The organism is Pseudomonas sp. NPDC089392, from assembly GCF_044749595.1.
Classification (GTDB): Bacteria; Pseudomonadota; Gammaproteobacteria; order Pseudomonadales; family Pseudomonadaceae; genus Aquipseudomonas.
The window spans coordinates 57,672-115,342 of sequence record NZ_JBIVIF010000014.1 but is presented as its reverse complement, the minus strand read 5'-3'; the positions used below and the strand labels follow the sequence as shown (position 1 = coordinate 115,342).

The following is a 57,671-nucleotide window of genomic DNA, read 5'->3' as shown; positions in this document are numbered from 1 at the left end:
TCGAGGTGGCCGAGGTCCTAGAGCTGTTCAGCAAAGAAATTGCACCCCTTTACTACAACAGGGCGATTGCCGATGTTCAGCTGCACCTCAAGGAGCGGTTCGAGAGCATCGAAAGTGATCTGTGGGCGCTCGAAAAGCCCTGAAACCCCAAGAACAGACAGGTTCCCAAGATGCTGATTATCCCCGCTATCGATCTGAAGGACGGTGCCTGCGTGCGCCTGCGCCAGGGCCGTATGGAAGACTCCACGGTATTTTCCGACGACCCGGTGAGCATGGCCGCCAAGTGGGTCGAGGGTGGCTGCCGCCGCCTGCACCTGGTTGACCTCAACGGCGCCTTCGAAGGCCAGCCGGTCAACGGTGAGGTGGTTACCGCCATCGCCAAGCGCTACCCGAACCTGCCGATCCAGATCGGCGGTGGCATTCGTTCGCTGGAAACCATCGAACACTACGTCAAGGCCGGCGTCAGCTACGTGATCATCGGCACCAAGGCGGTCAAGCAGCCAGAGTTCGTTGCCGAAGCGTGCAAGGCCTTCCCGGGCAAGGTCATCGTTGGCCTGGACGCCAAGGACGGCTTTGTCGCTACCGACGGCTGGGCTGAAGTGAGCTCGGTGCAGGTCATCGACCTGGCCAAACGTTTCGAGGCCGATGGTGTCTCGGCGATCGTCTACACCGACATCGCCAAGGACGGCATGATGCAGGGCTGCAACGTGCCGTTCACCAAGGCCTTGGCCGAAGCCACACGCATCCCGGTAATCGCCTCGGGCGGCATCCACAACCTGGGTGACATCAAGGCCCTGCTGGACGCCAAGGCCCCGGGCATCATCGGCGCCATCACCGGCCGTGCCATCTACGAAGGCACCCTCGACGTCGCCGAGGCCCAGGCCTTCTGCGACAACTACCAAGGCTGAGGACTGAACCATGGCACTGGCCAAGCGCATCATCCCTTGCCTGGACGTGGACAACGGCCGGGTGGTCAAGGGCGTCAAGTTCGAGAACATCCGTGATGCCGGCGACCCGGTGGAAATCGCCCGTCGCTACGACGAGCAAGGTGCCGACGAAATCACCTTCCTCGACATCACCGCCAGCGTCGATGGCCGCGATACCACCCTGCACACTGTCGAGCGCATGGCCAGCCAGGTGTTCATCCCGCTGACCGTGGGCGGTGGCGTGCGTACCGTGCAGGACATTCGCAACCTGCTCAATGCCGGTGCCGACAAGGTTTCGATCAACACGGCTGCGGTGTTCAACCCGGAGTTCGTGGGTGAGGCGGCGGACCGTTTCGGTTCGCAGTGCATCGTTGTCGCCATCGACGCCAAGAAGGTGTCCGGGCCGGGTGAAGAACCGCGCTGGGAAATCTTCACCCACGGCGGGCGCAAGCCGACAGGGTTGGATGCCGTGGAGTGGGCGAAGAAGATGGAAGGCCTGGGCGCTGGCGAGATCCTGCTGACCAGCATGGACCAGGACGGCATGAAGAACGGCTTCGACCTGGGCGTTACCCGCGCCATCAGCGATGCGCTGGGTATTCCGGTGATTGCCTCGGGTGGTGTGGGGAACCTGCAGCACCTGGCTGACGGCATTCTGGAAGGGCATGCCAGCGCGGTGTTGGCGGCCAGCATCTTCCACTTTGGCGAGTACACGGTGCCGGAGGCCAAGGCTTACATGGCTTCGCGCGGGATTGTTGTTCGCTGAGATATTGATTGGGGCTGCTTTGCAGCCCTTCGCGGGTAAACCCGCTCCTACAAAGGAACACATCTCCCTGTGTAGGAGCGGGTTTACCCGCGAATGGGCCGCAACGCGGCCCCAATTGCATCACCCGTGGTTCTTGCCGAGCAGCGCGTGATACAGCTCGGTATCCCCCAGAATCCCGACCATTTTGTCGTTCTCCTGCAGCACCAGCTTGTTGCCGGTCTGGTAACGAATCTGCAGCGCCTCACGCATGCCGATATCCGCATTCACCAAGGTCGGCTTGCGGCCTAGCCCTTCCACCGACTGCCCCGGCGCCCAGTTCTGCATCTCCAGCCCGTTCTGCCCCTGGCGCGCGCGCTTGATCGAGTTGCCTTCGCCCAAATCCAGCCACGAATCGCCACCCGGGTCCAGGCACACCGAGCCATTGACCCGCTTGCAGTTGTCCAGGCTGCGCATCAGGCTGCGGCCGCACAGCACGTTCAGCGGGTTGGTATGGGCAACGAAGGTACGTACGTATTCGTCGGCCGGGTTCAGTACGATCTCTTCCGGCTTGCTGTACTGGATGATCCGCCCGTCCTTCATGATCGCAATGCGGCTACCCAGCTTCAGCGCCTCGTCCAGGTCGTGGCTGACGAACACGATGGTTTTGCTCAGCTTGGCCTGCAGGCCAAGCAACTCGTCTTGCAGGCCCTGGCGGATCAGTGGGTCCAGGGCCGAGAACGGTTCGTCCATCAGCAGGATGTCGGCATCCATCGCCAGCGCCCGGGCCAGGCCCACGCGCTGCTGCATGCCGCCAGACAGTTCGTCCGGCTTCTTGTTGCGCCACTGGGTCAGGCCTACCAGCTCAAGCTTCTCGTCAACCAGCTTGCGCCGTTCCTTTTCCGGGCGGCCCTGCATTTCCAGGCCAAAGCTGATGTTCTCGCGCACCGTCAGCCAAGGCATCAGGGCGAACTTCTGGAACACCATGGCAATGCGCTTGGTGCGCATCATCTTCAGTTCGGCCGGGGTGCAGTGGGCAATGTCGATGTTTCTGCCTTCGTGCTCGACGAACAGCTTGCCGCGGCTGACGGTGTTGAGGCCGTTGATGCAGCGCAGCAGGCTCGACTTGCCCGAACCGGACAGGCCCATCAGCACGCAAATCTCGCCCTTCTGGATGTCCAGGTTGGCCTTCTCGACGCCCACCACCAGGCCGGTCTGCTTGAGAATCTGCTCGCGGGTCTTGCCCTGGTCGAGCAGGGCCAGCGCTTCGCGCGGCTTGTTGGAGAAGATGACGTCGACGTCTTCGAAACGAATGATGCTCATGCTTCACCCCTTACCGGCAGTTCCGGTTGCTTGCAGATACGGTCGAGCATGATCGCCAGCAGCACGATCGCCAGGCCCGCTTCGAAGCCCAGGGAAATATCGGCGGTGTTCAGTGCGTTGACCACAGGTTTGCCCAGGCCATCAGCACCGACCAGGGCGGCGATCACCACCATCGACAGCGACAGCATGATGCACTGGGTAACGCCGGCGGCGATGCTCGGCATCGCGTGTGGCAGTTCGATACGGGTCAGCAGCTGGCGCCGCGAGCAGCCAAATGCCTTGCCGGCGTCCATCAGCTCTTGCGGCACGTCGCAGATGCCCAGGTAGGTAAGGCGGATCGGCGCGGCGATGGCGAACACCACGGTCGAGATCAGCCCCGGTACCACGCCCAGGCCGAACAGGGTCAGGGTAGGGATCAGGTAAACGAAGGTGGGTACCGTCTGCATCAGGTCGAGTACCGGGCGCATGGCGGTGTAGAACATTGGTTTGTGCGCGGCGACGATGCCCAGCGGCACGCCGATGGCCACGCACACCACCGTGGCGAAGGTGACTTGCGCCAGGGTTTCCATGGTTTCCTGCCAGTACCCCAGGTTGAGGATCAGCAAGAACGACAGGGCGACGAATGCAGTCAGCGCCCACTTGCGCTGGATGAAATGCGCCAGGGCGGCGAACAGGGCGATGAGTACGAATGGGTTGAAGAAAGTCAGGGCGCTGGTAACGCCATGGATCATGAACTCCAGGCCTTGCGCGATGGCGTCGAAGTATTCAGCGCCGTTCTGGGTCAGCCATTCGACGAACGACGCGATGTACTGGCCCAAGGGTATTTTCTGATCGATAAGCATGATAGCGAGCTTCCACCTGCGTAGATTGAAATCAACCCGGGGCAGGCACGGTCCTGCCCCGAGGTAGCGCTATTGCATAGTTCGTTATTGCGCGAGCTTGGCCTTGGCCGCCTCAAGGCCGGGTTTGCCATCCACGGTGGTAACGCCGGCCAGCCAGGTGTCCAGCTTGCCAGGGTTATCTTTGAGCCACTTCTTGGCGGCCGCCTCGGGCTTCATCTTGTCGTCCAGGACATAGCCCATCATGGTGCTTTCATCCTTGAGCTCGAACGACAGGTTCTTCAACAGCTGGCCAACGTTGCTGCACTCCTGCGCATAGCCCTTGCGGGTGTTGGTCAATACCGTCGCCTTGCCGAAGTCGGGGCCGAAGAAGTCGTCCCCGCCGGTGAGGTACTGCATCTTGAAGCGGGTGTTCATCGGGTGCGGTTCCCAACCCAGGAATACCAGCGCCTCGCCACGTTTTTGCGCGCGGTCGACCTGCGACAGCATGCCGGCCTCGCTGGACTGGACGATCTTGAAACCGGCGTCCTTCAAGCCGAAGGCGTTCTTGTCGATCATCGCCTGGATGGTGCGGTTGCCGTCGTTGCCTGGCTCGATGCCGTAGATCTTGCTGTCGAGTTCTTTCTTGAACTTGGGAATGTCGCTGAAATCCTTCAGACCCTTGTCATACAGCGCCTGGGGCACGGCCAGGGTGTACTTGGCGTTCTCCAGGTTGGCGCGCACGGTCTCGACAGTGCCGGCGTCGCGGTACTGCTTGATGTCGTTCTCCATGGTCGGCATCCAGTTGCCGAGAAACACATCCAGGTCCTTGCCGGTGGCCAGCGACTTGTAGGTCACCGGTACCGAGATCATGGTGGTGTGGGTTTTGTAACCCAGGGCTTCGAGCACAACGCTGGTGGTCGCGGTGGTGACCGTGATGTCGGTCCAGCCGACATCCGAGAACCGTACCGTCTGGCATTGCTCGGGTTCGGCAGCCTGGGCCAGCAAGGGTGCAGACAACAACGCAACCAGCAACAGCGAGGGTGAACCTTTCATGGATGGACTCCTGTGATTTTGTCTTCGGGTTCGCGTGGGTCGCCGGGCTTTCTGAGGGTCCGGTCGACCAGGCCTGCAGAGGGCAGGTTGCGTGGCCGTGCTTTACGAGTCGCTTTCGATAATCCTCCAGCGCCGGGCAATCGCCTACTGGTGGGGTCGTAACCAGTACGGAACGGGTCGTATCCAGTACGGGCAATGTCGCTTATGGATTTTTCCACCCCCTCAGCCGCATTTTTGCGTCACCAGGCCGCTGGAAAGCGGCGTGGCGGGCCCACTCCCTGGGTAGCGCGCTAGGCAAAACAGCGCGGCGCTGCTGGACAAAATTGCGTCGGTTGCAGACGGCGAGGGGGCCGGTAAAAGCCCGATGATGCAGGCAATTCAAGGCGGCCCTGCTTGAGCCTAGCAGCTACCCCGCCGTGCGCATGACGCGTACAGACAAGCCCAGCAAGAGGTGATTCGACGATGGCCATCAGCGTGTTCGACCTGTTCAAGATCGGTGTCGGGCCTTCCAGCTCCCACACCGTCGGCCCCATGCGTGCTGGCGCCCTGTTCGTCCAGGGCCTGCGCGAGCGCGGCGAGCTGGAACGTGTGAAGCGGATCGAAGTGCGCCTGTATGGCTCGCTGTCGGCCACCGGTGTCGGCCACGGCACCGACAACGCCACCATCATGGGCCTGATGGGCGAATGGCCGGACGCCATCGACCCGACCCAGATCGTGCCGCGTATCGCTGACTTGCGCGAAACCAACACCCTGCAGCTGGACAGCCGCCTGCCCATCGAATTCGTCTGGGCCCGCGACATGCTGCTGCTGGACGAGAACCTGCCGTACCACCCCAACGCCATGACCCTGATTGCCGAGGGCGAGCAGGGCGAGCTGCACCGCGACACCTACTACTCGGTGGGTGGCGGCTTTGTGGTCGATGCCGCCCAGGCCGCCAGCGGTGTGCTGGACGCCGACCAGGCGGTGCTGCCGTACGACTTCAACAGCGCGGCCGAACTGCTGCGCCTGTGCAAGCAAAACGACCTCAGCGTGTCGCAATTGATGATGGCCAACGAGCAGGTGTGGCGCAGCGAGGAAGAGATCCGCGCTGGCCTGCACAAGCTCTGGGAAGCCATGCAGGAGTGCGTCAACAACGGCCTCAAGTATGAAGGCACGCTGCCCGGCGGGCTGAACGTGCGCCGCCGTGCAGCCAAGCTGCACCGCAGCCTGCAGGAAATCGGCAAGCCCAACGTGATCGGCTCGACCATGAGTGCCATGGAGTGGGTCAACCTGTTTGCCTTGGCGGTCAACGAAGAAAACGCCGCCGGCGGGCGCATGGTCACCGCGCCCACCAATGGCGCGGCCGGCATCATCCCGGCGGTGCTGCACTACTACATGCGTTTCAGCGATGCGGTGAACGACTCGAATGTGGTCGACTACTTCCTCGCCGCCGCTGCGGTAGGCATCCTGTGCAAGAAGAACGCGTCGATTTCCGGTGCCGAAGTGGGTTGCCAGGGTGAGGTTGGCTCGGCCTGCGCCATGGCCGCAGCGGGCCTGGCCGAAGTGCTGGGTGCCACGCCGCCACAGGTGGAGAACGCTGCTGAAATTGCCTTGGAGCACAACCTTGGCCTGACCTGCGACCCGGTCGGCGGGTTGGTGCAGGTGCCGTGCATCGAGCGCAACGCGATTGCCGCGGTAAAGGCCATCAACGCGGTGCAGATGGCACTGCGTGGGGATGGCGAGCACTTCATTTCCCTCGACCAGGTGATCCGCACCATGCGCGATACCGGGGCCGACATGCACGACAAGTACAAAGAGACCTCGCGCGGTGGCCTGGCGGTCAGCGCTATCGAGTGCTGATTTCTAGCTGATCTCAAGGGCCTCTTCGCGGGTAAACCCGCTCCTACAAGGATGATGCAATCCCTGTAGGAGCGGGTTTACCCGCGAAAAGGCCCTTGAGTTTGACACCGGTGCAACACCACTCCAAATGCTCCCTTATGGTGCAAGCGACGCATACCGATCGTCGGGTGTCGTTATCAGTGCAGGCATTGTCGGTGACACTCAAGAGTGTCGTTTCTGGGCAACTTACACTGCGCGTGTCACCAAATTGCTCAGCCGTTACACGCACGGCGCCTAGCACGCCCGTTTGCGAACACCCGGCCAACTCGATCGAAGCACCTGATTTGCCGAACAAAGGCGTCGTTTTCAGGTTTTTTTGGATAGCCGTTCAATTTCAGGCACGGCGTTTGCGTTGAGATTGGCCACCAAGCCCCTGCACACGAGATGGGGGCAATAACAAGAAATCAGTGCCCGCCTGAGGCACACCCTGCATTTGTGTGAGGAGAAATCGCGATGACGTCGTACACCTCCGGGACCCCAACCCAGAACCGCACAGCACCCCAGTCCATCGGGTTTCTTCTATTGGACAACTTCACCCTGATTTCCCTGGCATCGGCCGTCGAGCCGCTGCGTATGGCAAACCAGCTGTCCGGCCGCGAGCTGTATCGCTGGCATACCTTGACCGTCGATGGCGGCCAGGTGTGGGCCAGCGATGGTTTGCAGATCACTCCGGACGCGGCGATGCACAGCGCGCCACCGATCGACACCGTGATCGTCTGCGGTGGCGTCGGTATCCAGCGCACCGTTACCCGTGAACATGTCACATGGCTGCAAGCCCAGGCCCGTCAGTCGCGCCGCCTGGGTGCAGTGTGCACCGGCAGCTGGGCACTGGCCTGCGCCGGCCTGCTCGACGGTTTTGATTGCAGCGTGCACTGGGAATGCCTGGCAGCCATGCAAGAGGCCTACCCACGGGTGAACATGAGCACCCGCCTGTTCACCCTCGACCGCAACCGCTTCACCAGCTCCGGTGGCACCGCGCCGCTGGACATGATGCTGCACCTGATCAGCCGCGATCACGGCCGCGAACTGTCGGCGGCGATCTCCGAGATGTTCGTCTACGAGCGCATCCGCAACGAGCAGGACCACCAGCGCGTGCCGCTCAAGCACATGCTTGGCACCAACCAGCCCAAGTTGCAGGAAATCGTCGCGCTGATGGAGGCCAACCTCGAAGAGCCGATCGACCTGGACGAACTGGCGGTGTACGTGTCGGTATCGCGCCGCCAGCTTGAGCGCCTGTTCCAGAAGTACCTGCATTGCTCGCCGTCGCGCTACTACCTGAAGCTGCGCCTGATCCGCGCGCGGCAGTTGCTGAAGCAGACGCCGATGTCGATCATCGAGGTGGCGTCGGTGTGCGGCTTTGTGTCTACCCCACACTTCTCCAAGTGCTACCGCGAGTACTTCGGCATTCCGCCGCGTGACGAGCGCGTGGGCTCCAACACTGCGCAGCAGGTGGCGATGATGCCGATTCCGCAGGCCATGACCCTGTCGCCGCACAGCGGGCCGATGGCGGCCCTGAGCCAGGCGCGCAACGAATCGACGTTTGCCAGTGTAAGGCTCTGACACCGCGTCGCCTGCTTCGCGGGTAAACCCGCTCCCACAGTGTGGGAGCGGGTTCACCCGCGAAGAGGCCGGCGCAGGCAACACAAAACCATCTGTTGATAATGATTCTCGACTACGGGTAACATCGCCGCCCCCGAAACACTCTGGCATACCACCCCGTGGCGGACGACAAACTCCAGCTCTACCTGGCCCACCGGGCGGCATTGCTCGACTATGCCGCACCGATTGTCGGCTGCCGCGCCCGCGCCGAGGATGTGGTGCAGGAAGCCTGGCTGCGCTTCAGCCGCCAGCACGACGATGCCGACATCCGTCACCCGGCCAGTTACCTGTACCGCATCGTGCGTAACCTGGCGCTCGACCAGACCCGCCGCAGTGCCACCGAAAAAGCCCAACCCGGCGGTGATGAAATTCTCGCCGAGCTGCCCTCCAGCAGTGCTTCGCCCGAGCAGGCGGTCACCCAGCAGAATGAACTCAGCGCCATCAGCCGCGCCCTGGAAGAACTGCCGCTGCGCACCCGCACCGCCTTCGAAATGCACCGCCTGGGCGGCCATACCCTGCAAGAGGTGGCCAGCCACCTGAATGTCTCTGTAAGCCTGGTGCACCAACTGGTGCGCGACGCCCTCAGCCATTGCATGGCACGCCTGGAGGACGACCTGTGAAAAAACGCCAGGCTGCCGCGTCTTTTGCCGAACCGGGCGACTCTGTGCGACCCTTCGCGGCCAATTGCGCCTCCGAGCCACCAGGAGCCTTGCCCGACATGACGTCAGCAGACCTCACATCCAGCCGCCGCGAGCAGGCCATGGACTGGCTCCTGCGCCTGCAGCAGGCCCCGCACGATCCGCAATTGCGCGGCGAATTCGAGCAGTGGTGCGCCAGTGATACGGCCAATGCCGAGGCCTATCGCAAAGTCGAACGGGTGTGGCAGCTCAGCGGGCAACTGGCCCCGACCACTACCGAGCACTGGCCCAAAGCCGAAGTGGTGCAGTTGCCCGCGCGCCGTCGCCGCTGGTGGCTCGGCGCCGCAGTGGCAGCCTGCCTGCTGGTGGCGCTGGCGCCATCCTTGAGCCTGCGCTTGCAGGCCGACTACCGTACCGCCCAGGGCGAGACCCGCGACATCACCTTGGCTGATGGCAGCGTGGTGCAGATGGACAGCGACACTGCCATCGCCGTGGATTACAGCGGTGAACACCGGGATGTGAAGCTGCTGGCTGGCCAGGCGTTCTTCGAGGTGAAGCCCGACAAGGCCAAGCCGTTCCATGTGCGTGCCGATGACGTGCAGGTGACGGTGACCGGGACGGCGTTCAACGTCGAGCTACGGCCAGGCAGGGTAGGGGTGGATGTGCAGCATGGCTCGGTACGGGTCGAGGACACTGCCGCTGCGCAGGTGCTGGCGCAGGCACTGACGGCTGGGCAACGGCTGCGGTATGTCGAGGGGCAGGTGCAGCTGCGGGCCTTTGTGCCGTCGCAAGCGGCTGCCTGGCGGCAGGGGCAGTTGATTGCTGACGACCAGACGGTGGCAGAGCTGGTGCAGGCGCTGGCGCGCTACATGCCGGGCGAGGTGCTGCTGCGGGACGATGCCCTGGCTGCCAAGCGGGTGACTGGGGTGTATGACCTGCGGCGGCCTGAGGCGGCCTTGCGTGCGGTGATCCGGCCGCATGGTGGTGAGGTGCGCAGTTATGGGCCTTGGCTGCTGGTATTGAGTAAACCTTGAAATTGCCGGGGCCGCTTTGCGGCCCATCGCGACACAAGGCCGCTCCTACAGGGGATCGCGTCAACTTCAGGCTGTATGCGATCCCCTGTAGGAGCGGCCTTGCGTCGCGATGGGCTGCGCAGCAGCCCCAAAATCCTCGCTGAAAAATTAATTTCACAATTTCCTGAAAATTCCCCGCACTGCCCCGTCTTCTCCCCCGCGCGCAACAACTGATACCGATTCTTATTAAAATTTGCAGCCCGGCGATTGCCCGGGGGCGGGGATGTGGGATGACTGAAACATCAAGCCGAAAGCCGCGCTGCGCGCGGGGTTGGTCGTTGCGCCTGAAAAATGTGGCCGGTGCAGGCGTGCTCGGTGCTTGCTGCACGCTGGCCGTGCTGCCTGCCCATGCCGAAGAACAAGCCCAGCCGCGCTCGGTACTGGCCCAGGTGCACGCATTCGACATTGCGCCGCAGAAACTGGCCATCGCCCTGATCACTTTCGGCCAGCAGAGCGGCCTGCAGGTATCGGTCGACCCAGATCTGCTCGAAGGCCAGCAATCCACTGCGGTCAGCGGCCAGTTGAGCAGCGCGGCCGCGCTCGCGCAGCTGTTGCTGGGCACCGGCATCACCTGGGACTACGAATACGGCACGCTGATGTTTCGCCTGCTGCAAGCCGACAACGGCGCCCTCGAACTGCACAACACGTTGATTCTCGGCGACACCGAGGAAAACAGCTTCATGGGCGCCACGGTCATCGACCGCAAGGCGATCCAGGCCTTTCCGGGCGCCAACGGCGACATCACCACGATCCTGCAGATGCACCCCAACGTGCAGTTCAGCAGCGACCAGAAAAGCTCCAGCACCCCCGGTGAGATCGACCCGGCCGATATCAGCATCAACGGCGCAAAGTACTACCAGAACAACTTCATGATCGACGGCATCTCGATCAACAACGACCTCGACCCCGGCTCCCACACCTACAACGACACACGCCAGTTCGACTCCACGCCCAGCCGTTCCCACGGCATCGCCCTGGATGCCGACCTGCTGGAAGAGATCAAGGTCTACGACAGCAACGTGCCGGTCGAATACGGCGGCTTCAACGGTGGCGTGGTCGATGCCATCACCCGTCGACCGACGCAAGACCTACACGGCAAGATTTCCTACGCCATGAGCCGCTCGGAATGGACCCGCTACCACATCAGCGGCGAGGACAAGGAAAGCTTCAAGAACTCCTCCAGCGAGCAGAGCCAGCCCGAGTTCAAGAAGACCACCGTGCGCGGTACCCTCGAAGGCCATTTCAACGAAGATTTCGGCGCCCTGCTGAATTTCTCGCAGAAGCGCTCCTACCTGCCGCTGCGCACCTACAAGAACGGCTACAACAGCCCCAACAACGACAACGAGCAGGAGCAGACCCGCGCCCTGGACAACTTTCTGCTCAAGACCTACTGGAACATCAACGACCGGCTGACGCTGGACACCTCGATCGTCTACGCGCCGCAGGAAAACACCTATTTCCGCGAAGACAGCCGCGATTCGGGCTTCACCAACATCAATGGTGGCTGGCAGGCCTCGCTCAAGACCATCTATGAGGGCGACAGCGCCCGCTGGACCCAGCAGCTGGCGCTGACCGACCTGTATGCCTCGCGCGAGTCCGACAGCGATGAGTACTACAACTGGTACTGGTCCACCAGCAAGGACTGGGGCAACCCCGACCGCGCCACCGCGCGCAGCCAGCAAGGTGGCTACGGCAGCCTGAACCAGACCCAGCGCGGCCTCGACTACAAGCTCAAGGCCGACTGGCAGACGTTCAACCTCGGCCCCACCCAGCACACCCTGAGCACCGGCCTGGAGCTCGGCTACCAGCGCGCCACCTGGGAGCGCGAAGAAGATGCCGTGGCGTATACCACTTTCGAACGCGACAACGGCGTGTCGTGTGGCAGCGACCGTGCCTGCTCCACCGGCACGCAGCTGAATGGCAAGAACCGCCAGTACGCCTCGGCGATGATGGTGTACGGTGCCGGCCGGCTGCAGATGGACCAGAAGAAGTACGCCCTGTTCATGCAGGACGAGATTGGCTACGGCAACCTTACCCTGCGCCCGGGCTTGCGCTTCGAGGGCGACGACTACATGCAGAAGAAGTCCCTGGCGCCACGCCTGGCGGGTGACTATGACTTCTTCGGCGACCGCAGCACGGTGCTGGTGTTCGGTGCCAACCGCTACTACGGGCGCAACCTGTTCGAGTATCGCCTTGCCGACGGTCGCGACACCTTCACCACGCGCTACACCCGCGCCGCGCAGACAGACGACTGGACCCTGGCCAGCCGCAACCAGAATTCCAGCCAGTTTCGCAGCATGGACATCCCCTACGATGACGAACTCATGCTCGGCCTGAACCAGCGCTGGTTCGACACCGACTTCCAGCTCAAGTACATCAACCGCAAGGGCCACGACCAGATCTACCGCACCCGCCCGTACTACAGCCTGGACGAGAAGGACATCCCGGCCGGCTACAGCAAGAACTACTACGTCTACCTCAACGCCGGCACCAGCGAAACCGAGAACATCAGCCTGACCGTGGCGCCGCTGCAGCCGCTGCGCTTCAGGGGCACCAGCACCAGTGTGCAGCTGGCGCTGGACTGGTCGCGCAGCAAGGGCGCCCATGGCGCCACCTACGAAGCCGGGGTAGACCGTGAAGAGCTGGACAACGAACCGGTGGTGTTCGACGGCAAGCTGGTGCCCTATGAGGAGCTGCCGGCCAGCGACTTCAACCGGCCCTGGACCGCGCGCCTGGTGACCATCACCGACATCCCCCAGTGGAACCTGTCGGTGAGCAACTTCTTGCGCTACCGCGGCCCTTACGACCAGGTGGTCAAGGTGTCGCCGGACGCCGAAGTCGATGGCAAGACCTACAGCCGCTACGAAACGGTCGCCACGCCCGGCGCGCCGACCTGGGACATGCGCCTGGCCTGGGACATCCCCACCGGCAAGGACCAGGCGTTCTTCGTCAACGTCGACATCACCAACGTCACCGACAAGGTCAACGAGATCGCCAGCCGCACCTCGACCAGCGTGGTCAGCTACGAGATAGGCCGCCAATACTGGCTGGAAGTCGGCTACCGCTTCTAACACTAGAAAACCGTGGATACCCTGATGAAAAAGCTCATCGCGGGCCTGCTCGGCCCGCTGTTGCTCGGCGCCTGCGCGTCGATACCCGAACCCGACTCGCCATTGCCCTGGGACAGCCAGGTTATCCATGGCCAGTTGGCCAATGGCCTGGCTTATCGGCTGGTGCGCGAAACCTCGCAGCCAGGGCGGCTGGACCTGCGCCTGACAGTCAAGGCCGGCTCGGTTGACGAAGCCGACGACCAGGTTGGCGTGGCGCACTTGGTCGAGCACCTGGCCTTTCACAGCAGGGCGGGTGGCGAGCACAAGCTGCGCCAGCGCATGACCGACCTGGGCTGGGTGCAGGGGCGGCACTTCAATGCCGTGACCAACTACGAACGCACCCAGTACCTGATCGGCCCGCCTGCTGGCGTGCGCCAAGCGCCCCAAGCGTTGCAGGCGCTGGCCGACCTGGCCTTCGCCCGTGATTACAATGCCCAGGACCTGGAGCAAGAACGGCCAATCGTGATCGAGGAGTGGCGCGGCGGCCTGGGCGTGGCCCAGCGCATGAACGAGCAGCGCACCGCTTCGCAGCGGGTGGGTTCGCGTTACCCCGAGCACCGTACCATCGGCAACGAGGCGGCGATCCGCATGGCCAGCCTGGAGCAACTGCAGGCGTTCCAGAACCGCTGGTACCTGCCGAACAACATGGTGCTTTCGGCGGTTGGCGATTTCGACCCACAGGCCCTGCGCGAACAGATCGAACAGGCGTTTGGCAAGGCCAAGGCGGGCCCGGTGGCGGCCCGCGAGCAGCGCGAGCTGCCGCTGGACGACAAGCTGAAGGTGTTCCGCCTGCAGGACCCGCAGTCCGGCAGCAACCAGGTGGCAATGCTGCTGCGCTCGCACGAGCCAGGCAGCCGCGGCACCACCCGCGCTGCGCTGCGCGAGCGGCTGATCGACCGCATGATCCTCGCCGCCATGCTCGACAGCCTGCGCCGCCAGCCGCTGCAGCCGGGGGTGCGCAGCCTGATCGTGCAGAAGACCCTGATCGGTGAACACTCCACCGTGCTCGGCATCGCCGCAGGCGTCAAAGGCCAGGCCCACGACCAGGCGCTGCAGCAGTTGCTGACCGAGATCGAGCGCCTGCGCCAGCACGGCTTCAATGAAACCGACCTGCAACGTGAGCGCGAACATATCCGCGCGCTGGGCGAAAAGACCCTGGCCAAACAGGCACCGCGCACCTTCGAGCAATGGGTGGAGCAACTCAACAATGCCGCTGTGCAGGGCAATGCCGTCACCGAACGGCATGCCACCGCTGCGCGCTATCTGCAGGTGCTGGACGACATCTCGCTGAATGACCTGAACGACCGCCTGCAACGTTGGCTCGCCAGCCCTGACCGGGTATTACAGGTGAGTGCGGCAGGTACTTCCAAGGTTGCCCTGCCGAGCGTTGCGCAGGTTGAAGCACGTCAGGCAAAGCTGGCTGCAACAGCGCTGCCCGTGCCCGTACAGGTGGCGCCGGCAGTGGCTGTGAAACCCCGGCTGGAAATGCCCGCTACGCCACCAGCGGCAGCTATCGTCGAACGCAAGACCTTTCCTGAGCAACACGTGGAACACTGGCGCCTGAGCAATGGTGATCGGTTGGTCTGGCTCAAGCGCAATGGCCCGGAAGGCAAGTGGCTGCTGCAGGCCGACTCGTCTGCGGGCTATCACCTTGCAGGCACCCCGGCCTGGCGCCTGCAGATGGCCGCACAGCTGGCCATGCACAGTGGCCTGCCCGGGATGGATCAGCAGGCCCTGGCAACCTGGCGCCAGGACCAGCGCGCCACACTCGGCTTCGACCAGCAGCCCCAGCGCCTGCAGCTCAACCTTGGTGCTGCGCCAGAGCAACTGCTGGCGCTGATGCAGAGCTATCGGGTAAGCCAGCTGGCCAGCATCGACCCGCAAGTGTTCAGCACCACGCGCGATGTATTGCTGCAACGCCTGCGCAGCCGCCCGGATGACGTACGTGGGCTGCAGGAAAGCCGGCAGCGTGTGCTCAAGTACGGTGTCGACCACTGGCAGTCGCCGGAAATCAGCGCCCTTGAACAGTTGACCGCCGAACAGCTGAGTGCCGACTGGAAGCGCTTGGCTGGTGCGCCGGTGACCTATTACCTGATGGCGGATGCGGCGCCTGAATCGCTGGAGAAAATGGTCGGTGAAATGCTCGCGACCATCCCGCGCAGTAACTCGCTGGCCAGCCAGCAGGCTTTGCAACAGCCCGGCCAGCGTCGCGATGATCTGGCAATCGCGCTGGAGCCGCGTGCCGTCCTGCAAGCCAGCAGCTACCAGCCCCAGGCCTGGAGCCCGGAAGCGGCGGCGCGGGTGGCGGTATTGCGTGACCTGGCCAACCAACGCCTAAAAGCACAGCTGAGGGGCGAAGCTGCCGGCGTGTATCGCCTGCGTTTCGACAGCGAACTGAATGCCGACAGCCAACGCATCGAAAGCAGCCTGAGCTTCACCTGCGACCCGGCGCGGGTCGACGAACTGTGGGCCATGGCCCAGAAGACGTTGGCCAGCCTGCAACCGGACGCCCAGTGGCTGGCTACCGAGCGCGCCGAGTTCCAGCGCCAGGAGAGCAAGCGCCGTGACGACCCGCAAACCCAGTTCAAGCGCCTGATCCTCAGTGACCGCCGCTGGCACGATCCACGTTACCTGCAGACCCAGGCACAACTGCCTGATGCCTTGAACCTGCCAGCGCTGCAACAGCAAGCGAAGCAGCTGTTCCCACAGGCCAATCAGGTGCAGCTGCGCCTGTTGCCTTCGGCGGTGGCACAGGAGCAGGCCCTGTGAAGACCCTGCGGACATTCTACCGCCTCAGCCGTCCGTTCTGGCGCAGCCGCCAGCAATGGCCGGCCTGGTTGATGTTGGCTACGGTGATCGGCCTTGGGTTGTTGGTGGTGCAGATCAATGTGCTGATCAACAGTTGGAGCAAGACCTTCTACGACACCCTGGCAGCATTCGACACCACCGGGCTGTACGGCCTGGTCGGCGAGTACGCGCTGTACCTGGGCAGTTATGTGCTGATCGTAGTGGCCATGGATTACCTGCGCAAAGGGCTGGAGCTGCGCTGGCGCCAGGCGATGACCGGGCGGCTGACCGATGCCTGGCTGGCTGACCAGGCGTTCTACCGCCTGGGGCTGACCGGCGAGCCGGACAACCCCGACCAGCGCATCGCCCAGGACATTGACCTGATGGTTGGCCTGAGCATCGAGCTGGTGGCGTCCTTGGTGATCAACCTGGCGCAGGTGGGGGCGTTCGTGGTGATCCTGTGGAACCTGTCGGGCGTGCAGACTTTCAGCCTGTTCGGCGAGACATTCACCGTGCATGGCTACCTGGTGTGGATCGTGCTGTTCTACACCTTGGCTGGCAGCCTGCTGACCCATTTGATCGGCAAGCCGCTGCATGCCCTGAACTACGAGCGCGAACACCGCGAGGCGGACTTTCGCGCCAGTCTGCTGCGCAAGCGCGACCATGCCGAGCAAATTGCGCTGTACCGCGGCGAAGCGGTCGAACGCGAACACCTGGCCGGGCGATTTTGTGCCATCGCCGACAACTGGCGGCAGTTGATGGGGCGGGAGCGCAACCTCAGCCTGTTCACAGTTTCCTACGAACGCCTGAGCCTGATCATTCCAGTGTTCGCCGCCTTGCCGGCGTTCATGGCCAAGGCCATCACCCTGGGTGGGTTGATGCAGATTCGCAGTGCCTTCAACGCGGTGCATGGGTCGCTTAGCTGGTTCATCAAGCTGTATCACAAGCTGGTGCGCTGGAGTGCGGCGTTGCAGCGCCTGGAGCAGTTCGAGCAGGCCATTGCCGCGAGTCGCCAGCAGGTGCTCAAGGCGCCACAGGGGCAGTGCCTGTGCATGCAGGGCCTGACGCTGTGCAAGCCCGATGGCGGCGTGTTGCTGGATGCATTCGACCTGCGTGTGGGGCAGGGCGAATGGGTGCGTCTGGGCGGTCGCAGCGGATTGGGCAAGTCGACTTTGCTGCGTACCTTGCAGGGGCTGTGGCCTTACTGCGTGGGTGATTGGCAGTTGCCGCCGGGGAGGAGCTTGTTGTTGCCACAGAAGCCATACATGCCGCACTTGAGCTTGCGCGGGTTACTGGCTTATCCACAGCTGCGCTCGATCGATGATGTGCAGTTGATCGATGTGTTGGCCAAAGTGGGGCTGGGTGGCCTGATCGGGCAACTGGACCTGCAGGCGGAGTGGGAGCGTGTGCTTTCTGGTGGCGAGCAGCAGCGGTTGAGCCTGGCGCGGGCGTTGTTGTACCGGCCGGATACGTTGTACCTGGATGAGGCGACCAGTCAGCTGGACCTGGGCAGTGCGCGGGGGTTGCTGGAGATGCTCAGGCGGGAGTTGCCGGGGTGCACAGTGGTGGGCGTGACTCACCAGGAGGGATTGGTCGGGCTGTTTGACCGGACCTTTGAGCTGGAGCGGTTGGCCGAGCCTGCGTAAGACAGTGCCGGCCTCTTCGCGGGTGAACCCGCTCCTACAAGGTACTCCACAGGCCTCAGGCCTTGTGCAATCCCTGTAGGAGCGGGTTTACCCGCGAAGAGGCCAGTACAGGAAAAACGAATCATGCGCGCCTGCTGAACTGCGCCAACGCTGGTAGCAGTTGCTTATCGATGGCCTGGCGCACCGCCGGCAAAATCGTCGCGCTACCGGTATACATCTGCTCCACCATGCCCTTCAGCGCCCGCGCGTTAGGCTCGGTCAGCCCGCGCACCACCGCTTCGCAGGCCTGCTCGGCGCTGGCCCCGGCCGGAATGTCGAACCCGCGCGCGCGCAGGTGGCCTGCCAGATCGTCCTGGTCAATCAAATCCGCATGCATCATGGCTGTTGTCCCTTTTATCGCTAAGAGAGTGCTGCTGTGATTTACGACCGATTCTGTGACGACCGCGACATACCCGCAACAACAGAATGCCGGCATGGCTGCTTTGGCTAAGAACAGGTCGTTCCCGGCTAAATCCACCTGCCGGGAAGTGCGCACACTCAAGCCATCTACCGCAACGGAGGGTTTGGTCACCCTCGCTCGTGCACAGTGGATGTTGCTCGCTCTTGGCCCCGGATGCTCACGGCTTTCCGGGGTTATTTTTTGCCCGAAGCAACGCTTGAAGGCATGCACAAATCCCTGTAGGAGCGGGTTTACCCGCGAATACGATGGTGAAGCTACCGACGCATTCGCGGGTGAACCCGCTCCTACAGGGGGCGCAGTCACCTTCAGGATTTTGTGTTCAGGCCCATCACTCGGCCGACGAACTCGGCCGGGGGCAGATCCTGCTGCTCATCCACCAACCCCTGCAGTAACCCGACACTGCGCTCACTGAAAGGCGCCGACTTCGGCCCCGCCAGGTCCACATGCAGCAGCATCTGCTCGCTGGCCGCCAGCACCTCGTCAAACCCGGCCCGGTGCAGGCTGTGGTAGACGTGCAGGCGCTTGCGATCAAAGCCGATGATCTGCGTCTGCACCCACACTTCGGTGCCCAGTTTCACTTCATTCAGGTAGTTGATGTGCGCTTCCAGGGTGAACAGCGAGTTACCACTCTGCCCACGGCTGTCGGCATCCAGGCCGATGCGCTCCATCAGCGCATCGGTGGCGTAGCTGAAGATCAGCAGGTAGAAGGCATCGCGCAAATGCCCGTTGTAGTCGACCCAGTCCTGCTGGACCGGGGTACGGTAGGTGATCAGTGCGGACATCGCGTGCTCCTCAATCGCCAAAGGCCATGCCGTGCTTGGCTTTGCTGGTTTTCACCGCTTCCAGCACCGCCAACAGGGTGTCATCACGATAGCGTTCCAGCGCGGCGATGCTGCGTTCGCCCAGTTGGTCCGAAGTGCCCTCGACCACATCGTCGATCAGCTTGTCGGTCAGCTGCGGTGCGGGCAGGTAGGTCCATGGCAGCTGCAGCGCTGGGCCGAACTGGGCCATGAAGTGGCGCATGCCGGCATCGCCACCGGCCAGGGTGTAGGTGAGGAAGGTGCCCATGAACGACCAGCGCAGGCCGGCGCCAAAGCGGATCGCGTCGTCGATCTCGCCGGTGCTGGCGACGCCGTCGTTGACCAGGTGCAAAGCCTCGCGCCACAGCGCTTCGAGCAGGCGGTCGGCGATGAAACCGGGCACTTCCTTGCGTACGTGCAGCGGGCGCATGCCCAGGGCGGTGTAGATGGCCTTGGCCGCTTCGATGGCCTCGGGTGCGGTGCGATTGCCGCCAACGATCTCGACCAGCGGCAGCAGGTACACCGGGTTGAACGGGTGACCGACCACGCAGCGTTCGGGGTGGGTGGCCGACTCGTAGAACTCGCTGGGCAGCAGGCCCGAGGTGCTGCTGCCGATAATGGCATCAGGTTTGGCTGCGGCACTGATTTTCGCGTGCAGGTCGAGCTTCAGGTCCAACCGTTCTGGCGCGCTTTCCTGGATGAAATCGGCGTCGCGTACGCATTCCTCGATGGTAGTCACGAACTTCAGCCGGTCTTGTGCTGCACCTGGGGTCAAGCCTTGTTTCTCCAAGGCTGGCCAGGCATTGGCGATACGTTTGCGCAGTGCCTGTTCTGCGCCGGGCGCCGGGTCCCAGGCGATCACGTCCAGGCCGTGGGCCAGGGCGCGGGCAACCCAGCCGCTGCCGATCACGCCGCTACCGAGGGCGGCGAAGGTCTTGATCTTGGTGATGAAAGGCATATCGGGTCCTCAGGATGAACAGAATTATTGAGACGAGCGCCAATCCTTGTGGGAGCGGGCTTGCCCCGCGAAGCAGGCGGCGCGGTGGTGCATGGCACCGGCTGTGCCGGTGTTCGCGGGGCAAGCCCGCTCCCACAGTATTTGTGGCGCTGTAGCAATCGTTGAAAGGAGTCAGCGGCGCTGGAGGTTCATTTTTTCCCGGCCTTCTGCCGGGCTAAGCACACGGCCACCCATGCGGGTGATGATTTCGGCGGCGCGCTCGACCAGTTGACCGTTGCTGGCCAGCACACCACGGTCGAGGTACAGGTTGTCTTCCAGCCCCACCCGCACGTTGCCGCCTAGCAGCACCGCCTGCGCCGCCATCGGCATCTGCATGCGGCCGATGCCGAAGCCGGCCCAGGTAACGTTGGCCGGCAGGTTGTCGACCATCGCCTTCATGGTGGTGGTGTCGGCTGGCGCGCCCCACGGGATGCCCAGGCACAGCTGGAACAGCGGGTCTTCGAGCAGGCCTTCCTTCATCATCTGCTTGGCGAACCACAGGTGGCCGGTGTCGAAAATTTCCAGTTCGGCCTTCACACCCAACTCGGTGATGCGCTTGGCGCCGGCGCGCAGTTGCGCCGGGGTAGACACATAGATCGAGTTGCCGTCACCGAAGTTGAGCGTGCCGCAGTCGAGGGTGCAGATCTCCGGTAGCAGTGCTTCGACGTGGGCCAGGCGCTCCAGCGGGCCGATCAGGTCGGTGCCCGGGCCGAACTCCAGCGGTGTTTCGCCCGGGCCGATTTCCAGGTCGCCGCCCATGCCGGCGGTGAGGTTGACGATGATGTCCACGTCGGCTTCGCGGATGCGTTCCATGACTTCACGGTACAGCGCCACGTCGCGGCTGAAACGGCCGGTTTGCGGGTCGCGGACGTGGCAGTGGACCACGGTGGCGCCGGCCTTGGCGGCTTCGACGGCGGCTTCGGCGATCTGTTTGGGGGTGACGGGAACAAGGTGGCTTTTCGAGGCGGTGTCGCCGGCGCCGGTGAGGGCGCAAGTGATGATGACGTCGTGGTTCATGGCGGGTTCCTTGTGGTGTCTGTGCTGGCCTTTTCGCGGGTAAACCCGCTCCTACACCGGGATGTGAGTAACCCCGGCATGCGCATGGCAGGTGTAGGAGCGGGTTCACCCGCGAAAGGGCTGGATCAGTTGGCGCTGAGCTTGAGGTTGCCCGCAGCCGGCTTGCCATCGAAGGTGGTCACACCTTCCAGCCAGCGGGCCTTGTCCTCGGGGTGGTCCTTGAGCCACTGGCGGGCCGATTCCAGCGCATCTTTGTGGTCGAGCAGCGGCTGCATCATGCGGCTCTCGTCTTCGGCGCTGAAGTTCAGGTTGGCCAGCAGGCGGTGGGCGTTGGGGCAGCGTTCGGCGTAGTCCGGCGCAGTCACCGTCCACACCGTCGCCCGGCCTTCGTCCGGGCCCAGGGCGTCCTGGCTGTCGCCCAGGTAGGCCATGTCGATGTTGACGTTCATCGGGTGTGGCGCCCAGCCGAAGAACACCACCGCCTCCTTGCGCCGCACCGCGCGGTCGACGGCGGCGAGCATGCCGGCCTCGCTGGACTCGACCAGCTGGAACTTGCCCAGGCCGAACTGGTTCTTGGCGATCATCGCCTTGATCTGGGTGTTGGCGCCGGAGCCCGGCTCGATGCCGTAGATTTTCCCGCCAAGCTCTTTTTCGAACTTGTGGATGTCGGCGAAGGTCTTCAGGCCCTTGTCAGCCAGGTACTTGGGCACTGCCAAGGTGGCGCGGGCATCGTCCAGGCTGGGCTTGTCGAGCACCTTGACCTGCTGGGCGTCGACGAACGGGGTGATGGTCTGGGTCATGATCGGATTCCAGTAACCCAGGAACATGTCCAGGCGTTTGTCGCGGATGCCGGCGAAGATGATCTGCTGCGAAGCGCTGGTCTGTTTGGTCTGGTAACCCAGGCCGTCGAGCAGCACCTGAGCCATGGCGCTGGTGGCGATGACGTCGGTCCAGTTGACCACGCCCAGGCGGACGTTCTTGCAAGCCGCGGGTTCGGCGGCGAAAAGCGGGGAGGTGGCGAGGCTGCTCAGGGCAAGGGTCAACAGGCTGCGGCGGATCAAGCTGTGCATGGTGGCTCTCCATCGGCAGTGCATATTGTTATGGGGTTCGATCTCTCTGGGCCGTGTGAACACGCTACGCTGCTGGCAGGGTGAAAAATCGCACCCTGGCGACCAACACTTGCACGGAGGCGACCACCTTTGCCGTGGAGCATGCAATGCCGCAAATCATTCACTTCCTGTTGTTGCCCGGGTTCTCGGCCATGGGCTTCATCAGTGCCCTGGAGCCGCTGCGGGTGGCCAACCGCTTCAAGGGTCCGTCGTACCGCTGGCAGGTGCTGAGCCTGGATGGCGGCGCGGTAGAGGCCAGCAATGGCATGTCGGTGAATGCCGATGCGGCGCTGGCGGCAAGAGAGCCTGGTGGCATCATGCTGATTGTGGCCGGCTTTGAGCCGCTGGCCTGCTACGGGCCGGCGCTGCAGCAGGCTCTACGCCGGCTGGACCATGACGGGGTGATTCTGGGCGGCATCGATACCGGCGCGGTGGTGCTGGCCGAGGCCGGCCTGCTCGACGGCCACCGCGCCACCGTGCATTGGGAGGCGTTGGAGGCGTTCAAGGAGCGCTACCCGAGCCTGCAGGCGACTCAGGAACTGTTCGAGATCGACCGGCGGCGCATTACCTGCGCGGGTGGCACGGCGTCTATCGACCTGATGCTCGACCTGATTGCCCAGGCCCATGGCAGTGAACTGGCGGTGCAGGTGTCGGAGCAGTTCGTGCTCGGGCGTATCCGCCAGCGACAGGACCACCAGCGCATGCAGATCGCCAGCCGTTATGGCATCAGCAACAAGAAGCTGGTGAAGGTGATTGGCGAAATGGAGCGCAACACCGAGCAGCCGCTCAATACCCAGGTGCTGGCCGAAGCGGTGCAGGTGACCCGGCGGCAGCTGGAGCGGCTGTTTCGTGTGCACCTGGATGACACGCCCAGTGGGTTCTATTTGCGACTGCGGCTGGATAAAGCCAGGCAGTTGTTGCGCCAGACCGACATGAGCGTGCTGGAGGTGGGGGTGGCCTGTGGGTTTGAGTCGGCTTCGTACTTTACCCGCTGCTATCGGGCCCGGTACCAGCGTTGCCCGCGGGAAGACCGCCTGGCCAGGGCGGTTTGATGTCCTCCTGTGCCGGCCTCTTCGCGGGTGAACCCGCTCCTACAGGGAAATCACCACCTGTGGGCCTTATGCATGGCCTGTAGGAGCGGGTTTACCCGCGAAGAGGCCAGTACAGGTTTACTGCTGACCAATGGACTGCAAATACTCAGACCGGTCATCACTACGCTGCGCCACACAGGTATCCCAAGCCGCCTGGAACGCCTTGCTGCCGGGCTTCTCGGCATAGGTCTCGACCTTGCAATCAGCATCGCGCAATTGCGTCCAAAGCTTCTCGGCCGCATCCATGCGCGCGACCAGCGCGGTAGCCTGGTCGCCTTCATCGGCATACTGGTCGCGAATGCGCTGGATCAGGTCGTCATACGCCGCTTTCAGCTCGCGCTCAGCAGTTTGCTTGTTGAACGCCGCACAGGCGAACGTCTGCTGGTCGGTCTCGACGTTGTCGCACGGGGTGCTTTCTTCCTCGCCGGCCTGTGCGCCCGTAACGACAGCCAGCAGTACCAGCCATGCCAATGATTTCATCCCTTTTCTCCTCAACAGGCTGACGAATCGCAGGGATTCTCGCTCAGACGAAGGCGCGGCGGTAGCTACCTGTCCAAATGTTCATAAAGTGGCCGCAAACGTCGTTATCGAGACTGCCTCTCATCGCCAGACTGCGCCGCAGAGGGGCTGTTGTCGCGCATTGACGCTTTCGGCAAACCCCCTGTCGTTTTTGCATCGGGGCGTCGCAAGGCACAGGCATATGCTGGCCCCAAAGCGCCGGCAGAAGATTCGGCGCGGCCCAAATCAACAAAGGGGACAGCCTGATGAGCCCAGCCGAACTTCACGCCGACAGCATCGTCATCGACGGCCTGATCATTGCCAAATGGAACCGCGAGCTGTTCGAGGACATGCGCAAAGGCGGGCTGACTGCGGCCAACTGCACGGTGTCGGTCTGGGAAGGCTTCAAGGCTACCGTTGACCAGATCGCCGCCAGCCAGAAGCTGATCCGCGACAACAGCGACCTGGTCATGCCAGTGCGCACTACCGCCGACATTCGCAAGGCCAAGGAGCTGGGCAAGACCGGCATCCTGTTCGGCTTCCAGAATGCCCACGCCTTCGAAGATCAGATCGCCTACGTCGACGTGTTCAAGCAACTGGGCGTGGGCATCGTGCAGATGTGCTACAACACCCAGAACCTGGTAGGCACCGGTTGCTACGAGCGTGACGGCGGCCTGTCGGGCTTTGGCCGCGAGATCGTGGCGGAAATGAACCGCGTCGGCATCATGTGCGACCTGTCCCACGTTGGCTCCAAGACTTCCGAAGAAGTCATCCTCGAATCGAAAAAACCGGTGTGCTACTCGCACTGCCTGCCGTCGGGCCTGAAAGAGCACCCGCGCAACAAGTCGGACGAAGAGCTGAAGTTCATCGCCGACCACGGCGGCTTCGTTGGCGTGACCATGTTCGCGCCGTTCCTGGCCAAGGGCATTGACTCGACCATCGACGACTACGCCGAGGCCATCGAGTACACCATGAACATCGTCGGTGAAGACGCCATCGGTATCGGTACCGACTTCACCCAGGGCCACGGCCAGGACTTCTTCGAGTACCTGACCCACGACAAGGGCTACGCCCGTCGCCTGACCAACTTCGGCAAGATCATCAACCCGCTGGGCATCCGCACCGTGGGCGAATTCCCCAACCTCACCGAAACCTTGCTCAAGCGCGGCCACTCCGAGCGCGTGGTGCGCAAGATCATGGGTGAGAACTGGGTCAACGTCCTCAAGGACGTGTGGGGCGAGTAAGCCGCTCTCCAAGCCTGAAAGCCCCTGCCAGCAACGCCGGGGCATCCCAAATGAAAATTTTATGGAGTTGAGTTTCCATGGCCAAGATCGCCCCGCAATTGCCAATCGAAGTTGATACCGAAACCGGCGTATGGACCAGCGACGCCCTGCCGATGCTGTATGTGCCGCGCCATTTCTTCGTCAACAACCACATTGGCATCGAGGAAGTGCTAGGCGCCGACGCCTACGCCGAGATCCTCTACAAGGCCGGCTACAAGTCCGCCTGGCACTGGTGTGAAAAAGAAGCCGAGTGCCATGGCCTGGAAGGCGTTGCGGTGTTCGAGCACTACATGAAGCGCCTGAGCCAGCGTGGCTGGGGCCTGTTCGAAATCCAGGACATCGACCTGGACAAAGGCACCTGCAGCGTCAAGCTCAAGCACTCTGCGTTCGTGTACGTCTATGGCAAGTGCGGCCGCAAGGTCGACTACATGTTCACCGGCTGGTTCGCCGGCGCCATGGACCAGATTCTCGCTGCCCGCGGCAGCTCGATCCGCACCGTGGCCGAACAGGTCTACGGCGGTTCGGAAGAAGGCCACGAAGATGGCCTGTTCGTTACAAAGCCGTTGTAAGCCGGAGATAGCGTCATGGCATTCGAAGCAATGTTCCAGCCGATCCAGATCGGCAAACTGACCATCCGCAACCGTGTGCTCAGCACCGCGCACGCCGAGGTCTACGCCACTGACGGCGGCATGACGACCGACCGCTACGTGAAGTACTACGAAGAAAAGGCCAAGGGCGGCATCGGCCTGGCGATCTGCGGCGGCTCGTCGGTGGTGGCCATCGACAGCCCGCAGGAGTGGTGGGCGTCGGTCAACCTGTCGACCGACCGTATCATCCCGCACTTCCAGAACCTGGCCGACGCCATGCACAAGCATGGCGCCAAGATCATGATCCAGATTACCCACATGGGCCGTCGCTCGCGCTGGGACGGCTTCAATTGGCCGACCCTGATGTCGCCGTCGGGTATCCGTGAACCGGTACACCGCGCCACCTGTAAAACCATCGAGGTGGAAGAGATCTGGCGGGTGATCGGCAACTACGCGCAGGCTGCGCGGCGTGCCAAAGAGGGCGGCCTGGACGGCGTGGAACTGTCCGCTGTGCACCAGCACATGATCGACCAGTTCTGGAGCCCACGGGTCAACAAGCGTACCGACGAATGGGGCGGTACCTTTGAAGGCCGCATGAAGTTCGGTATGGAAGTATTGAAAGCCGTGCGTGCCGAAGTCGGTGACGACTTCTGCGTGGGCATGCGTATCTGTGGCGACGAGTTCCACCCCGATGGCCTCAGCCACGAGGACATGAAGCAGATCGCCGCCTACTACGATGCCACCGGCATGCTCGACTTCATCGGCGTGGTCGGCTCGGGTTGCGATACCCACAACACCCTGGCCAACGTCATCCCCAACATGAGCTACCCGCCGGAGCCGTTCCTGCACCTGGCGGCCGGTATCAAGGAAGTGGTCAAGGTCCCGGTGCTGCACGCGCAGAACATCAAGGACCCGAACCAGGCCACGCGCATTCTTGAAGGCGGCTACGTGGACATGGTCGGCATGACCCGTGCGCACATGGCCGACCCGCACCTGATCGCCAAGATCAAGATGGGCCAGATCGACCAGATCAAGCAGTGCGTCGGTGCCAACTACTGCATCGACCGCCAGTACCAGGGCCTGGATGTGCTGTGCATCCAGAACGCCGCGACCTCCCGTGAATACATGGGCGTGCCGCACATCATCGAAAAGACCACCGGCGTCAAACGCAAGGTAGTTGTAGTGGGCGCCGGCCCTGCCGGCATGGAAGCGGCTCGCGTGGCCGCCGAACGTGGCCACGACGTGACCCTGTTCGAGAAGAAAGACCAGATTGGCGGGCAGATCACCATCGCCGCCAAGGCCCCGCAGCGCGACCAGATTGCCGGTATCACCCGCTGGTACCAGCTGGAGCTGGCGCGCCTGAAGGTCGACCTGCGCCTGGGTACCGCCGCTGACGTGGCCGCCATCCAGGACCTGCGCCCCGACGTGATCGTGCTGGCCGTGGGCGGGCATTCGTTCCTGGAGCAGAACGAGCACTGGGGCGCCGCCGAAGGGCTGGTGGTCAGCAGCTGGGACGTGCTCGATGGCAAGGTTGCGCCGGGCAAGAACGTGCTGGTGTACGACACCATCTGCGAATTCACCGGCATGTCGGTGGCCGACTTCATCGCGGACAAGGGCAGCCAGGTCGAGATCGTCACCGACGACATCAAGCCGGGCGTGGCCATGGGCGGTACCACCTTCCCGACCTACTACCGCAGCATGTACCCGAAAGAAGTGATCATGACCGGCGACATGATGCTGGAAAAGGTCTACCGCGAAGGCGACAAGCTGGTGGCGGTGCTGGAGAACGAATACACCGGCGCCAAGGAAGAACGCGTGGTCGACCAGGTGGTAGTGGAAAACGGCGTGCGTCCTGACGAGCAGCTGTACTACGCACTGAAGGAAGGTTCGCGCAACAAAGGCCAGATCGACGTGGAGGCGCTGTTCGCCATCAAGCCACAACCGATCCTCAGCCAGCCGGGCGAAGGCTACCTGCTGTACCGCATCGGCGACTGCGTGGCCCAGCGCAACGTGCATGCGGCGATCTACGACGCCTTGCGCCTGTGCAAGGACTTCTGATCGTTAACAGTCGCCGCCATCGGGCGCGATCCCTGTAGGAGCGGGTTTACCCGCGAATGCGTCAGCACTGACAACACCGTTGCCTGACCGGACGCATTCGCGGGTGAATCGCAGCGGCGAACCGCCGCTCCTACATGGGGCCAGTCTCGCCCTCCGGTCGGCGCAAGAATCCAGCTGTTGTGGGAGCCTCCCATGTTGAACACCCTTTTACCCATCCTGCTGTTCGCGGCCCTAGGCCTGGCAGTGCTCGGTGCCCTGCGCCGGGTGCGCATGTGGCGCCGTGGCCGGGCCTCCAAGGTCGACCTGATCGGCGGCCTGCTGGCCATGCCGCGCCGTTACCTGGTAGACCTGCACCACGTGGTCGAGCGCGACAAGTACATGTCCAAGACCCACGTGGCCACGGCGGGCGGCTTTGTGCTGTCGGCGGCCCTGGCGATCCTGGTGCACGGCTTTGGCCTGCAGAGCAAGATCCTTGGCTACGCGCTGCTGGTAGCCACGGTGATCATGTTCACCGGTGCCCTGTTCGTCTTCAAACGCCGCCTCAACCCGCCTTCACGCCTGTCCAAGGGCCCGTGGATGCGCCTGCCGAAGAGCCTGTTGGCGTTTGCCGCGAGCTTCTTCATCGCCACCTTGCCGGTGGCCGGCATCCTGCCCGCCAACACCGGCGGCTGGGTGATGGTCGCCGTGCTCGGCCTGGGTGTGCTGTGGGGCGTGTCGGAGCTGTTCTTCGGCATGACCTGGGGCGGCCCGATGAAGCACGCCTTCGCCGGTGCCCTGCACCTGGCCTGGCACCGCCGCGCTGAACGCTTCGGCGGCGGCCGCTCCACCGGCCTCAAGCCGCTGGACCTGGAAGACCCGAACGCGCCGCTGGGCGTGGAAAAACCGGTGGACTTCACCTGGAACCAGCTGCTGGGCTTCGATGCCTGCGTGCAGTGCGGTAAATGTGAAGCCATGTGTCCGGCGTTTGCCGCCGGCCAGCCGCTGAACCCGAAAAAGCTCATCCAGGACATGGTCATCGGCCTGGCCGGTGGCACCGATGCCCAGTTCGCCGGCAGCCCGTACCCTGGCAAGCCGATCGGTGAACACGGCGGCCACCCGCACCAACCGATCGTCAATGGCCTGGTCGACGCCGAAACGCTGTGGTCGTGCACCACCTGCCGTGCCTGCGTCGAGGAATGCCCGATGATGATCGAGCACGTCGATGCCATCGTCGACATGCGCCGCCACCTCACCTTGGAAAAGGGCGCCACCCCGAACAAGGGTGCCGAGGTGCTGGACAACCTGATCGCCACCGACAACCCCGGCGGCTTCGCCCCTGGCGGGCGCATGAACTGGGCCGCCGACCTCAACCTGCAACTGCTGTCGGAGGTGAAAACCACCGAGGTGCTGTTCTGGGTGGGCGATGGTGCCTTCGACATGCGCAACCAGCGCACCCTGCGCTCGTTCGTCAAAGTACTGAAGGCCTCGGGCGTGGACTTTGCCGTGCTCGGCCTGGAAGAACGCGACAGCGGCGACGTGGCACGCCGCCTGGGTGATGAAGCGACCTTCCAGCAGCTGGCCAAGCGCAACATCCAGACCCTGGCCAAGTACAAGTTCCAGCGCATCGTCACCTGCGACCCGCACAGCTTCCATGTGCTGAAGAACGAATACGGCGCCCTGGGCGGCGACTATCAGGTGCAGCACCACAGCACCTACATCGCCGAATTGATCGCGGCCAAGAAGTTGAACCTGGGCCAGCACAAGGGCGGCAGCGTCACCTACCACGACCCGTGCTACCTGGGCCGTTACAACGGCGAGTACGAAGCCCCGCGCGAAGTGCTCAAGGCATTGGGTATCGAAGTGCGCGAGATGCAGCGTTCGGGCTTCCGTTCCCGTTGCTGCGGCGGTGGTGGCGGCGCGCCGATTACCGACATCCCGGGCAAGCAGCGTATCCCCGACATGCGCATGGACGACATCCGCGAAACCGAAGCCGAACTGGTGGCCGTGGGTTGCCCGCAGTGCACCGCCATGCTCGAAGGTGTGGTCGAACCACGCCCACAGATCAAGGACCTGGCCGAGCTGGTGGCTGACGTGCTGATCGAAGAGGACACGCCAGCCGCCCCAAAGCCGCAAACGGCTAAACGCGAACCTGCGGAGGTGCACTGATGAGCGACATTATCCGCCGCGACCCACGCGCCGAGTGGATCGCCCGTAACCGTCTGCACCCGCTGCACGCAGCGATGCAGACGCAACAGACCAGCTGGATGGGGCCAAACGGCGTCATCCGCAAGAACCCCCATGCGATCGCCGCAGGCTTCATTGGCCCGGCCGGTATCAAGCGCATCGACCGCAGCGGCGCCCAGCAGGGCACCGGTGTGGGCGGGCGGCGCACGGCGGCGGCCGAGGTCAAGCTGCCGCTGCACCAGGTGCCAGCGCCGGCGTTCTACATCGCCGTGGTGCCAGACATGGTCGGCGGCCGCCTGAGCAGCCACGATCGCGACCTGCTCGGCCTGGCCCATAGCCTGGCTGGCAGCGACGGTGCGGTGCTGGCGGTGGTGTTTGGCGAGCACAAGGAAAGCAACTTTTCCACAGCCGGCGTCGACCGCCTGCTGGTCATCGAGGGCGAGGCCTTCGAAGGTTATGCACCGGAGCAACTTGTTCAAGGTCTTCGCGCTGTGGATAACCAGTTCACCCCGCGCCACTGGCTGCTGCCCGACAGCCGTACCGGTGGCGGCGAACTGGGTCGGCGCCTGGGCGCAGCGCTGGGCGAACGCCCGGCGACGCGGGTATGGCAGGTCAAGGACGGCCAGTGCATCGGCCGTGCCGGTGCCGGCCAGCAAGACCTGCAACGCGCCGTGCCACGCCTGATCCTGGCGGCGGCGGAGTGTGCCGAGCCGGTCAGCGAAACCCGTCATGAAGCGCTGCCGGTGGAGTTGTCCACAAGCGTGGCGCGCAGCCTGTCGCGCATCGAAGACCTCGGCTCGGTGGCCGTCGACCCGGCCACCATTGCCATGGCCGAGGCCGAATTCATCGTTTCGGGTGGCAACGGGGTCAAGGACTGGGACCTGTATCACCAGGCGACCGCGGCCCTTGGCGCCACCGAAGGCGCGTCGCGGGTGGCGGTGGACGACGGCTTCATGCCGCGCAACCGCCAGGTCGGTGCGACCGGTACCTGGGTTACCGCACGGGTCTACGTGGCTGTGGGTATCTCTGGCGCGATCCAGCACCTGCAGGGCATCGGCGCTTGCGACAAGGTGGTGGCGATCAACATGGACCCGGGCTGCGACATGATCAAACGGGCCGACCTGTCGGTGATTGGTGACAGTTCGGCAATTCTCAAGGCACTGATCGAGGCTGTGGACAACTACCGCAGCGGCGGCCAGCGCGACGCGGCATAAGGGCACGAGCATGAGTACGAAAGTGATCAGCCTGGTTTCCATTGGTGCCCACCCAAGCTCGGGTCGCGCCCGCCGCGCCGAGCAGGATGCCCGCGCGGTGGAGCTGGGTTTGCAGCTGGCTGGGGATAACTTGCAGGTGGTACATGCCGGCGACCCGCGTGAAGAAGCGCTGCGTGCCTACCTGGGCATGGGCCTGGACCACCTGGACGTGCTGGAACAGCCGGCCGGGGCCGATGTGCTGGGCGTGCTCGGGGATTACCTGCGCGATGCCGGGGCGCAGCTAGTGCTGACCGGCAGCCAGGCAGAGACAGGTGAGGGGTCGGGCATGTTGCCGTTCCTGCTGGCAGAAAAGCTCGGCTGGCCGTTGATTGTCGGGCTGGCCGAGGTGGAGTCGATCGACAACGGTACGGCGCAGGTGCTGCAGGCCTTGCCGCGTGGTCAGCGGCGTCGCCTGAAGGTTCGCCTGCCGTTGCTGGCGACTGTAGATAACGCAGCGCCCAAACCGCGCCAGAGCGCCTTCGGGCCGGCACGCCGCGGCGTGTTGGCGGCACGTAACGTGGCAATTGTCGATGACGAACTGCTGGCTGAGGCCGAGCTGCAACCGGCCCGTCCGCGGCCCAAACGCTTGAAGGTGATCAAGGCCAAGAGCGGTGCTGACCGGATGAAGGCGGCGACGGCCAAGGCCAGCGGTGGTGGTGGCAAGGTACTGAAGGATGTTTCACCACAGGAAGGCGCCGAAGCCATCCTCAAGTTGTTGGTGGAAGAGGGCGTGCTGCGCTGACGCCTTACGCGGTCCCGTGTAGGAGCGGCCTTGTGTCGCGATGGGCTGCGCAGCAGCCCCACGATTTCAGCGACATCGCATTAATTGCCGGGGCCGCGTTGCGGCCCATCGCGACGCAAGGCCGCTCCTACAGACAACACCTCTTGGCTAACTACATTGAACGCCCAGCAGCCAAGAGCTTCATTCACAGGCTCAAATGACACCCGCTCCCCTGCAGCCAGCCCTCTGTCACCCACCGCACAGCGCAAAACCAGGTAATCCCAGCACTGCCCCTCAGCGCTGATAACCCCAATTCCATGCCTTTCATCAAACCACTTCACAGTCCCTGCCTGGCGGCTGTGCATAAGTGTCTCCCTGGGTAATGCCAAAATAGTGGCTACTAAGCAATCACAGCGCCGAAATTTGTGAAACTGGCAGAAATGCCAGGTACACCAGGTTTTGCCCACGGAATCTGTTCGCCAAGGTGTGGATAAAGTGTTGGCGCATGGCTAGGCGCCATAAGTGGCGGGGCTTTCATGGCTTTGATCAAAAAATGAACAGCTTATAGCAAGTTCATCTTCTCCACGTGCGCATGCCTCTACCAGGTTTTGCCCACAATCGCTGTTAGCCGGTCTGTGGATAATCTGTTCGGTAGAGGCTGTGAGCCTTGATACTAAAGGCTTCCAGAGTTTTGACTAAAAAATGATCAAACTCACCTGAAATCATGCTGATCCATAAAAATCAGGGTCTTGAGCCGCTTATCCACAAACGAATCGGCACGTATTGGTGCGTTGCTCACAAACTCTGTTGGTGTCTCTGTGGACAAGGTGTACGAACTTCGCTGTAGCCCATTAATTACGCTGCTTTCGTCGTTATGATCAAATAATGATCACTGATCTACCTGACATTTTTGCTAGTTCGCAAATTCCCGAGTAGCCATTACCGTGCGGCTAGGTATTCATAAGTGTGGATAACTCATGGAAACACTCTTGCTGCATACCGATCGGCAACACTCTGTGCTAAATGGGCTTGCCTGCCGCTCGCGAGCTTACTCGCCTTACGGCGTATTGAGCGCTGGGCCGTTCCCAGGGCTGGCTTTTTGTGGGCAGTATCGAGATCCCTTGACCGGCCATTATCCATTGGGAAGTGGCCATCGCTTCTATAACCCGAACCTGATGCGATTCATGGTGCCCGACAGGCTAAGCCCGTTTGCCAGAGGGGGTATCAATTGTTATGCGTATTGTGGCGCTGATCCTGTGAATCGCCATGACCCAGGCGGGGCGGCCTGGAGCATTTTGCTCAGGACCGTCAGCGTGGCGTCCAGTGGTGCCACTTTGTTCGGCTCTGTGGTGCGTACCGCCAAGAATGTGGTGACGCGCAGGGCCGCTTTCAGGGCCAGCACTACCAATGCAGGGCGGGAAGGCCAGGTTGCCCACAATGAGTTGCCCCATTTATCAAGGGTTTCGAACCAGCAGTTTTTCATGACGGGGAGCGCAGGTTTTACCGGGCAAGTGATCGCTGCGATCTCTGGCGTGAGGCCAACCGTGCAGACGGCTACGGATGTGCTGGGTGTAGTAAACACAGTAACTAACCTTAGCGGTGGTTTTACTGGCAACCTTGCTGCAGCGCGTGAGGTGGTAAGTTACCTTTGGAATGATCCGCGTGAAATCCCTGGAGTGGCTCTGGAGACGTTCATGGACGTCACGATGATTGACGAGATGCTCTCCAACGTAGGCAGGGGGCTTACGGGTCTTGCGAACAAGTTAAGGTCTTGGAGAACGCCCTCCTATGAGGTCCAGATCTAGCATCGGTCCACAGTGGCAACAGGTAGCTTGTTGCGCTCCGACCTGAAAAAGGTCGGAGCGCAGTCAGGTTTGCGCTGAGTACTTACTGCGCCTGCACTTCCTTCAGATACGGCGCCGGTTCCGCCCCTAGGTTGTTCAACACCCGCTGGCTGTACCAGTCAATGAAGTTGACTACACCAAACTCGTAGGTCTTCGAGTACGGCCCAGGCTGGTAAGCCGTGGAGTTGATCCCGCGCTGGTTCTCTTCAGCCAGGCGACGGTCCTGGTCGTTGGTGGCGTCCCACACTTTGCGCATGCGCTCTGGGTCGTAATCTACACCTTCCACGGCATCCTTGTGCACCAGCCACTTGGTGGTGACCATGGTTTCCTGCGCACTGATCGGCCACACGGTGAAGACGATGATGTGGTCGCCCATGCAGTGGTTCCACGAGTGCGGCAGGTGCAGGATGCGCATCGAGCCGAGGTCGGGGTTTTTGATACGGCCCATCAGCTTCTGGCAGGCCTGCTTGCCGTCCATGGTCATCGACACGGTGCCCTTGAGCAGCGGCATGCGCACGATGCGGTTACGCAGGCCATGGCTCTTGTGCAGGTACGGGATTTTCTCGGCTTCCCAGGCGGCAGCAGAGCTGGCTACGTGGTCCTTGAATTCCTGGCTGGCGCGCGGGTCGTTGGTGTCGTCCCATTCCAGCAGGGTTTGCAGCAGTTCCGGGTGCGAACCGGAGCAGTGGTAGCACTCGCGGTTGTTTTCCAGCACCAGTTTCCAGTTGGCCTTTTCCATCAAGGTGGTTTGCACCGCCACCTTGGTGTTCTCCATGTCGTACGGTTCCATGTAGTGTTCCAGGGTGGCCAGGAACTCGTCGATGGCAGGCGGGTTTTCCGCCAGGCTGATGAAGATGTAGCCACCGGCAACCTTTACGTGCACCGGCTTCAGGCCGTATTCCTTCATGTCGAAGTCGGCGCCCATTTCGGTGCCGGCGAACAGCAGGCGGCCGTCCAGTTCGTAGGTCCACTGGTGGTAGTGGCAGACCAGCTTGGCCACCTTGCCTTTGTCGCTGACGCACAGGCGCGAACCGCGGTGGCGGCAGACGTTGTGGAATGCATGCACTTTACCTTCGGCGCCACGCACCACCAGGATCGGGTTCTTGCCGATCTGCAAGGTGATGTAGTTGCCTTTCGCCGGAATTTCGCAAGTCATGCCGGCGATCAGCCATTCTTTCTGGAAGATCTCCTGCATGTCGATCTGGAACAGACGCTCGTCGGTGTAGAAAGGCTGGGGCAGCGAGTAGGTGCGCTCGCGGGTCTGCAGCATCTCGGCGGTGGCCTTGCGTGCAGGTTCCAGTGGATCGCCCAGGCTCAGGGTTGCGGTGACGTCCATCGTGTATTCCTCGGGGCCGTGTGCGGCCGGCAAAAGGTGGCTAATCGTTGTTGTGGTGCCGCAAGGCTGCTTCAGACAAAACAGCTAGTTGTTTTGCCGTGGAGTGTGCGTCCGAAGACGCCACGAACCGTATCCATGGACGACATGGTCGATTTGAATAACGACGCGCCAGCCCTTGCAGTGCGGGGCTGGTCGCGATAAGCACGTCGATGTCGCTGGCAGGAATGTACGTAGCCCCAAGCTTGCGCATTATCCAAGCCATAAAAAGGCCAATAGTCGGCTGCTGGAGATGAACATGTCCGATACCTTCCTCAATCCGGTCACTACCCAGACCTGGGCCAACGGCCGCCACATCGTGCGCTGCGTCAAGGTCATCCAGGAGACCTGGGACGTGCGCACCTTCTGCTTCATGGCCGACCAGCCGATCATGTTCTTCTTCAAACCGGGGCAGTTCGTTACCCTGGAGCTGGAGATCGAAGGCAAGCCGGTGATGCGCTCCTACACCATCTCCAGTTCGCCGTCGGTGCCCTACAGCTTCTCGATCACCGTCAAGCGAGTGCCAGGTGGCCTGGTGTCGAACTTCCTGCACGACACTATGCACGAAGGCGCCGAGCTGCCAGTGCACGGCCCGGTGGGCCTGTTCAACGCCATCGACTTCCCGGCGGGCAAGACGCTGTACCTGTCGGGTGGCGTCGGCATTACCCCGGTCATGTCGATGGCGCGCTGGTTCTACGACACCAACGCCAATGTCGACATGGTGTTCGTGCACAGCGCCCGTTCGCCGAAGGACATCATCTACCACCGCGAGCTGGAACAGATGGCCTCGCGCATCCCCAACTTCAGCCTGCACATCATTTGCGAAAAGCATGGCCTGGGCGAACCGTGGGCGGGTTACCGTGGTTACCTGAACCAGCGGCTGATGGAGCTGATTGCGCCAGACTACATGGAGCGCACGGTGTTCTGCTGCGGCCCGACGCCGTACATGACTGCGGTCAAGCGCATGCTTGAGGCGGTCGGTTTCGACATGAAGAACTACCACGAGGAATCGTTCGGCGCGACGCCGCCAGAGGCCAAGGCCGATGCGGTGGAGCACGCCGAACAGGCCGCCGATGCACCGGAGCTGGATGTTTCCGACCTCAACCTGGTGGAGTTCATTGGCAGCGAGAAGAGCATCCGCATTGCCCCGGGCGAAACTGTGCATGCGGCGGCGGCCAAGGTAGGCCTGATGATCCCGAAAGCCTGCGGCATGGGCATTTGCGGGACGTGCAAGGTGCTGAAGCTGGGCGGTGAAGTGGAGATGGAGCACAACGGCGGCATTACCGAAGAGGACGAAGCCGAGGGCTACATCCTGTCGTGCTGCAGTGTGCCGAAAGGGGATGTGCGGATCGATTACTGATCCGAAAATGCAGGGGGCTGCTGCGCAGCCCATCGCGACACAAGGCCGCTCCTACAGGGGAACGCGTACCCACTGGTAAACGCATATCCCTGTAGGAGCGGCCTTGAGTCGCGATGGGCCGCAAAGCGGCCCCGGCTTTCTCAAATCAGGTACGGAAGCGCGCCACCAACCCGTTCAAATCAACCGCCAACCGCGACAACTCGGCACTCGCCGCACTGGTCTGATGCGCCCCGGTAGCACTCTGCACCGACAAATCATTGATATTCACCAGGTTGCGATCCACCTCGCGCGCCACCTGCGCCTGCTCTTCCGCCGCGCTGGCAATCACCAGGTTGCGCTCGTTGATCTGCGCCACCGCCCCGGCAATGGTATCCAGCGCCATGCCGGCACCGCGGGCGATATTCAACGTCGACTCTGCACGCTCGGTGCTGGTGCGCATCGACTCCACGGCTTCCTCGGTACCGCCCTGAATGCTGCCGATCATCCGCTCGATTTCGCTGGTCGACTGCTGGGTGCGGTGAGCCAGTGCGCGCACCTCATCGGCCACCACGGCAAAACCACGGCCCGCCTCACCGGCACGCGCCGCTTCGATGGCGGCGTTCAGTGCCAGCAGGTTGGTCTGGTCGGCCAGGCCGCGGATCACATCGAGCACCTTGCCGATATCACGCGACTGCTCGGCCAGGTGGGTAATCAATTTGGCCGTAGCCTGCACATCGCCGCTCATGCGCTCGATGGCCCCTACGGTTTCCATTACCAAATCACGACCGTCGCCAGTGGACCGGCTGGCTTCACTGGAAGCCTCGGAGGTGCTAACTGCATTGCGCGCCACTTCTTCCACGGCACTGGTCATTTCCGTCACAGCAGTGGCGGCTTGTTCAATCTCGTTGTTCTGTTGTTGCAGGCCGCGGGCGCTTTCGTCGGTAACGGCATTCAACTCCTCCGCGGCCGAGGCCAGCTGGGTGGCGGAGCCGGCGATCAACTGCAGGGTGTCGCGCAGTTTGTCTTGCATACGGGCCATGGCACGCAACAGGCGGGCAGCTTCGTCGGTGCCTTCGGCGCGGATGACGTGGGTCAGGTCACCGTCGGCGACCTGCTCGGCGCTTTTGAGTGCTTCTTCGATCGGTTTGACGATGCTGCGGGTCAGCAGGAACGCGCAGACGAAGGTCAGCAGCGTGGCGGCGACCAGCAGGCCGATTACCAGGGCGAAGGCAGCGGCGTATTGGCTGGCGGCTTTTTCGTTGGTGGCGCGGGTCTGGTCGGTGTTGATGCGTACCAAGGTGTCCATGACCTTGTTGATCTGCTCGGAGTTGGCCAGCAGGTCACGGTTGAGCAGGTCGCGCAATTCGTCGGTACGGTCAGCCTGGCTCAGGCTGCGCATGCGCGACTCCAGCTGGCGGTACTGGTTGAGCAGCAGGCCGTACTGGTCGAACGCGGCCTGTTCGTCGGCGGCGCCGATCATCGGCAGGTAGGCCTGGCGCGCGCGGTCGATCTGGGTGTTGCGCTGGTCCAGCAGGTTCAGGGTATCGCGCTGGGTTTCCGGCTCGCGGTTGAGCAGCAGGCGGTAGGAGAGGGTGCGCATGCGAAGGTTCAGCGCGGTGAGCTCGTCAAGAATCTTGATACTCGGCACGCTGACCTGCTCGATGGCCACGCCGGCCTGGCGGATGTTGCCCATTTGTATCAGCGAGAAAATGCCAAGGCCGAGCATAAGCAGGCCGATCAGCGCGAAGCCGAGCAGCGCGCGCGGGGCGATATTCATGTTGCGTAGAGACATGGAGGAAGGGATCCAGGCAAGGGGAAAAAGCGTGCGCCAAATGCGCCGAAATGGGACTTGCCGGGCTATCGGTCGTGACTGCCCAGTCTTGAGCACGACCCGTAAAAATTGTGAGGTAGCTAACCTTTTCCTGACCAGCGGTTGACCCAGGTCGGAACAAGGGGGTGGTTACTCTGTCAATCTGCGGGTTAGACACCTTCTGAATCCGATATTTAATGGCGATAGGCCGCACTTTTCTTTATCGTGTGCCCCCTCTCGCAACAACCTGAGATAGACCCATGCTGGAAGCCTCCCTGAATCAAATCGAGCAACTGGTCAGCGACCTGATGCAGAAAAACGCTCAACTCACCGAGCAGAACACCGCCCTCGGCCAGGAACTGGCCCAGGCCAAGGAAGAGAACGAAACCCTGCAGCTGTCGCTGATGGAGCAGGAAGAGAAGAACGGCGCTACCGCCGCACGTATTCAGGCGCTGGTTGAGCGCGCCAGCGCGGGCGTTGTCGGCGCATGAGACTGCAAGAGCAGCCGATCAATGTCGTGTCGATTCTCGGCATCGACTATTCGATCAAGGCGCCCGAAGGCCAGGAAGAAACCCTGGCCCAGGCGGTGCGGATGCTCAACACCGCCTTGAACGAGACCAAGCGTCAGTACCCGACCCTGATCGGTGACAAATTGCTGGTACTGGCTGCCCTCAACCTCTGCTCCAAGCAGGTTGAACTGCAGAAAGAACACCAGCAGACCTTGGCGCGCACCCAGGCGCAGATTGACGCCACGGTGGATGCAATCGTTCGGACCATTGCCGAGCAATAAGGTCCAGCACCGGCCTCTGTGGGAGCGGGTTCACCCGCGAATGCGATGGTGAACCCAGTAAAGCATTCGTGGGTGAACCCGCTCCCACAGGGTGCATCTGATTGCTTCAGATCACTGGATTAACTGGATACGCAAGTGTATACACTTTCCGCAAAACAATAATGTTGCGGGGAGTAGGGCATGGGTATCTGGCGCAAGAGCATCCAGTGGCAGTTGATCACCAGTATGGGCGCCGCCCTGCTGGCGAGTATCCTGGTGGTGGTCATCATCTTCACCGTGGCGCTCAACCGCCTCACCGAACGTTACCTGGTCGACACTGCCCTGCCAGCCAGCATCGAAGCCATTCGCAACGACATTGAGCGCATGCTTGGCCAGCCCTTGGTGGCAGCGGCGGACATTGCCGGCAATACCCTGCTGCGCGACTGGCTTGCTGCCGGCGAAGACCCCGCCCAAGCCCCGCAATTTCTCGAATACCTGACCGCTGCCAAACAGCGCAACCAGGCCTTCACTACCCTGTTCGCCTCGACCGAAACCGGCCACTACTACAACGAGAACGGCCTGGACCGCACCCTCAGCCGCAGCAACCCCAAGGACAGTTGGTTCTATGGCTACGTCGACAGCGGCGCCGAGCGCCTGATCAATATCGACATCGACGGAGCCACTGGCCAGCTGGCGCTGTTCATCGACTACCGCGTGGAGAAGAACGGCAAGCTGGTCGGCGTGGCCGGCATGGGCCTGTTGATGACCGAACTGTCGAAGCTGATCCACGACTTCAGCTTCGGCGAGCATGGCAAGGTATTCCTGGTGCGCAACGATGGCCTGATCCAGGTGCATCCGGACAGCGCCTTCAGCGGCAAGCGCCAACTCACCGAGCAGCTCGGTGCTGACGCTGCCAAGGCCGTAATGACCGGAGAAGAGAGCTTGCGCAATGGTCGTTTCGACCGCGACGGCGAACGCTACCTGGCACTCGGCCTGCCCCTGCGCGACCTCAACTGGACCCTGGTGGCCGAGGTGCCGGAAGAAGAAATTTACGCGCAAATGCACCAGACAGTTGGGCTGACCAGCCTGATTGGCGGCGCCGTGGCCCTGGTGTCACTGCTGTTGGTGGTGCTGCTGGCGCGTGGCCTGGTGCGGCCGATCCGCCGTGTCACTGCTGCGCTGGTACAGATTGGCAGCGGCGGGGGTGACCTCAGCCACCGCCTGGACGATTCACGCCAGGATGAGCTGGGTGACCTGGCCCGGGGCTTCAACCGCTTCCTCGACAGCCAGCGCAGCCTGATCGGCGAGGTGTTGAATACCTCCGAACGGCTGCACCTGGCCGTGGAGCAGGTGACCCAAGTGGTGGACAACACCGCCGAGCGCTCCGGGCGCCAGCAGGAAATGACCGAAATGGTCGCCACCGCCGTGCACGAGATGGGCCTGACCGTGCAGGACATTGCCCGCAATGCCGGCGATGCGGCCCAGGCCTCGCAGTCGGCACGGGATGAAGCGTTGCAGGCGCGCGAGGTGGTGCAACGATCGATTCGGGGTATCGAGGGTATGTCGGGCGATATCGGCAAGGCGGCCGATGCGGTCAGCCAGTTGGCTGATGAAGTCGCCTCGATCGATGAAGTATTGGCGGTAATCCGTAGTATTTCCGAGCAGACCAACCTGCTGGCGCTGAACGCTGCCATCGAGGCCGCGCGGGCAGGGGAGATGGGGCGCGGGTTTGCCGTGGTGGCCGATGAGGTGCGCACGCTGGCCCGGCGCACGCAGCTGTCCACCGATGAAGTGCAACAGATGATCCAGCGGCTGAAACAGGGCGCGGGTTCAGCCGTGAGTTCGATGCAGGCGGGGCAGCAGGCGACCGGCAGTGGCGTGGAGTCGAGCCAGCGTACTGGGGCGTCTTTGGGCGCGATTACCGATCAGGTCGAGCACATCAGCGACATGAACCATCAGGTGGCGACGGCGACCGAAGAGCAGTCGGCGGTGACCGATGAGATCAACCGTACGGTACAGGGGATTTCCGATTTGGCGCGGGAGACGGCGGCCGAGGTGCAAGGGTGTCGGCAAGAGTGCCAGGCGTTGCGTGGGCTGGCCGATGATCTGGCGCGGCAGATGGGTGGGTTCAGGCTTTAGATCGGTGTTGGGTTCTTCGCGGGTAAACCCGCTCCCACAGGTGAATCACCAGCCTTGAGGCTTGTGCCATCCCTGTGGGAGCGGGTTTACCCGCGAAGAGGCCCGGTCAGGCGGTGATGATGCTGCGGATATCCGCCGCCAGCTCACGCACCCGCTCTTCCTCGGTATCCCACGAGCACATGAACCGCGCCCCACCACTGCCAATAAAGGTATAGAACCGCCAGCCCTTGCCACGCAGCGCTTCAATGGCCTGCTCCGGCATCTGCAGGAATACCCCGTTGGCCTCCACCGGGAACATCAGCTCAACCCCCGGCAAGTCACTCACCAGCGCGGCCAGCAACTGCGCGCAATGGTTGGCATGCTTGCCATGGCGCAACCAGGCGCCATCTTCCAGCAGGCCTACCCATGGCGCCGACAGGAAGCGCATTTTCGAAGCCAGTTGCCCAGCCTGCTTGCAGCGGTAGTCGAAGTCCTCGGCCAGCTGGCGGTTGAAGAACAGGATCGCCTCACCCACCGCCATGCCGTTCTTGGTGCCGCCAAAGCACAGCACATCAACGCCAGCCTTCCAGGTCAGCTCGGCTGGGCTGCAACCGAGGAACGCGCAGGCATTGGTGAAGCGTGCGCCGTCCATGTGCAGGTTCAGGCCCAGCTCCTTGCAGGTGGCGCTGATCGCCTTCAGCTCGTCAGGCCGGTACACAGTGCCCACTTCAGTGGCCTGGGTAAGGGTGACCACGCGTGGTTTGGGGTAGTGAATGTCCTGGCGCTTGAGCGCCACTTCGCGGATGGATTCGGGTGTCAGCTTGCCGTTGACGCTGGGCGCGGTCAGCAGCTTGGAACCGTTGGAGAAAAACTCCGGCGCGCCGCATTCGTCGGTTTCGACGTGGGCGGTTTCGGAGCAGATCACGCTGTGGTAGCTCTGGCACAGCGAGGCCAGGGCCAGGGAGTTGGCGGCGGTGCCGTTGAAGGCGAAGAACACCTCGCAGTCGGTTTCGAACAGGTTACGGAAATACTCCGAAGCCCGTTCGGTCCACTGGTCGTCGCCGTAGGCGCGGTCGTGGCCGTGGTTGGCCTTTTCCATCGCCGCCCAGGCTTCGGGGCAGATGCCGGAATAGTTGTCGCTGGCGAATTGTTGGCTCTTGTCTGTCATGGCACTGTCCTGTGAACGACGCAGGAGAGCACTGTAAACCATCGAATTGGAGAATGACTATACAAGTGTGTCTACTGAGTTTCGGAGCAAGGCAGCGCCCTGGCGCATTCCGTCTGCCAAGGTGCTGCCTGCGTTTACAGCGTCAGCGTCTAATCTGCTTGAGCTTCTGCACGCGAGTCGTAATCTTGATAGGTGAAATTTTCATAGCCGTTGTCGTTCCCCAGCCGTGTTTCTAAAAGGCCAATAGGAAGTTTGGCCAGCGGGGTCAGATCAGGAACTTCGAAATCACCTTTATACGTTCCTATGTAGCAACGGTTTCCACCGAAGTAGGGGATGGCGAGGCAGAACTGGTGCAGTTTTTTGCCGTCTCCGAATCCCCTGATTTTAAAGGATGTTCCCGCTTGCGAACCGTATCCCGGGCAGGCGCTGTTTATTTTTTTAACCGCACCGGGTAAAAGCTCGACTGTGCATGAGGCGCCCATGAAATTCTTGCCTTTATAATAAGTAAGGATGGCCTTTGGGGCTCCGATCGGTGGGGCTATGGGGATGTACGTGTCAGCATTGTATTTGTATTCTCCCCTTTCGGTCGGGCCGTGGTACCAGTTGACTTGTACTGCCCGCTCGTTGTGGTTGTAAAGGAGTCTTATATAGGTTTTACCCATCAATGCACCACTCTGGAATGAAGGGATTTTACCAAAGTTCCCGTACTTGCCGAGTAGCTTGTGATAGTGTCCGGCGAAAATCGCGATCACCTTTTTGTCTTGGATGAGTTGTGTGAATTTACCCAGGCGTACGCTTTCATTCTCCCATTGATTGATTTTATGCAGGTTTATGATTGTATATTTTCCGCGTGATTTGGCAGCGATAAGGTCTTTCTCTAGCCACGCCATGGACGAAGTTATATTAAACTTTCGTTTGGCGCCCACCGCAGTACTGCCACCGGTTTCAAAGTAGTTTGTGTAAGTGGGCTCGTTGTTGAGCTGTATCACGTGAATGTTACCGATGTCGAAGGAGTAGGCCAATGACCCCGTATGTGTTTCGCCGGCAAAGGTGTGATCAAAGTTAACTGCGCTGCCGCTGTTTTGAATGGTCTTGGTCCACATGATATGGTCGCATACGGCGTCGCGTGCACACCCATTGTTTGCGCAGTTACCAACATTCTGATCGTAATCATGGTTGCCTAACCCGGGGAGGAACAATGGCCCTGGGGTGCTGCTTGGCGATTTGGTAATTTGAGAACGGAAACTCTTTCGTTCATTACCATGGCCATAATCGGTTATGTCGCCATTGATGATTAATGGGACGTATTTGTCGCCGTTTCGTTCAACTTTGAGTAAAGACGTAATGCTTCCCATGACTCTATTCCATGAGCTCTCGCTTATTTGATCATTGCCTGAAGAGTCGAGGTATCGAAAGGCTTGAGTGTCCGAGGCAATGATCAGTTTCTGGAGGTTGTTGGAAGCTTGCCAGTTCCCGGAAATGTAGTTGGCAAAAAGCGATGTGTCTCTATAGGTTACCTCGCACCCATCAGATATCGATTGAGGCGTTGGCGACTGTGAAGTTGTTGGGTCATTGCGGGTGCTGCACCCCGCAAGAGTAAGCAGTGCAAGCAATAATATATTACAAGAATGCTTTTTTGATGTGAACATAATTGCTCTCCTGAGGCGTTTGCCAAATATATTGCTCGGCCCGAGGCGCGGCTACTGTCAAAAATGATAGTTTTGATGCCCGCTTGCATGAGGGGGAAATCTTCTTAAACCTGGCTCCATTTCGCCGATTTGAGCTACGTGAAGGAAGCTTGAAGAGACGAACCGTAGATCAGTGAGGTGATAAAGGCCGCGAATGTCGTAAACGCGCCATTGCAAGGCGTGCGCAGGCATCTGACCTGCCCCGCCCAGTCATAACATCGCCACAAAGGGCCACAGTGCCCCACGACAAAAAACGATCGCTGCCGGGAGATACACGATGTTCAGCAAGCAAGACCAAATCCAGGGTTACGACGATGCACTGCTGGCGGCGATGAATGCCGAAGAACAGCGCCAGGAAGACCACATCGAGCTGATCGCCTCGGAAAACTACACCTCCAAGCGCGTGATGCAGGCCCAAGGCAGCGGCCTGACCAACAAGTACGCCGAAGGCTACCCAGGCAAACGCTACTACGGTGGCTGCGAGCACGTGGACAAGGTAGAAGCCCTGGCCATCGAGCGCGCCAAGCAGTTGTTCGGTGCCGACTACGCCAACGTCCAGCCGCACTCCGGCTCGTCGGCCAACGGCGCTGTCTACCTGGCCCTGCTGCAAGCCGGTGACACCATCCTCGGCATGAGCCTGGCCCACGGCGGCCACCTGACCCACGGCGCCAAGGTGTCGTCCTCGGGCAAACTGTACAACGCTGTGCAATATGGCATCGACACCAACACCGGCCTGATCGACTACGACGAAGTCGAGCGCCTGGCGGTCGAGCACAAGCCAAAAATGATCGTTGCCGGTTTCTCGGCCTACTCCAAGACCCTCGACTTCCCACGCTTCCGCGCCATCGCCGACAAGGTCGGTGCGCTGCTGTTCGTCGACATGGCCCACGTTGCCGGCCTGGTTGCCGCTGGCCTGTACCCGAACCCGATCCCGTTCGCTGACGTAGTCACCACCACCACCCACAAGACCCTGCGCGGTCCACGTGGCGGCCTGATCCTGGCCAAGTCCAACGAAGAGATCGAGAAAAAGCTCAACGCCGCGGTATTCCCTGGCGCCCAGGGCGGCCCGCTGATGCACGTGATCGCCGCCAAGGCCGTGTGCTTCAAGGAAGCGCTGGAGCCTGGCTTCAAGGCCTACCAGCAGCAAGTGATCGAAAACGCCCAGGCCATGGCCCAGGTGTTCATCGACCGCGGCTACGACGTGGTTTCCGGTGGCACCGACAACCACCTGTTCCTGGTCAGCCTGATTCGCCAGGGCCTGACCGGTAAAGATGCCGACGCCGCCCTGGGCCGCGCGCACATCACCGTCAACAAGAACGCCGTGCCGAACGACCCGCAGTCGCCGTTCGTCACCTCGGGCCTGCGCATCGGCACCCCGGCCGTCACCACCCGTGGCTTCAAGGTAGCCCAGTGTGTGGCCCTGGCCGGCTGGATCTGCGACATCCTCGACAACCTCGGTGACGCTGACGTCGAAGCCGATGTGGCGAAGAATGTCGCAGCCCTGTGCGCCGACTTCCCTGTTTACCGCTGAGTGGAGTAAACGACCATGCAACGCTACTCGGGCTTCGGCCTTTTCAAACACTCCCTCAGCCACCACGAAAACTGGCAGCGCATGTGGCGCACGCCGACCCCTAAAAAGGTGTATGACGTGGTCATCGTTGGCGGTGGCGGCCATGGCCTGGCCACGGCCTACTACCTGGCCAAAGAGCACGGCATCACCAACGTTGCCGTGATCGAGAAGGGCTACCTGGGCGGCGGCAACACCGCCCGTAACACCACCATCGTGCGTTCCAACTACCTGTGGGACGAGTCGGCGCAGCTGTACGAACACGCCATGAAGCTGTGGGAAGGGCTGTCCCAGGACATCAACTACAACGTGATGTTCTCCCAGCGCGGTGTGTACAACCTGTGCCACACCCTGCAGGACATTCGTGACTCTGAGCGTCGCGTCTCTGCCAACCGCCTCAACGGCGTTGATGGCGAGTTGCTGAACACCGCCCAGGTCGCGGCCGAAATCCCGTACCTGGACTGCTCGAAGAACACCCGCTACCCAATCCTGGGCGCGACCGTTCAGCGCCGTGGTGGCGTGGCCCGTCACGACGCCGTGGCCTGGGGCTATGCCCGTGCCGCCGACGCCCTGGGCGTAGACCTGATCCAGCAGACCGAAGTGATCGGTTTCCGCAAGGAAAACGGCGCGGTCATCGGTGTGGAAACCAACAAAGGCTTCATCGGCGCCAAGCGCGTCGGCGTGGTCACCGCCGGTAACTCCGGGCACATGGCCAAGCTGGCCGGCTTCCGCCTGCCGCTGGAATCGCACCCGCTGCAAGCCCTGGTATCCGAGCCGATCAAGCCGATCATCGACAGCGTGATCATGTCCAACGCGGTACACGGCTACATCAGCCAATCCGACAAGGGTGACCTGGTGATCGGTGCCGGTATCGACGGTTGGGTCGGCTACGGCCAGCGCGGTTCGTACCCGGTGATCGAGCACACCCTGCAAGCCATCGTCGAGATGTTCCCCAACCTGTCGCGCGTTCGCATGAACCGCCAGTGGGGCGGCATCGTCGATACCTCGCCGGACGCTTGCCCGATCATCACCAAGACCCCGGTCAAGAACATGTTCTTCAACTGCGGTTGGGGTACTGGCGGCTTCAAGGCGACCCCGGGTTCGGGCAACGTCTTCGCCGCGAGCCTGGCCAAGGGCGAAATGCACCCACTGGCTGCGCCGTTCTCCATGGACCGTTTCTACAACGGCGCACTGATCGACGAACACGGCGCCGCCGCCGTCGCCCACTAACCGGAGACACCGTCATGTTGCATATTTTTTGTCCCCACTGCGGCGAGCTGCGCTCCGAAGAAGAGTTCCACGCCTCTGGCCAGGCGCACATCGCCCGCCCGCTGGACCCTGCCGCCTGCTCCGACGAGGAGTGGGGTACCTACATGTTCTACCGTGACAACCCACGCGGTATTCACCATGAACTGTGGGACCACGTTGCCGGCTGCCGCCAGTACTTCAACGTCACCCGCAACACCGTGACCTACGAGATTCTGGAAACCTACAAGATTGGCCAGAAGCCGCAAGTGACCGCTGATGGCAAAGCTGCGACCGCACCGTCCGCCGTCAAAGGCCAAGGGGAAAAAGTATGAGCCAGACCTATCGCCTCGCCAGCGGCGGCCGCATCGACCGCAGCAAGGTCCTGAACTTCACCTTCAACGGCAAGACCTACCAGGGTTATGCCGGTGACAGCCTGGCTGCCGCGTTGCTGGCCAACGGCGTCGACATCGTTGGCCGCAGCTTCAAGTACTCGCGCCCACGCGGCATCATTGCTGCCGGTACCGAAGAGCCGAACGCCATCCTGCAGATTGGCTCCAGCGAAGCCACCCAGATCCCCAACGTGCGTGCCACCCAGCAAGCGCTGTACGCAGGTCTTGTAGCCACCAGCACCAACGGCTGGCCGAACGTCAACAACGACGTCATGGGCATCCTTGGCAAGGTGGGCGGCAGCATGATGCCGCCGGGCTTCTACTACAAAACCTTCATGTACCCGAAATCGTTCTGGATGACTTACGAGAAGTACATCCGCAAGGCAGCCGGCCTGGGCCGTGCGCCGCTGCAGAACGACCCGGACAGCTACGACTACATGAACCAGCACTGCGACGTGCTGATCGTCGGCGCCGGCCCTGCTGGCCTGGCTGCCGCACTGGCCGCCGCGCGCAGCGGTGCCCGCGTGATCTTGGCTGACGAGCAGGAAGAGTTCGGCGGCAGCCTGCTCGACACCCGCGAAACCCTCGACGGCAAGCCTGCCGCCGACTGGGTCAACGCGGTGGTCAAGGAGCTGGAAGGCCTGCCGGAAGTGACCCTGCTGCCACGCGCCACGGTCAACGGCTACCACGACCATAACTTCCTGACCATCCACGAGCGCCTCACCGACCACCTGGGCGACCGCGCCCCGATCGGCCAGGTACGCCACCGCGTGCACCGCGTCCGCGCCAAGCGCGTGGTACTGGCTGCCGGCGCCCACGAGCGCCCATTGGTTTACGGCAACAACGACGTGCCGGGCAACATGCTGGCCGGTGCCGTGTCCACCTACGTGCGCCGTTACGGCGTGGCCCCAGGCCGCAAGCTGGTGCTGTCGACCAACAACGACCACGCTTACCGCGCCGCGCTGGACTGGCATGACGCTGGCCTGCAAGTGGTCGCCATCGCCGACGCCCGCCACAACCCGCGTGGCTCGCTGGTTGAAGAAGCGCGTGCCAAAGGCATTCGCATCCTCACCTCCAGCGCCGTGGTCGAGGCCAAAGGCAGCAAGCACGTCACCGGCGCCCGCGTGGCGGCCATCGATGTGCAGGCACACAAGGTCACCAGCCCTGGCGAAACCCTCGAGTGCGACCTGATCGCCACTTCGGGCGGCTACAGCCCGATCGTTCACCTGGCGTCGCACCTGGGCGGTCGCCCGGTATGGCGTGACGACATCCTCGGCTTCGTGCCGGGCGATGCCCCGCAGAAACGTGAGTGCGTGGGTGGCATCAATGGCGTCTACGCCCTGGGCGATGTGATTGCCGATGGTTTCGAAGGCGGCGTTCGCGCAGCGACCGAAGCAGGCTTCAAGGCCACCGTTGGCAGCCTGCCGAAAACCGTTGCGCGCAAGGAAGAGGCCACCGTGGCACTGTTCCAGGTGCCGCACGACAAGGGCACCAAAGGGCCGAAGCAGTTCGTTGACCAGCAGAACGACGTGACCGCCGCCGGTATCGAGCTGGCCACCCGTGAAGGCTTCGAATCGGTCGAGCACGTCAAGCGCTACACCGCGCTGGGCTTCGGTACCGACCAGGGCAAACTGGGCAATATCAACGGCCTGGCCATCGCCGCCCGTTCGATCGGCATCACCATCCCGGAAATGGGTACCACCATGTTCCGCCCCAACTACACGCCGGTTACCTTCGGTGCAGTAGCGGGCCGCCACTGTGGTCACCTGTTCGAACCTGTGCGCTTCACCGCCCTGCATGCCTGGCACGTGAAGAACGGCGCCGAGTTCGAAGACGTCGGCCAGTGGAAGCGCCCTTGGTACTTCCCGAAAGCCGGTGAAGACATCCATGCTGCCGTGGCCCGCGAATGCAAGGCCGTGCGTGACAGCGTGGGCCTGCTGGACGCCTCCACCCTGGGCAAGATCGACATCCAGGGCCCGGATGCCCGCGAGTTCCTCAACCGCATCTACACCAACGCCTGGACCAAGCTCGATGTGGGCAAGGCCCGTTACGGCCTGATGTGCAAGGAAGACGGCATGGTCTTCGACGACGGCGTAACCGCCTGCGTCGGCGACAACCACTTCATCATGACCACCACCACCGGCGGCGCCGCCCGAGTGCTGCAGTGGATGGAGCTGTATCACCAGACCGAATGGCCGGAACTGAAGGTGTACTTCACCTCGGTCACTGACCACTGGGCGACCATGACCCTGTCCGGCCCCAACAGCCGCAAGCTGCTCAGCGAGCTGACCGACATCGACATGGACAAGGAAGCCTTCCCGTTCATGACCTGGAAGGAAGGCAACGTTGGCGGCGTACCTGCCCGCGTATTCCGCATCTCCTTTACCGGTGAGCTGTCGTACGAAGTCAACGTGCAGGCCAACTACGCCATGGGCGTGCTGGAAAAGATCATCGAGGCAGGCAAGAAGTACAACCTGACCCCGTACGGCACCGAAACCATGCACGTACTGCGTGCCGAGAAGGGCTTCATCATCGTTGGCCAGGATACCGATGGCTCGATGAACCCGGACGACCTGAACATGAGCTGGTGTGTGGGCCGCAACAAGCCGTACTCGTGGATCGGCCTGCGTGGCATGAACCGCGAAGACTGCGTGCGCGAGAACCGCAAGCAGCTGGTAGGCCTGAAGCCGGTCGACCCGACCCAATGGCTGCCGGAAGGCGCCCAGCTGGTGTTCGATCCGAAGCAGCCGATCCCGATGGACATGGTTGGCCACGTCACCTCCAGCTACGCATCCAACTCCCTGGGCTACTCGTTTGCCATGGGCGTGGTCAAAGGCGGCCTCAAGCGCATGGGCGAACGTGTGTACTCGCCGCAGGCGGATGGCAGCGTGATCGAGGCGGAGATCGTGTCTTCGGTGTTCTTCGATCCGAAGGGTGAGCGGCAGAACGTTTGAGGCTTCACCGGTAGCACTGATTGGAATGCGGTCCTTGTAGGAGCGGGTTTACCCGCGAATGCGATGGTGGATTTACCGCCCTCTTCGCGGGTAAACCCGCTCCTACAATGGATCTCTACAACCAGTGGCTACAGGTTCTACCTCAGGTCTTCGCGATCAACAGAATTCAAGGCAGGTAAGAAATGAGCGCTATCAACGTCTTCCAGCAAAACCCCGGCGCCGAGGCCAAGGCCCAGTCGCCACTGCACCACGCCGACCTGGCCAGCCTGGTTGGTAAAGGCCGCAAGAACGCAGGCGTAACCCTGCGTGAACGCAAGTTCCTCGGCCACCTGACCATTCGTGGCGATGGCCACAACCCGGAATTCGCCGCCGGTGTGCACAAGGCCCTGGGCCTGGAGCTGCCCGTGGCACTGACCGTGGTCGCCAACAAAGACATGTCGCTGCAATGGGTCGGCCCCGACGAGTGGCTGCTGATCGTACCCGGCGGCCAGGAACTGGCGGTCGAGCAAAAGCTGCGCGCGGCCCTTGAAGGCCAGCACATCCAGGTGGTCAACGTCAGCGGTGGGCAAAGCCTGCTGGAACTGCGCGGCCCGAACGTGCGCGAAGTGCTGATGAAATCCACCAGCTATGATGTTCACCCGAACAACTTCCCGGTAGGCAAAGCTGTCGGCACCGTGTTCGCCAAGTCGCAACTGGTGATCCGCCGTACCGCCGAAGACACCTGGGAACTGGTGATTCGCCGCAGCTTCTCCGACTACTGGTGGCTGTGGCTGCAGGACGCTTCGGCCGAGTACGGCCTGAGCATCGAAGCTTAAGGAGAACAGAACATGAGTCGGGCACCGGATACCTGGATTCTCACCGCCGACTGCCCGAGCATGCTCGGCACCGTCGACGTGGTGACGCGTTACCTCTTCGAGCAGCGCTGCTACGTGACGGAGCACCACTCCTTCGATGACCGGCAGTCGGGGCGTTTCTTCATTCGCGTGGAGTTCCGCCAGCCGGACGATTTCGACGAAGCCGGCTTCCGTGCCGGCCTTGCCGAGCGCAGCGATGCGTTTGGCATGACGTTTGAGCTGACTGCACCCAATCATCGCCCCAAGGTGGTGATCATGGTGTCCAAGGCCGACCATTGCCTTAACGATTTGCTGTATCGCCAGCGTATCGGCCAGCTGGGCATGGACGTGGTCGCGGTGGTGTCCAACCACCCTGATCTCGAGCCACTGGCGCATTGGCACAAGATTCCTTACTACCACTTTGCTCTCGACCCCAACGACAAGGCGGGGCAAGAGCGCAAGGTGTTGCAGGTGATCGAGGAAACCGGCGCCGAGCTGGTGATTCTTGCGCGTTATATGCAGGTGCTGTCGCCAGAGCTGTGCCGACGCCTGGATGGCTGGGCGATCAACATTCACCACTCGTTGCTGCCAGGGTTCAAGGGCGCCAAGCCTTATCACCAGGCGTACAACAAGGGCGTGAAGATGGTCGGTGCCACGGCGCACTACATCAACAACGACCTCGACGAAGGGCCGATCATTGCCCAGGGTGTCGAGGTGGTGGACCACAGCCATTACCCGGAAGATCTGATTGCCAAAGGGCGCGATATCGAATGCCTGACCTTGGCGCGGGCGGTGGGGTATCACATTGAACGGCGAGTGTTCCTCAACGCCAACCGGACTGTAGTTTTGTAATAGCCTGTACTGGCCTCTTCGCGGCTAAAGCCGCTCCTACAGGTACCGATGCTCTTGAAACCTGCATCAAACCCTGTAGGAGCGGCTTTAGCCGCGAAGAGGCCGGCACAGGCCAGCACTCTCTTTCCTTCCATATCCTCCAACGACAACCCTGCCGCTAAAAGGCATCTCTCTGTCGTTCCCAGTCAGCGCACTTCGCCCCATCCGGCCCACAATTCCCCTCATTCCAGAAACACATGCCGCCCACGGATGGCGGCGCGTTCCACCACCGCTGCATAAATAAAAATCAAGCGAGGTAAGAGCATGTCTGGCAATCGTGGAGTGGTATATCTCGGCGCCGGCAAGGTCGAGGTGCAGAAGATCGACTACCCGAAAATGCAGGACCCACGCGGCAAGAAGATCGAGCACGGCGTAATCCTGAAGGTGGTCTCCACCAACATCTGCGGCTCCGACCAGCACATGGTTCGCGGCCGCACCACTGCCCAGGTCGGCCTGGTCCTGGGCCACGAAATCACCGGTGAAATCGTCGAGAAGGGCAGCGACGTAGAGCGCATGCAGATCGGCGACCTGGTTTCGGTACCGTTCAACGTTGCCTGCGGCCGTTGCCGCTCCTGCAAAGAAATGCACACCGGTGTCTGCCTCACCGTCAACCCGGCCCGCGCCGGGGGTGCCTACGGCTACGTCGACATGGGCGACTGGACCGGCGGCCAGGCCGAATACGTGCTGGTGCCATACGCCGACTTCAACCTGCTGAAACTGCCAGAGCGCGACAAGGCCATGGAGAAGATCCGTGACCTGACCTGCCTGTCCGACATCCTGCCAACCGGCTACCACGGCGCCGTCACTGCCGGCGTTGGCCCAGGCAGCACCGTTTACGTCGCTGGCGCCGGCCCGGTCGGCCTGGCCGCCGCTGCCTCGGCGCGCCTGCTGGGCGCCGCCTGCGTCATCGTCGGTGACCTGAACCCGGCCCGCCTGGCCCACGCCAAGTCCCAGGGCTTCGAAGTGGTCGACCTGTCCAAGGACACCCCGCTGCACGAGCAGATCGTCGACATCCTCGGCGAGCCGGAAGTGGACTGCGCCGTCGACGCAGTAGGCTTCGAGGCCCGTGGCCATGGCCATGAAGGCGCCAAGCATGAGGCCCCGGCCACCGTGCTGAACTCGCTGATGCAGGTAACCCGCGTTGCCGGCCAGATCGGTATCCCGGGCCTGTACGTGACCGAAGACCCGGGCGCGGTGGATGCTGCTGCCAAGATCGGCGCGCTGAGCATCCGCTTTGGCCTGGGCTGGGCCAAGTCGCACAGCTTCCACACCGGCCAGACTCCGACCATGAAGTACAATCGCCAGCTGATGCAGGCGATCATGTGGGACCGCATCAACATTGCCGAAGTGGTGGGCGTGCAGGTGATCAACCTTGACCAGGCGCCGGAAGGGTATGGCGAGTTTGATGCAGGGGTGCCGAAGAAGTTTGTGATTGATCCGCACAAGATGTGGGGTGCGGCGTAATCAATATTGTGTAAGAAAAGCCCCTCTAGCCAAGGGGCTTTTTAGAATTTTCACGAACTACGTATTACGATTGTTCCCCTCTAATTCTAGTGGGGCTGAGGAAATTGTGTCTTGTATCGATTGGGTTGCCTGGAAGAATGGCTTCTAACTCTTCGTTATGTTGTCGTTCAACTGCTCTTGCCAATTTTGAAAGATTCTTTTTGTGTTTTGAAGCTAGTTCGAAGGTTTCGGCACGCTGGCTGTGCTGGTTTGTAGGAGTAAGAAGATCGTATTTTTTTGCATATTCCATATCTTTCTTCTTAAGGGGGTCTTTGAATTTTGAGGTTACATAGGTGGAGTAGTAATCGTCGTTTTCTAGTAGGTTTTTTAAGTTGACTGTGCCGTCCTTATTTAAGTTGGGTCTTTCATCGAATAAGTTGTTAAGTCTATTGTGCTCCTTTGCTTTAATATTGCGGTATTCAATTCTTTCTAATTTTTTCGCTCTTCTGCCTCCGAAGAAATTTTTGAAGCCCTTAAGAATCGAGTGTCCTGTTGGATCTGTGTTGTTTGTAGGGTCACCTTCACAATAGGCATAACAATTGATCCCGCCCCTGTCAAAGGGGCTAAGTTCGTCAGGACTGTGGAATCGCAGAAGTGCAGGATTGTATAGCCTATACCCGTTGCCCAGCGCATAGCCCTCTGTCGATGAGTCGAGCCACTGTCCGTTGAAGCCAAGAAACGGTGTGCTTTGTTCCTGCTTAACGTAACCGTAAGGTGTATATTTCTTACAGCTACCCGGCATGCCAAGTACGGAGTTGTTGTAGTCGATGTTTAAAAAACTGACTACCTGTGTAGGTTCAGACTGAGCTGTAGGTATCTCTTGCGCCCATAAAATCCGATGATTACCCTGCTCAGAGATGCGTGTAGAAATTTTGCCTTGATGGTAAAAGAGCATGGCTTTTCCGCTCGCCAGGTTTACAGGCTTTTGAGTGGTGCTTGCATTGTCAGGCTCGACCTTACCGTTCGTCCCGTCTGTCATTTTATCTGCCTCTAGGGATGGGTGGTGATCAACTCTGCGCGTTCTCGTGGATGGCAACAACTGGCAGATTTATCAGGTGGCAAGGCATCTGGAACAAATCTCCAAACCCCGAGTCAAATCCCTCGTTTCCCAGGCCATCCCGGCCAACCGAGGTCCCTCCCGATGAAAGCATTCACCCTTGCAACCCTGATGACCCTGGCCGCAAGCCCGGCGTTCGCCTTCAACCTCAGCGACGCCGCCAACGCCGTCTCCGCCATGCAAAACCAGCAACAGCAAGGCCAGGTGCAGGCGCCCGAGGCGCAGGCCAATTTGCTTAACACCCTGGGCAGCGAATTGAAGATCACCCCCGAACAAGCTGTGGGCGGGGCGGGGGCGATGTTGGGGTTGGCACGCAACAATCTCAGCAGCGAGGACTATGGCCAGCTGACCAAGGCAGTGCCGGGGCTGGACCTACTGGCGGGGGCCAATGCGCTGGGTGGGTTGAGTGGGTTGGGCGATTTACTGGGCAAGAACAGCGAGAACCCGTCGGCGTTGAACAATGCGCTGGGTGGCAATGTGGAGAACCGCAGCGACCTGGACAATGCGTTCAAGGCACTGGGCATGGATACCGGGATGATCGGGCAGTTTGCGCCGTTGCTGTTGCAGTACCTGGGGCAGCAGGGGATTGCTGGGTCGTTGCTGCAGAGTCTGGGGAGTTTGTGGACTACGCCGGCAATCGCATCCGCACCGTCGGTATGAGTTCAGAGGGCACTGGAGCTCACAGATATACCGCGCAGGGACGAGCGATCAGTGCCCCTTGCTTTTGAACGAATTTTTCCAGTAGATTTTCATGAGCGTGTTTTGCGAATCTCCCGCTCAAGATAGTCAAATCGTCGTTTTACTTCGTTAAGGCTATCAAGCCTTTTTTCGTATGTGACATTCACTGTGAACCTGTTGAACGTGAATGCTGTACTTTCCTCGTTAAGATAGGCACGTTCATTAAGTAGGTGTTCGCTAGCTGCGAACTCTCTTTCGAAATGCTTCATGAGGTCGATCCGGTATCTAAATTGTTCCTGTTTTGAAAGGGGCGCTTCTTTTGAGTAGGTCGCACGTGAAGGTATGTTGCTAAAATGTAGCGTTTTTTTTACCCCGGCGGTCTCAGGGTTTTTCAAAATGCCACGTGGCAATCCATTTTCGGCCCTAGCGGTACTGGGGTTTCGAAAATAACCAGAAACCAGTTTGACAATATTGTTTATCACCAGTTTCAATCGCATATGCCCCGTGGGGTCACGATAGTTTACAGGGTCATCTGCGCAGAAAGCATAAGCGTTAATACCACCTTGACCGAACGGGCTGAGATCGTCGGGGCCCTGAAAGCGCATCAAGGCCGGGCTGTAGCTGCGGTAGCCCTGGCCCAGTGCATATGTGCGGGAGAGCGGGTCATATCGCTCACCATTGAAGCCAAGCATGATTGCCTGGCTGCCTTTGTTTGAATGTTGCCCGTAAGGGCTATAGGAGCGTGGGAATGACACCGCGTCTGACCTCGCAATGCTTGTATGCTTGTAGTCTTGCTATTCGCGAGGCCACGCACAACTAGCAAAACTGTCAGTGCACGAAGCTGGCGTCAGCCCGCTTCTGTGAAGTCCACCAGGCGCACCGGGCGTCGGAAGCCTGCGGTCAGCACCGCCAGGTACGCCAGGCCCAGGGCAAACCAGCACAGGCCAATCACCAAGGTCAGCGCCGACAAGCTGGTCCACAGCCACAAGGTTAGCCCCAACCCCACCAGCGGCACCAGGCCATAGCTCAGCAGGCCTTTGAAGTTACGCTGCGAGGCATCGTCCATCAGGTGTGTCTTCACCACCGCCAGGTTCACCGCCGAAAACGCCACCAGCGCACCAAAGCTGATCAGCGAGGCGAGGGTCGCCAGGTCGATCACCAAGGCCAGCAGCGAAAACGCCGACACCAGCGCAATGGCAAACACCGGTGTGCCGAAACGCGGCGACAGGTAACCAAAGGTGCGACGTGGCAGCACGTTGTCGCGCCCCATGGTGAACAGGATGCGCGATACCGCCGCCTGCGAAGCTAGCGCCGAACCCAGGCTGCCAGCAACATACGCAGCAGTGAAGAAGTTGGCCAGGAACTGCCCGCCAGCCTTGAACATCACCTCGTTGGCCGCCGCGTCGGCATTGGCAAAGCTGCTGCCCGGCAATACCAACTGGCTGACGTACGCCAGCACGGTGAACAGCACGCCGGCAAACAACGTAGTAAGGATGATCGCCCGTGGCACATCACGGCGGGCATCGCGGCATTCTTCGGCAAGGGTCGAGACGGCATCGAAACCGAGGAACGACAGGCACAGTACCGCCGCGCCAGCCATGATCGGGCCGAAGCCAGGCTGCGAGCCATCACCCAGCAGCGGTGACAACAGGTCCAGCGGCTGGCCGGCCAGCGACTGGCAGGACAGGGCGACGAATACCACGATGAACACGATCTGCGCGCCAACGATCAGGTTGCTGGTCTTGGCAACCGAGTGGATGCCGATCACGTTGAGCACCGTGACCAGGGCGATCGAGGCCAGCGCGATGGACCACGCCGGGATAGCCGGGAAGGCGATGTTGAGGAACAGGCCGATCAGCAGGTAGTTGATCATCGGCAGGAACAGGTAGTCCAGCAGCAGCGACCAGCCGGCCAGGAAGCCGACGTTGGGGCCGAACGCCATGTTGGTGTAGGAGTATGCCGAGCCTGCAACCGGGAAGCGCTTGACCATGAAGCTGTAGGACGCGGCGGTGAACAGCATGGCCACCAGCGTGACCATGTAGGCGGCAGCGGTGCGGCCGCCGGTGAGTTCAGTGACGATGCCGTAGGTGGTGAAGATGGTCAGCGGGACCATGTACACCAGGCCGAAAAACACCAGGGCGGGCAGGCCGAGGACACGGCGGAGCTGGGCGGGGGTGGAGCTGGGTGGGTTGGCCATCGTTCGATCCAGAGCGTTTTTGTAGTTGTGCTTTGGTCGATTTTTATCCACTTAGGTGGGGGATGACAAAAAAGTAATCCTTATGCTGATTATTAGCCTTGGTTTTAATCGGGTTCTGGCTATGGCAGGTCCGGCCTCTTCGCGGGTGAACCCGCTCCTACAAGGGGCGGCGCAGGCCTGAAGGTTGCCAGTGTAGGAGCGGGTTTACCCGCGAAGAGGCCGGATCAGGCGGTAAAGATCTCAGCTCATTTCCGCCCGCAGTTTCTCGATCCGCTGATCCTTGTCCACCCACAACTGGTTCACCCAGGCCTGCACAGTCTGACGAAACTCAGGATCATTCTCGTAATCCCCCGCCCACAGCGCCGGGTCCAGCTCGCGCACCTGAATGTCGATAATCACCCGGCTGATGCTGCCATTGAGCAAGTCCCAGAACCCTGGCGCCTTGTTGCCCGGGTAGACGATCGTCACGTCGAGCAAGGCATCCAGCTGCTCACCCAGCGCCGCCAGCACGAACGCCACGCCACCGGCCTTGGGCTTTAGCAGGTAACGATACGGCGACTGTTGTTCCTGGCGTTTGGCCTCTGTAAACCGCGTGCCCTCCAGGTAGTTCACCACA

The 57,671-nt window shown here is 61.7% G+C and carries 47 protein-coding genes and 1 pseudogene (2 of these 48 cut by a window edge); 31 read left to right on the top strand and 17 right to left on the bottom strand.

The annotated features are described in order from the left end of the window. The 3 genes in view from ACIP1G_RS14675 to hisF are tightly spaced (at most 27 nt apart) and all read left to right on the top strand, a layout consistent with a single transcriptional unit that may run on beyond the window. Positions 1–143 carry the 3' portion of a DUF2164 domain-containing protein gene (locus ACIP1G_RS14675; RefSeq protein ID WP_400738123.1) on the top strand. 118 nt of this gene lie to the left of the window's left edge, so the window shows 143 of its 261 coding nt (coding positions 119–261); its start codon lies off the left edge, out of view; its stop codon occupies positions 141–143. 27 nt (positions 144–170) lie between these two features. Further along, positions 171–908 carry a 1-(5-phosphoribosyl)-5-[(5-phosphoribosylamino)methylideneamino]imidazole-4-carboxamide isomerase gene (gene hisA, locus ACIP1G_RS14670; RefSeq protein ID WP_003255731.1) on the top strand — a complete coding sequence of 246 codons (738 nt, stop codon included), beginning with the start codon at positions 171–173 and terminating at the stop codon, positions 906–908. A gap of 10 nt (positions 909–918) precedes the next feature. Then, complete coding sequence (hisF, locus tag ACIP1G_RS14665; protein ID WP_013970495.1) at positions 919–1,689, top strand: imidazole glycerol phosphate synthase subunit HisF; 771 nt, start codon at positions 919–921, stop codon at positions 1,687–1,689. Positions 1,690–1,809: 120 nt separating this feature from the next. Here hisF and choV read toward each other — a convergent pair whose 3' ends face one another. The 3 genes from choV to ACIP1G_RS14650 all read right to left on the bottom strand — a co-directional run bounded on the left by choV (position 1,810) and on the right by ACIP1G_RS14650 (position 4,862). Further along, entirely contained in the window at positions 1,810–2,988 is a 1,179-nt protein-coding gene (choV, locus tag ACIP1G_RS14660; protein WP_400738120.1) for a choline ABC transporter ATP-binding protein, read from the bottom strand. Continuing rightward, positions 2,985–3,833, bottom strand: a complete 849-nt coding sequence (choW, locus tag ACIP1G_RS14655) for a choline ABC transporter permease subunit (RefSeq protein ID WP_400738157.1) — start codon at positions 3,831–3,833, stop codon at positions 2,985–2,987. The genes choV and choW overlap by 4 nt, the downstream gene beginning before the upstream one ends. 81 nt (positions 3,834–3,914) lie before the next feature. Continuing rightward, the gene (locus ACIP1G_RS14650; protein ID WP_400738117.1) at positions 3,915–4,862 is read right to left on the bottom strand and encodes a choline ABC transporter substrate-binding protein; all 948 of its coding nucleotides are present in this window, start codon (positions 4,860–4,862) and stop codon (positions 3,915–3,917) included. A gap of 462 nt (positions 4,863–5,324) precedes the next feature. On the opposite strand from ACIP1G_RS14650, the gene ACIP1G_RS14645 reads away from it, so the two are divergent. From ACIP1G_RS14645 to ACIP1G_RS14615, 7 genes are all read left to right on the top strand, one after another. Continuing rightward, the gene (locus tag ACIP1G_RS14645; protein WP_400738114.1) at positions 5,325–6,701 is read left to right on the top strand and encodes an L-serine ammonia-lyase; all 1,377 of its coding nucleotides are present in this window, start codon (positions 5,325–5,327) and stop codon (positions 6,699–6,701) included. 492 nt (positions 6,702–7,193) lie between these two features. After that, the gene (locus ACIP1G_RS14640; protein ID WP_016484513.1) at positions 7,194–8,300 is read left to right on the top strand and encodes a GlxA family transcriptional regulator; all 1,107 of its coding nucleotides are present in this window, start codon (positions 7,194–7,196) and stop codon (positions 8,298–8,300) included. Between the two features lie 158 nt (positions 8,301–8,458). Then, positions 8,459–8,959, top strand: a complete 501-nt coding sequence (locus tag ACIP1G_RS14635) for a sigma-70 family RNA polymerase sigma factor (protein ID WP_400738111.1) — start codon at positions 8,459–8,461, stop codon at positions 8,957–8,959. A gap of 98 nt (positions 8,960–9,057) precedes the next feature. After that, positions 9,058–10,011, top strand: coding sequence for a FecR family protein (locus tag ACIP1G_RS14630; protein WP_400738109.1), 954 nt, complete (start codon positions 9,058–9,060; stop codon positions 10,009–10,011). Between the two features lie 269 nt (positions 10,012–10,280). Then, positions 10,281–13,121 (top strand): TonB-dependent receptor plug domain-containing protein, encoded by a 2,841-nt coding sequence (locus tag ACIP1G_RS14625; protein WP_400738106.1) that lies wholly within the window; start codon positions 10,281–10,283, stop codon positions 13,119–13,121. A 24-nt stretch (positions 13,122–13,145) separates the two neighbouring features. After that, positions 13,146–15,929 (top strand): insulinase family protein, encoded by a 2,784-nt coding sequence (locus tag ACIP1G_RS14620; RefSeq protein ID WP_400738103.1) that lies wholly within the window; start codon positions 13,146–13,148, stop codon positions 15,927–15,929. Beyond that, on the top strand, positions 15,926–17,593 hold the full coding sequence (locus tag ACIP1G_RS14615; protein ID WP_400738101.1) for an ABC transporter ATP-binding protein/permease: 1,668 nt from the start codon (positions 15,926–15,928) through the stop codon (positions 17,591–17,593). The genes ACIP1G_RS14620 and ACIP1G_RS14615 overlap by 4 nt, the downstream gene beginning before the upstream one ends. A 121-nt stretch (positions 17,594–17,714) precedes the next feature. Here the strand turns inward: ACIP1G_RS14615 and ACIP1G_RS14610 are convergent, their stop codons facing one another. The 5 genes from ACIP1G_RS14610 to choX all read right to left on the bottom strand — a co-directional run bounded on the left by ACIP1G_RS14610 (position 17,715) and on the right by choX (position 21,937). Beyond that, positions 17,715–17,972 (bottom strand): hypothetical protein, encoded by a 258-nt coding sequence (locus tag ACIP1G_RS14610; RefSeq protein WP_159412923.1) that lies wholly within the window; start codon positions 17,970–17,972, stop codon positions 17,715–17,717. 386 nt (positions 17,973–18,358) lie between these two features. After that, positions 18,359–18,835 carry a thioesterase family protein gene (locus tag ACIP1G_RS14605; protein ID WP_400738098.1) on the bottom strand — a complete coding sequence of 159 codons (477 nt, stop codon included), beginning with the start codon at positions 18,833–18,835 and terminating at the stop codon, positions 18,359–18,361. Between the two features lie 10 nt (positions 18,836–18,845). Continuing rightward, positions 18,846–19,811: an L-carnitine dehydrogenase gene (locus tag ACIP1G_RS14600; RefSeq protein ID WP_400738095.1), complete on the bottom strand. Its 966-nt coding sequence runs from the start codon at positions 19,809–19,811 to the stop codon at positions 18,846–18,848. Positions 19,812–19,982: 171 nt separating this feature from the next. Next, positions 19,983–20,867, bottom strand: a complete 885-nt coding sequence (locus tag ACIP1G_RS14595) for a 3-keto-5-aminohexanoate cleavage protein (RefSeq protein ID WP_400738092.1) — start codon at positions 20,865–20,867, stop codon at positions 19,983–19,985. Positions 20,868–20,992: 125 nt separating this feature from the next. Next, positions 20,993–21,937, bottom strand: coding sequence for a choline ABC transporter substrate-binding protein (gene choX / locus ACIP1G_RS14590; protein WP_400738089.1), 945 nt, complete (start codon positions 21,935–21,937; stop codon positions 20,993–20,995). Between the two features lie 146 nt (positions 21,938–22,083). On the opposite strand from choX, the gene ACIP1G_RS14585 reads away from it, so the two are divergent. Further along, entirely contained in the window at positions 22,084–23,028 is a 945-nt protein-coding gene (locus tag ACIP1G_RS14585) for a GlxA family transcriptional regulator (RefSeq protein WP_400738086.1), read from the top strand. Between the two features lie 117 nt (positions 23,029–23,145). Here the strand turns inward: ACIP1G_RS14585 and ACIP1G_RS14580 are convergent, their stop codons facing one another. Beyond that, complete coding sequence (locus ACIP1G_RS14580) at positions 23,146–23,547, bottom strand: lysozyme inhibitor LprI family protein (RefSeq protein WP_400738083.1); 402 nt, start codon at positions 23,545–23,547, stop codon at positions 23,146–23,148. Between the two features lie 284 nt (positions 23,548–23,831). Between ACIP1G_RS14580 and ACIP1G_RS14575 the strand changes: the two genes are divergently transcribed. From ACIP1G_RS14575 to ACIP1G_RS14545, 7 genes are all read left to right on the top strand, one after another. After that, complete coding sequence (locus ACIP1G_RS14575) at positions 23,832–24,809, top strand: dipeptidase (RefSeq protein WP_016497618.1); 978 nt, start codon at positions 23,832–23,834, stop codon at positions 24,807–24,809. A 77-nt stretch (positions 24,810–24,886) separates the two neighbouring features. Then, positions 24,887–25,417, top strand: a complete 531-nt coding sequence (locus ACIP1G_RS14570) for a DUF5943 domain-containing protein (RefSeq protein ID WP_056805749.1) — start codon at positions 24,887–24,889, stop codon at positions 25,415–25,417. A 15-nt stretch (positions 25,418–25,432) separates the two neighbouring features. Further along, positions 25,433–27,493: a dimethylglycine demethylation protein DgcA gene (dgcA, locus tag ACIP1G_RS14565; protein ID WP_400738079.1), complete on the top strand. Its 2,061-nt coding sequence runs from the start codon at positions 25,433–25,435 to the stop codon at positions 27,491–27,493. 192 nt (positions 27,494–27,685) lie between these two features. Further along, positions 27,686–29,638, top strand: coding sequence for a dimethylglycine demethylation protein DgcB (dgcB, locus tag ACIP1G_RS14560; RefSeq protein ID WP_400738076.1), 1,953 nt, complete (start codon positions 27,686–27,688; stop codon positions 29,636–29,638). Beyond that, on the top strand, positions 29,638–30,870 hold the full coding sequence (locus ACIP1G_RS14555; protein WP_400738074.1) for an electron transfer flavoprotein subunit alpha/FixB family protein: 1,233 nt from the start codon (positions 29,638–29,640) through the stop codon (positions 30,868–30,870). The genes dgcB and ACIP1G_RS14555 overlap by 1 nt, the downstream gene beginning before the upstream one ends. Before the next feature lie 10 nt (positions 30,871–30,880). Beyond that, positions 30,881–31,651 carry an electron transfer flavoprotein subunit beta gene (locus ACIP1G_RS14550; protein WP_400738071.1) on the top strand — a complete coding sequence of 257 codons (771 nt, stop codon included), beginning with the start codon at positions 30,881–30,883 and terminating at the stop codon, positions 31,649–31,651. 956 nt (positions 31,652–32,607) lie between these two features. Further along, positions 32,608–33,435, top strand: coding sequence for an RHS repeat-associated core domain-containing protein (locus ACIP1G_RS14545; RefSeq protein ID WP_400738069.1), 828 nt, complete (start codon positions 32,608–32,610; stop codon positions 33,433–33,435). 82 nt (positions 33,436–33,517) lie between these two features. Here ACIP1G_RS14545 and gbcA read toward each other — a convergent pair whose 3' ends face one another. Further along, entirely contained in the window at positions 33,518–34,810 is a 1,293-nt protein-coding gene (gene gbcA, locus ACIP1G_RS14540) for a glycine-betaine demethylase subunit GbcA (RefSeq protein WP_400738066.1), read from the bottom strand. A gap of 295 nt (positions 34,811–35,105) precedes the next feature. Between gbcA and gbcB the strand changes: the two genes are divergently transcribed. Next, entirely contained in the window at positions 35,106–36,206 is a 1,101-nt protein-coding gene (gene gbcB, locus ACIP1G_RS14535; protein ID WP_400616858.1) for a glycine-betaine demethylase subunit GbcB, read from the top strand. Positions 36,207–36,351: 145 nt separating this feature from the next. Here gbcB and ACIP1G_RS14530 read toward each other — a convergent pair whose 3' ends face one another. Next, on the bottom strand, positions 36,352–37,977 hold the full coding sequence (locus ACIP1G_RS14530) for a methyl-accepting chemotaxis protein (protein WP_400738063.1): 1,626 nt from the start codon (positions 37,975–37,977) through the stop codon (positions 36,352–36,354). 278 nt (positions 37,978–38,255) lie between these two features. Here ACIP1G_RS14530 and ACIP1G_RS14525 point away from each other — a divergent pair, with 278 nt between their 5' ends. The 4 genes and pseudogenes from ACIP1G_RS14525 (at position 38,256) to ACIP1G_RS14510 (ending at position 40,903) form a co-directional block, all read left to right on the top strand. Beyond that, positions 38,256–38,486 (top strand): hypothetical protein, encoded by a 231-nt coding sequence (locus ACIP1G_RS14525; RefSeq protein ID WP_012270115.1) that lies wholly within the window; start codon positions 38,256–38,258, stop codon positions 38,484–38,486. Further along, positions 38,483–38,785 carry a cell division protein ZapA gene (locus tag ACIP1G_RS14520; RefSeq protein ID WP_110744749.1) on the top strand — a complete coding sequence of 101 codons (303 nt, stop codon included), beginning with the start codon at positions 38,483–38,485 and terminating at the stop codon, positions 38,783–38,785. The genes ACIP1G_RS14525 and ACIP1G_RS14520 overlap by 4 nt, the downstream gene beginning before the upstream one ends. 180 nt (positions 38,786–38,965) lie before the next feature. Next, a pseudogene (locus tag ACIP1G_RS14515) lies at positions 38,966–40,039 on the top strand (cache domain-containing protein); the annotation flags it as partial. A gap of 126 nt (positions 40,040–40,165) precedes the next feature. Continuing rightward, a complete protein-coding gene (locus ACIP1G_RS14510; RefSeq protein ID WP_400738154.1) occupies positions 40,166–40,903 on the top strand; it encodes a methyl-accepting chemotaxis protein in 738 nt (245 codons plus the stop codon). Between the two features lie 106 nt (positions 40,904–41,009). On the opposite strand, the gene ACIP1G_RS14505 is transcribed toward ACIP1G_RS14510, so the two are convergent. Both ACIP1G_RS14505 and ACIP1G_RS14500 read right to left on the bottom strand, forming a co-directional pair. Next, positions 41,010–42,050 (bottom strand): low specificity L-threonine aldolase, encoded by a 1,041-nt coding sequence (locus tag ACIP1G_RS14505; protein ID WP_400738060.1) that lies wholly within the window; start codon positions 42,048–42,050, stop codon positions 41,010–41,012. Between the two features lie 149 nt (positions 42,051–42,199). Further along, entirely contained in the window at positions 42,200–43,699 is a 1,500-nt protein-coding gene (locus tag ACIP1G_RS14500) for a metallophosphoesterase (RefSeq protein ID WP_400738057.1), read from the bottom strand. Between the two features lie 316 nt (positions 43,700–44,015). Between ACIP1G_RS14500 and ACIP1G_RS14495 the strand changes: the two genes are divergently transcribed. From ACIP1G_RS14495 to fdhA, 7 genes are all read left to right on the top strand, one after another. After that, complete coding sequence (locus ACIP1G_RS14495) at positions 44,016–45,269, top strand: serine hydroxymethyltransferase (protein ID WP_003255681.1); 1,254 nt, start codon at positions 44,016–44,018, stop codon at positions 45,267–45,269. 15 nt (positions 45,270–45,284) lie between these two features. After that, complete coding sequence (locus ACIP1G_RS14490; protein WP_016484536.1) at positions 45,285–46,535, top strand: sarcosine oxidase subunit beta family protein; 1,251 nt, start codon at positions 45,285–45,287, stop codon at positions 46,533–46,535. Between the two features lie 14 nt (positions 46,536–46,549). Continuing rightward, positions 46,550–46,885 (top strand): sarcosine oxidase subunit delta, encoded by a 336-nt coding sequence (locus ACIP1G_RS14485; RefSeq protein WP_060512214.1) that lies wholly within the window; start codon positions 46,550–46,552, stop codon positions 46,883–46,885. Continuing rightward, entirely contained in the window at positions 46,882–49,896 is a 3,015-nt protein-coding gene (locus ACIP1G_RS14480; protein ID WP_400738053.1) for a sarcosine oxidase subunit alpha, read from the top strand. The genes ACIP1G_RS14485 and ACIP1G_RS14480 overlap by 4 nt, the downstream gene beginning before the upstream one ends. 182 nt (positions 49,897–50,078) lie before the next feature. Further along, positions 50,079–50,711 (top strand): sarcosine oxidase subunit gamma, encoded by a 633-nt coding sequence (locus tag ACIP1G_RS14475; protein ID WP_400738050.1) that lies wholly within the window; start codon positions 50,079–50,081, stop codon positions 50,709–50,711. 12 nt (positions 50,712–50,723) lie between these two features. Next, positions 50,724–51,581, top strand: coding sequence for a formyltetrahydrofolate deformylase (gene purU, locus ACIP1G_RS14470; protein ID WP_043202892.1), 858 nt, complete (start codon positions 50,724–50,726; stop codon positions 51,579–51,581). A gap of 303 nt (positions 51,582–51,884) precedes the next feature. Then, positions 51,885–53,084: a formaldehyde dehydrogenase, glutathione-independent gene (fdhA, locus tag ACIP1G_RS14465; protein WP_023532721.1), complete on the top strand. Its 1,200-nt coding sequence runs from the start codon at positions 51,885–51,887 to the stop codon at positions 53,082–53,084. A gap of 64 nt (positions 53,085–53,148) precedes the next feature. Here fdhA and ACIP1G_RS14460 read toward each other — a convergent pair whose 3' ends face one another. Next, positions 53,149–54,102, bottom strand: a complete 954-nt coding sequence (locus tag ACIP1G_RS14460; protein ID WP_400738047.1) for an RHS repeat-associated core domain-containing protein — start codon at positions 54,100–54,102, stop codon at positions 53,149–53,151. A 162-nt stretch (positions 54,103–54,264) separates the two neighbouring features. Between ACIP1G_RS14460 and ACIP1G_RS14455 the strand changes: the two genes are divergently transcribed. Next, a complete protein-coding gene (locus ACIP1G_RS14455) occupies positions 54,265–54,840 on the top strand; it encodes a DUF2780 domain-containing protein (protein WP_400738044.1) in 576 nt (191 codons plus the stop codon). 89 nt (positions 54,841–54,929) lie between these two features. Here the strand turns inward: ACIP1G_RS14455 and ACIP1G_RS14450 are convergent, their stop codons facing one another. The 3 genes from ACIP1G_RS14450 to ACIP1G_RS14440 form a co-directional block, all read right to left on the bottom strand. After that, on the bottom strand, positions 54,930–55,613 hold the full coding sequence (locus tag ACIP1G_RS14450) for an RHS repeat-associated core domain-containing protein (RefSeq protein WP_400738041.1): 684 nt from the start codon (positions 55,611–55,613) through the stop codon (positions 54,930–54,932). 92 nt (positions 55,614–55,705) lie between these two features. Further along, complete coding sequence (locus ACIP1G_RS14445; protein ID WP_400738038.1) at positions 55,706–57,055, bottom strand: APC family permease; 1,350 nt, start codon at positions 57,053–57,055, stop codon at positions 55,706–55,708. Between the two features lie 240 nt (positions 57,056–57,295). Then, a protein-coding gene (locus ACIP1G_RS14440) for an acyltransferase (RefSeq protein WP_400738035.1) crosses the window boundary here: on the bottom strand, positions 57,296–57,671 show its end. It continues 512 nt past the right edge of the window; the window shows 376 of its 888 coding nt (coding positions 513–888); the start codon falls outside the window, past its right edge — the gene reads right to left on this strand; the stop codon is at positions 57,296–57,298.

Coding starts and splice junctions, on each gene's coding strand:
- ACIP1G_RS14600 (WP_400738095.1), bottom strand. CDS start 19,811: ATGCCTTTCATCACCAAGATCAAGACCTTCGCCGCCCTCGGTAGCGGC.
- ACIP1G_RS14645 (WP_400738114.1), top strand. CDS start 5,325: ATGGCCATCAGCGTGTTCGACCTGTTCAAGATCGGTGTCGGGCCTTCC.
- ACIP1G_RS14445 (WP_400738038.1), bottom strand. CDS start 57,055: ATGGCCAACCCACCCAGCTCCACCCCCGCCCAGCTCCGCCGTGTCCTC.
- gbcB (WP_400616858.1), top strand. CDS start 35,106: ATGTCCGATACCTTCCTCAATCCGGTCACTACCCAGACCTGGGCCAAC.
- ACIP1G_RS14505 (WP_400738060.1), bottom strand. CDS start 42,050: ATGACAGACAAGAGCCAACAATTCGCCAGCGACAACTATTCCGGCATC.
- choV (WP_400738120.1), bottom strand. CDS start 2,988: ATGAGCATCATTCGTTTCGAAGACGTCGACGTCATCTTCTCCAACAAG.
- ACIP1G_RS14510 (WP_400738154.1), top strand. CDS start 40,166: ATGACCGAAATGGTCGCCACCGCCGTGCACGAGATGGGCCTGACCGTG.
- ACIP1G_RS14550 (WP_400738071.1), top strand. CDS start 30,881: ATGAGTACGAAAGTGATCAGCCTGGTTTCCATTGGTGCCCACCCAAGC.
- hisA (WP_003255731.1), top strand. CDS start 171: ATGCTGATTATCCCCGCTATCGATCTGAAGGACGGTGCCTGCGTGCGC.
- ACIP1G_RS14610 (WP_159412923.1), bottom strand. CDS start 17,972: ATGATGCATGCGGATTTGATTGACCAGGACGATCTGGCAGGCCACCTG.
- ACIP1G_RS14625 (WP_400738106.1), top strand. CDS start 10,281: ATGACTGAAACATCAAGCCGAAAGCCGCGCTGCGCGCGGGGTTGGTCG.
- ACIP1G_RS14475 (WP_400738050.1), top strand. CDS start 50,079: ATGAGCGCTATCAACGTCTTCCAGCAAAACCCCGGCGCCGAGGCCAAG.
- ACIP1G_RS14525 (WP_012270115.1), top strand. CDS start 38,256: ATGCTGGAAGCCTCCCTGAATCAAATCGAGCAACTGGTCAGCGACCTG.
- ACIP1G_RS14605 (WP_400738098.1), bottom strand. CDS start 18,835: ATGTCCGCACTGATCACCTACCGTACCCCGGTCCAGCAGGACTGGGTC.
- ACIP1G_RS14630 (WP_400738109.1), top strand. CDS start 9,058: ATGACGTCAGCAGACCTCACATCCAGCCGCCGCGAGCAGGCCATGGAC.
- ACIP1G_RS14490 (WP_016484536.1), top strand. CDS start 45,285: ATGCAACGCTACTCGGGCTTCGGCCTTTTCAAACACTCCCTCAGCCAC.
- ACIP1G_RS14595 (WP_400738092.1), bottom strand. CDS start 20,867: ATGAACCACGACGTCATCATCACTTGCGCCCTCACCGGCGCCGGCGAC.
- ACIP1G_RS14580 (WP_400738083.1), bottom strand. CDS start 23,547: ATGAAATCATTGGCATGGCTGGTACTGCTGGCTGTCGTTACGGGCGCA.
- ACIP1G_RS14455 (WP_400738044.1), top strand. CDS start 54,265: ATGAAAGCATTCACCCTTGCAACCCTGATGACCCTGGCCGCAAGCCCG.
- ACIP1G_RS14620 (WP_400738103.1), top strand. CDS start 13,146: ATGAAAAAGCTCATCGCGGGCCTGCTCGGCCCGCTGTTGCTCGGCGCC.
- dgcA (WP_400738079.1), top strand. CDS start 25,433: ATGGCATTCGAAGCAATGTTCCAGCCGATCCAGATCGGCAAACTGACC.
- choX (WP_400738089.1), bottom strand. CDS start 21,937: ATGCACAGCTTGATCCGCCGCAGCCTGTTGACCCTTGCCCTGAGCAGC.
- ACIP1G_RS14575 (WP_016497618.1), top strand. CDS start 23,832: ATGAGCCCAGCCGAACTTCACGCCGACAGCATCGTCATCGACGGCCTG.
- ACIP1G_RS14585 (WP_400738086.1), top strand. CDS start 22,084: ATGCCGCAAATCATTCACTTCCTGTTGTTGCCCGGGTTCTCGGCCATG.
- ACIP1G_RS14485 (WP_060512214.1), top strand. CDS start 46,550: ATGTTGCATATTTTTTGTCCCCACTGCGGCGAGCTGCGCTCCGAAGAA.
- hisF (WP_013970495.1), top strand. CDS start 919: ATGGCACTGGCCAAGCGCATCATCCCTTGCCTGGACGTGGACAACGGC.
- ACIP1G_RS14460 (WP_400738047.1), bottom strand. CDS start 54,102: ATGACAGACGGGACGAACGGTAAGGTCGAGCCTGACAATGCAAGCACC.
- ACIP1G_RS14570 (WP_056805749.1), top strand. CDS start 24,887: ATGGCCAAGATCGCCCCGCAATTGCCAATCGAAGTTGATACCGAAACC.
- ACIP1G_RS14640 (WP_016484513.1), top strand. CDS start 7,194: ATGACGTCGTACACCTCCGGGACCCCAACCCAGAACCGCACAGCACCC.
- ACIP1G_RS14520 (WP_110744749.1), top strand. CDS start 38,483: ATGAGACTGCAAGAGCAGCCGATCAATGTCGTGTCGATTCTCGGCATC.
- ACIP1G_RS14545 (WP_400738069.1), top strand. CDS start 32,608: ATGGAAACACTCTTGCTGCATACCGATCGGCAACACTCTGTGCTAAAT.
- ACIP1G_RS14650 (WP_400738117.1), bottom strand. CDS start 4,862: ATGAAAGGTTCACCCTCGCTGTTGCTGGTTGCGTTGTTGTCTGCACCC.
- purU (WP_043202892.1), top strand. CDS start 50,724: ATGAGTCGGGCACCGGATACCTGGATTCTCACCGCCGACTGCCCGAGC.
- ACIP1G_RS14480 (WP_400738053.1), top strand. CDS start 46,882: ATGAGCCAGACCTATCGCCTCGCCAGCGGCGGCCGCATCGACCGCAGC.
- ACIP1G_RS14500 (WP_400738057.1), bottom strand. CDS start 43,699: ATGTTCACATCAAAAAAGCATTCTTGTAATATATTATTGCTTGCACTG.
- ACIP1G_RS14495 (WP_003255681.1), top strand. CDS start 44,016: ATGTTCAGCAAGCAAGACCAAATCCAGGGTTACGACGATGCACTGCTG.
- ACIP1G_RS14555 (WP_400738074.1), top strand. CDS start 29,638: ATGAGCGACATTATCCGCCGCGACCCACGCGCCGAGTGGATCGCCCGT.
- ACIP1G_RS14530 (WP_400738063.1), bottom strand. CDS start 37,977: ATGTCTCTACGCAACATGAATATCGCCCCGCGCGCGCTGCTCGGCTTC.
- fdhA (WP_023532721.1), top strand. CDS start 51,885: ATGTCTGGCAATCGTGGAGTGGTATATCTCGGCGCCGGCAAGGTCGAG.
- dgcB (WP_400738076.1), top strand. CDS start 27,686: ATGTTGAACACCCTTTTACCCATCCTGCTGTTCGCGGCCCTAGGCCTG.
- gbcA (WP_400738066.1), bottom strand. CDS start 34,810: ATGGACGTCACCGCAACCCTGAGCCTGGGCGATCCACTGGAACCTGCA.